Here is a 55,895-nt window from a genome sequence, read left to right as displayed (position 1 = left end):
CTCGGGTGTGGCGTGGCTCCTGCTCACGCTCGTGGGGCAGGTCGTGGGCATGGTGCTGCTCGTGGGCCTCGCGGTCGCGGGCATCGTGGTGTGCGGCTTCTCCATCTCCAACCTGGCGCTCAAGATCAAGCGATCGATGGGCGTTGCCGCCGAGCGCATCCAGGAGGCGCGCGAGCGCGGGGCGACCCGCCGAGGGGACGAGCCCACTGACTACCTTGGCGACGAGCCGTGGGACGACGAGGAGGGAGACGACGCCGCCGAGCCCATGGAGGAGCCTCGCACGCGCCAGGTGATCGAGCCCAAGACGAGCTTCATCGGCAACCGCAAGACGAGCGTGCTGCGCCGCGGCCCCAGACAGGTGCATGAGGTCGACCACAAGACGGCGACGCTGCCGCTCGACCGCGCGTCGGGCGACGCCGGCGCCGCGGTGCCGCGCGAGCCTGCGACGGCGCTCCTCAGGAGGAGGCGCCACCCCGAGCTCGACATCAAGGACGCCCGCCCGGCCCAGGAGCTCGCGCCCGAGGCCGCGCCTGTCGCCGCGGACGTGGCTGCCATCCTCGCCGAAGACGCGCCCGAGGCGGCCTCGCCCGTGCGTGCCGGCCGTGCCGCGGCAGCGACTCCCGTATCCAATGCGCCCTCCACCTCGGGCGACACCGCCGCCATCCCCGACTTCCTGCTCGCGGCCGCGGGGTCGCGCGGCCAGGCAGGGGAGGACACGGCTGGCCAGCCCGAGGAGGCACCCGCGGACTCGGGGGACACCGCAGCTGCCGCCGCCCGCCCCGCGCCCAATGGCTCGCGCTCCAAGGCCCAGGCAGCCCCCGCCACGACGAGGCGCCCCGGCGAGGGCTCGGACGACTTCGTCCTGCCGCCGCTCTCCCTGCTCAAGAGCAACCCCAACTCCGCGAGCTCGGCCTCGTCTGACTCCGAGCTCGAGCGCACGGCCCGGCGCCTGCAGTCCACGCTCGAGGAGTTCGGCCTCACGAGCCGCGTCTCCGGCTGGACGGCCGGCCCGCTCGTCACCACCTTCAAGATCGAGATGGGCGAGGGCGAGCGCGTCAGCAAGATCACCAACCTGCAGGACGACATCCAGCTCTCGCTCGCCTCGGAGTCGGTGCGCATCTTCGCGCCCATCCCGGGCACCTCGCTCGTGGGCATCGAGATTCCCAACAAGACGAGGCAGAACGTGTGCCTGGGCGACGTCCTGCCCTTCGCGCAGGGAGGCCCGCTCGAGTTCGCCATCGGCCGAGACTCCGAGGGCGCGCCCGTCGTGGCCGACCTCGCGCGCATGCCGCACATGCTCGTTGCCGGCACCACCGGCTCGGGCAAGTCGGTGCTCATCAACGCCATCATCATGTCGCTCATCATGCGCACCACCCCCGAGCAGGTCCGACTCATCCTCGTGGACCCCAAGCGCGTGGAGTTCTCCTGCTACGCGGGCTTGCCGCACCTCTACGTGCCGGTGGTCACCGAGCCTCGCCAGGCGGCGAGCGCACTTCAGTGGGCGGTCACCGAGATGGACCGCAGGCTCAAGGTCTTCGAGCGGGCGGGCGCGCGCGACGTGAAGGTCTACAACCGCATGGTCGAGGACGGCAAGTTCGACGACCAGGAGAACCCGCCCAAGCCCATGCCCTACCTCGTCATCGTCATCGACGAGCTCAGCGACCTCATGATGGTGGCCGGCAAGGACGTTGAGGCCTCCATCGTGCGCATCGCCCAGCTCGCGCGTGCGGCCGGCATCCACCTCGTGCTCGCCACGCAGCGCCCCTCGGCCGACGTCGTGACGGGCCTCATCAAGTCCAACGTCGACACGCGCGTGGCCCTTAAGGTCTCGAGCTCCATCGACAGCCGCGTCATCCTCGACCAGACCGGGGCCGAGCGCCTCATGGGCAGGGGGGACATGCTGTTCAGGAAGGCCGGCGGGGTGCTTCGCCGCGTGCTGGGCGCCTATGCCAGCGACGCGGAGATCGAGAGCGTGGTAGGCTTCATCCGCGACCAGCGCGAGCCCGAGTACCACGCCGAGATCCTCTCGGCCGTCGTGCCCGGTCAGCCCGGCGCGGGGGCGGGCGCTGACCCCGCGGAGGAGGACGACCCGCTCGTCTGGGAGGCGGCCCAGGTGGTCGTGGACTCTCAGTTGGGTTCCACCTCCGGCCTCCAGCGCCGGCTCAAGGTGGGGTACGCTAGGGCAGGTCGAATCATGGACATGCTCGAGCAAAAGGGTGTGGTGGGTCCCCCCGACGGCTCCAAGCCGCGAGAGGTCCTGCTCGACACCGACGGTCTCGAGGAGCTCCGCCAGGCGGAGGAAGCCTACAGGGAGGTGTAGCCAGGGATGCCACGAACGAGATTCGCAGAGATTCTGTCGAGCCGCCGCAAGCAGCTCCGGCTCTCCATCCCGCAGGCCGCAAAGGTCCTGCGCATGCGCGAGAGCGTGCTCGAGGCCTTCGAGGAGGGCGACTTCGAGCACCTGCCGCCCCTGGGCTATGCCCAGGGCATGGTGGCAAGCTATGCCCGCTACCTTGGCCTCGACTCGCGCGAGCTCACCGAGCTCTACGAGCGCGAGCACGCCGACTACGTGAGCGGCGTGACGGGCCACGAGCCGAGGGGCCTCGCGCGCCTCGACGACGAGCCCGGCCACAGGGGACCGGTGTCTGCGGCGAGCCTCGCCCGCGCGAGCGGGCCCACGCCGTCTCCCCTGTCCGGCCGCTACGGCGGCTCGACGGGCTCGTCGGACTACCGCATCGGCCCCTACGAGACGGGTGCCTCGCGCATCGCCAACCCTGACTACGCCGGGCGTCCCACTGGCGCCGCGGCCGACGGCGAGGCGCGCGGGGGCAGGGAGCGCCGCTACACCACGCGCGTGCCCGTATCCGAGAACGAGCGCGGGCGTCGCCAGCAGGTAGATCGCGTGCGTCGCGCGAGGAGCGCGGAGGACGCCTACGGCGCCCCGTCCCGCTCGACGTATCGCTCGGGCGCCGGCGGCTCTGCCCGCGACCGCGACGACATCACGACGCGCCGCGTGGGAACCGGGCAGTACCGCGACGACATGCGCTACGACGACGTCGCGAGGCCCTACCGCCCCTCGTCGACGCGCGCCGGCCGCGAGGCCACGCGCCAGATCGCGGCCCCCGAGCGCCCGCGCGTCCGGCGCCGCCAGCAGCCACCCGCGGGCCGCGACCCGCGCTCGCGCAACCGCCGTCCCGAGCCCAGGCGCGGCGCCGCCGGCATCCTCGACGCGCTGCTCTCCGACTCCGGGCGCCTTATGCTCGTCATCGGCCTCGTGCTCGCGGTCGTGCTCGTCTTCGTGATCGTGTTCTCGGTGCGCTCGTGCGCTTCGAGCAAGTCCGAGCCCGCCGTCACCAACGTGGTCACGGCCGTGACCACCTCGGCCACCACGTCCGCCACCACGGCAAGCGAGACTGTGCAGGCAGTGCTCTCCGAGGCTGCCGCGCGCCAGGCCGCTGCCTCTGCCCAGGCCGCGGCACAGGAGACCAAGGTCACCGTGAGCGTGGCCGACGGCGCCTCCACCTGGGTCGAGATCGTCAAAGACGGCCAGTCGCAGATCGCCTCCACGGTGACGGGCGCCTGGTCGCAGGACTACACGGTCACGAAGTCCATCTCGATTCGCGTCGGCGACCCGAGCGTCGTCACGGTTGACAAGAACGGCGAGCGCCAGCGGCTCTCCGGCAAGACCGGCGGCGTGGCGAGCATCACCATCCAGGGCACCGACCCCACGGCGGCCACCACCGCCTCGACCACGGAGGCCGCGACCACCACGACCAAGAGCTCCTCCGGCCAGTAGCTGGGGGCGGAAGGGACACACATGGCTAAGGACTCGAGCTTCGACGTCGTCTCCACAGTCGACATGCAGGAGGTCGACAACGCCTTCCAGCAGACCGCCCGCGAGCTCACGCAGCGCTACGACCTCAAGTCGTCCAGGGCCACGATCGAGCTCTCCAAGGCTGACGCCACCATCAGCGTGGTGGCCCCCGCCGACTTCGTGGCCAGGCAGGTCATCGACGTGCTGAACGGCCGGCTCGTGAAGCGCGGCGTCGACCTCAAGAGCCTCTCCTGGGACGCCCCCCAGGCCGCGAGCGGCGGGTCCGTCCGCGTGGTGGGGCACGTGGTCCAGGGCATCGACAAGGAGTGCGCCAAGCGCATCTCCAAGGACATCCGCGACCTCAAGCTCAAGGTCAAGGCCACCATCGACGACGACAAGCTGCGTGTGACGAGCGCCTCCAAGGACGCCCTCCAGGAGGTCATCTCACACCTGCGCGCGGCCGACTACGGCATCCCGCTCCAGTTCACCAACTACCGCTAGGCCCCGCACGCGCGGACGGACGGCCCCGCCGGTCCCTCGGGCCAGCGGGGCCGTTCTGGCGCCGGCACGTCCCGTCCCGTCCGCGCGCCTGTCCGCCTCCCTGGCGGACCTGGCAACCACCCAAGACTCGCAAAGGAGCCGCTCCACCCATGACCCACGCATCTGAGGCAGAAGCCCCCCAAGTCCTGTTCGTCACGCTTGGCTGCGCCAAGAACGAGGTCGACACCGACCGCATGCGCAGCCTCCTTTTGCGCGCCGGCTACGGCGAGGCCGACGACACGGACGAGGCCGACGCCGTCATCGTGAACACGTGCTCGTTTCTCGCGAGTGCCACGTCCGAGAGCGTCGAGCGCACGCTCGAGCTGGCCGAGGCCGCCCGCGAGGGCGTGCGCGAGCTGCCCATCGTGATGTGTGGCTGCGTGCCGTCGCGCTACGGGGCTGACCTCCCCTCCGCGCTCCCCGAGGTCGCGAGCTTCGTGCGCACCGACGAGGAGGACGGCATCGTCTCGGTCATGGACGGCGTGCTCGGCCGCGAGTCCGTCTTGCCCTCGGCCTCCGGCGCTGCGGCGGGACCGCTCGCAAGCCCCCTTCGCACTGTCCAGGGGGCGAGCGCCTACGTCAAGATCTCCGACGGGTGCGACCGCTTCTGCAGCTTCTGCGCCATCCCCTACATCCGTGGCCGCTACGCTTCGCGCCCCTACCGCGAGATCGAGCGCGAGGTCTCGGCGCTTGCCAGGGAGGGCGTGCGCGAGTTCGTCCTCATCGGCCAGGACACGGGCATCTGGGGAGAGGACCTGGGGGAGGGTGACACCCTCGCGAGCCTCCTCGCGCGCCTGGGCGAGGTGGTGCGCCCCTACGGCGCGTGGCTGCGCGTGCTCTACCTGCAGCCCGAGGGCATGACCGACGAGCTCGTCGCCGCGATCCGCGACGTTCCCGAGGTGCTTCCCTACATCGACATCCCCATCCAGCACTGCGACGCGCGCGTGCTCAGGAGCATGAACCGCACGGGCTCCGCCGAGGAGTTCTCGGCGCTGTTCTCGCGCCTGCGCCGCGAGATCCCGGGCATGGTGCTCAGGACCACGGGCCTCGTGGGCTTCCCGGGCGAGACCGACGAAGAGTTCGAGGAGCTCCTCGCCTTCGTCGACCGCGAGGAGTTCGACTACACGAGCGTCTTCACCTACTCACGCGAGGAGGGCACGGCCGGCGCACGCATGAGCGACCAGGTTCCCGAGGACGTCAAGCTCGAGCGCACGCAGCGGCTCCACGACGTGGCCGAGGAGCTGGGCTTCTCCGCCACGGCCAGCCACGTGGGCGAGGTCGTGGACGTGATCGTCGACGGGCTCGACACCGACGGCGAGGCACCCGAGCTCATCGGGCACGCGTGGTTCCAGGCGCCCGACTGCGACGGAGCCGTGCACATCCCGGAGGGGGAGGCCGCCGTGGGCGAGGTCGTGCGCGTGCGGCTCACGGAGGCGTTCTGCTACGAGCTCGAGGGCGAGATCGTCCGTGGTGACGAGGAGGGGGAGGTGGCCTAGATGGCCGCTGGCAAGAGGGGTCATGGCATCTGGACGCCGGCGAACGTGGTGACCTGCGTACGCGTGGTGCTCGTTCCCGTGTGGGTGGCCCTCGCACTCTGGGTGGGCCCAGTCGTGGTCACGGGCGGCTCCGTCGAGGCCGGCGTTGGCGTGGCGGTGCTCTTCGCGCTGCTCTCTGCCACCGACAAGCTCGACGGCTACCTCGCGCGAAGCCGCGGCGAGGTCACGACCTTCGGCAAGTTCCTCGACCCCATCGCCGACAAGCTGCTCGTGGTGGCGGCGCTGCTCGTGCTGCTTGCCTGGGACCTCGTGAGCCCGGTGGTGCCCATCGTCGTGATCGCGCGCGAGTTCCTCGTGAGCGGCCTGCGCATGGTCGTGGCCACGAGCGGCACCGTGGTGGCGGCGAGCAGCCTCGGCAAGTGGAAGACGGCCACGACGATGGTCTCGATCGTGGCGCTGCTGCTCTCCGTGGCGCTGCCGTTCGGTTCTGCTGCCGTGGCCATCCAGCTCGCGGGCCATGCGCTGCTCGCGGTGGCCGTGGTGCTCACGGTCTGGAGCGGTTTCGACTACTTCTGGAAGTCCCGCGAGGTGCTCTTTGCCGACGAGGACTATGAGGGTTCGCCCGAACACGGCACCACCGCGATGTTCGGCAGCATCGCGGGCGCGGTCGAGACGCTGCCCGGCGTGGCGTCCGAGGGTGCCCTCGCGGCCGCGCCCACGTGGGACGATTGCGTGAGGGTCGCCGCGCGCGTGCTCGAGGGCGCTCGCGAGCGCGGGCTCACCGTGGGCGCGGCCGAGTCATGCACGGGCGGGCTCGTCGAGGGCGCGCTCACGGCGGTGCCTGGCTCGTCCGACGTGGTGATGGGTGCGGTGGGCAGCTACGCGGTCTCCGTGAAGCACCACGTGCTCGGGGTCTCCGAGGACGTGCTCGGCTCGGTGGGGCCCGTCTCGCCCGAGTGCGCGGCTCAGATGGCCGAGGGTGCCCGCCCGGCGCTCGGCTGCGACGTGTCGGTGAGCGTCACCGGCATCGCCGGCCCTGGCGGCGCCGAGCCGGACAAGCCCGTGGGCCTCGTCTGGTTTGGCGTCTCCGACGGCGTCAAGACGCACACGGAGAGCGAGGTCTTCCCGGGCGGCCGCGCCGAGGTACGCCTGCGTGCCGTGGTGCACGCGCTCGAGCTGCTCGAGCGCACGTGCTCGGGGCATGCGCTTCACGAGTAGTTTCGCTTGACGGCGCCGGGGCAGGGGAGCCTCGGCGCCGTTTCTGGTTGTGGTGGGGCGCTGGAGTCTTGGAGTCTCAAGCCTGTTGCAATGTGGCCTCGTGCGAGTGCGTGGTCCGCCGTGGCTCTTGGTCTTCAGCAGTAACCCCGCGGCAGGTGGTCGTGCTGGGTCGCCGTGTTATGCAGAACAACCAGGTGCCGTTTTATGTGCTCTTTCTGGACTTTGGAGTCGGTCTTGGCCCGAATGCGCCGTCTGCGGACGAATCCCAGCCGCCTATGGAAAACCTCGTCAGCCTCCAGGCTTCCGTTACGACGTCTGCCTCGTGTGTCGGGAGCCTGTCAGGTCCTGTCGGGTCCCTGTCGGGAATCTACGGCGCTCGCGCCGATATTCTTGTCCTGTCCGATTGACTGCGAACGAACGTTCGCGTACGATGTCTCAAGACGACGGAAGGAAGGTCATGGCAAAGTCCAGCGGAAACGCGCGCGAGGTCCACGCTCCCACCACGGGCGAGGAGCGCGAGAAGATGATCGAGCTCACCACCAAGGAGATCGAGAAGAAGTTCGGCACCGGCTCGATCATGAAGTACGGCGAGGAGGGCCCGGACCTGCACGTCGAGGCCATCCCCACCGGCTCGGTCGTGCTTGACGAGGCCCTCGGCATCGGCGGTGTGCCGCGCGGCCGCATCGTCGAGATCTACGGCCCCGAGTCCTCGGGCAAGACCACGCTCTCGCTCGAGATTCTCGCCGAGGCGCAGGCCATGGGCGGCGTCGTCGCCTTCATCGACGCCGAGCACGCGCTCGACCCGGGCTATGCCGCCCGTATCGGCGTCGACATCGACGAGGTGCTCATCTCACAGCCCGACACCGGCGAGCAGGCCCTCGAGATCTGCGACATGCTTGTGCGCTCCGGTGCCATCGACGTCGTGGTCATCGACTCGGTGGCCGCGCTCGTCCCGCGCGCCGAGATCGAGGGAGAGATCGGCGACACCACGGTGGGCCTGCAGGCCCGCCTCATGAGCCAGGCGCTGCGCAAGCTCGCGGGCTCGCTCTCCAAGTCGAATACCACGTGCATCTTCATCAACCAGCTGCGCGAGAAGATCGGCGTCATGTTCGGCAACCCCGAGACCACGCCGGGCGGTCGCGCACTCAAGTTCTTCGCCTCCGTTCGCATGGACATTCGACGTATCGACTCCATCAAGCAGAACGGCGAGGTCATCGGCAACCGCGTGCGCGTCAAGGTCGTCAAGAACAAGGTGGCCCCTCCCTTCAAGACGGCCGAGTTCGACATCATGTACGGGACGGGCATCTCCAAGGAGGGCTCCATCCTTGACCTCGGCGTCAACGAGGGCGTCATCGACAAGGCAGGCGCCTGGTACACCTACGAGGGCGAGCGCCTGGGTCAGGGCCGCGAGGCCGCCAAGGAGTTCCTGCGCTCCACGCCTGACCTCCGTGACGAGATCGAGCAGAAGGTACGTGCGGTAGTGGGGCTCCCCTCGGCGCTCGACGACGAGGACGCCGACACCGACGACGACCTGACCGACGACGCCACGACCCCGGCGGACGATGCCGAGTAGCACGCGACCTCGCGGGCGTAGGGTCGCCCGCGAGCCATGGTGCCACGAGGCGACCACCGGCTTCTCCTACGAGATCGCGCTGCCCGCGCGTGCGGCGGCGGCCATCGGGGCTCGAAAGCCCCTTGCCAAGGTCACGCCGGAGGGTTCGGAGCCGGTCTGCGTTCCGGTCGCCGTTGCCCGTGCCCTGCATGGCTCGGACGTTCCCGAGCCCGAGAGCCGTGCGGAGCTGCTCTATCGCATCCGCGAGACGGCGGACGCCTGCGCCTGGGCCCGGGTGGTCGACATGGTCTCCCGTCGCGAGTACTCCTCGACGGAGGCCATCGAGCGGCTCCGGCGTGACGGCTACTCCGCCGAGTGCGCCGCCCGCGTGGTCGAGCGGGCCCAGCGGCTCCGCGTCATCAGCGATGCCCGCTTTGCCGAGTCCTTTGTCCGTGCCAAGGTCTCCGCTGGCTGGGGTCCCGTCCGCATCGAGCGCGAGCTCTCTCGCAAGGGAGTCGAGCCCGCGGACGTTCCCGGCTGGCCGGAGGAGTTCGTGGGTGCGGGGGACGACGTCTCCGCCCGTGCGCGCGAGGCGCTCGAGCGCAAGCGCGTGCCCGAGAAGAACGCCTATCCCAAGCTCGTGCGCTTCCTCGTCTCGCGGGGCTACTCGCTCTCGGTCGCGAAGGACGCCGTCTCTGCACGCCTTGCCGAGGAGTCCGAGAGCGAGGCGGGTGGCTGGTAGGCGCCGCCCGCGGCGAATGTGGTGCCGCTTGCGTAGCTGTTTTGCCCCGTTGCCTCGTGCGCGTTGACTGTCGGTATGTCTATCCGTAAGATAGAACAACCATTTGGGTATCTCTCGTCCGCTGTGCCCGCACGGCAGACGTCCTTTTTTGTCCGTTGCATCTGCGTTTCGCAATCTGCATAGACGCCGGGAGCCACTCGGATGGTGGGCTCCGTCCTTATGGGGCGGTTTCCTGAACCAGCCAGAAAACGAGTGATCCTAGGAGTCGGAATGGTAATCGGCATCATCGCCGCGTTGGTGGGCCTCCTCATGGGCGCCGCCATCGCCTACTACGTCAGCAACAACAAGAACTCGGCACGGGTGCAGGAGGCCGACCGCCAGGTCAGCGAGGCCCGCAACGCCGCCGAGCAGCTCAAGACCGATGCCCAGCGCCAGGCCGAGACCGCCAAGAAGGAGGCGGTCCTTGCCGCAAAGGAGGAGATCCTCAAGCTCCGCCAGGCTTCCGAGGCCGACGAGAAGCAGCGCAAGAGCGAGCTCCACTCGCTCGAGAGACGCATCATGCAGCGCGAGGAGTCGCTCGACCGCAGGAACGACGCGCTCGACCGCCGCGAGCACCAGCTCTCCAGCCAGGCCGGCCAGCTCGACCGTCGCGCGAACGACCTCGAGGGCCTCTGCAAGCAGCAGACGAGCGAGCTCGAGCGCATCGCCGCCCTTTCCACCGAGGACGCCCACAAGGAGCTCCTCGACCGCGTGCGCAAGGACACCGTGCGCGAGGAGGCCCAGATTCTCCGCGAGAGCGAGCAGCGCACCCGAGCCCAGGCCGACAAGACCGCCCGCGAGATCGTGACCACGGCCATCCAGCGCTGTGCCGCAGACCAGGCCGGCGAGGTCACCGTCACCAGCGTGCACATCCCCTCCGACGACCTCAAGGGCCGCATCATCGGCCGCGAGGGTCGAAACATCCGCACCTTCGAGCAGATCTCGGGCGTCTCGCTCGTCATCGATGACACTCCCGAGACCGTCCTGCTCTCGAGCTTCGAGCCCGTTCGTCGTGAGACCGCTCGCGTGGCCCTCGAGAACCTCATCGCCGACGGCCGCATCCACCCGGCGCGCATCGAGGAGATGTACAAGAAGGCCGAGACGCTCGTGAGGCAGCGCGTCCAGGAGGCCGGCGAGCAAGCCGCCTTCGACACCGGCATCCACGACCTGCACCCCGAGATCATCAAGACCCTCGGAGCTCTTCGCTATCGCACCTCCTTCGGCCAGAACGTGCTCCAGCACTCGCGCCAGGTGGCCGAGCTCTGCGGCATCATGGCCTCCGAGCTCGGACTCGACCCGGCGCCCGCCAAGCGCGCCGGCCTGCTCCACGACATCGGCAAGGCCATCGACCACGAGGTCGAGGGCCCGCACGCCGTCATCGGCGCCGACCTTGCCCGTCGCTACGGCGAGCGCCCCGAGATCGTGCACGCCATCGAGGCGCACCACGCCGACATCGAGCCCAACACCATCCTCGACCAGCTCGTCATGGCCGCGGACGCCATCTCGGCGGCTCGCCCGGGCGCGCGACGCGAGAGCGCGGAGACCTACATCAAGCGCCTCCAGAAGCTCGAGGAGATCTCCAACGCGCACGAGGGCGTCGAGCGCACCTATGCCATGCAGGCCGGCCGCGAGCTGCACGTCATGGTGCAGCCCGAGAAGATCTCGGACGCCGAGGCCACGGTGCTCGCCCACGACATCGCCAAGCAGATCGAGGACGAGATGGAGTACCCCGGCCAGGTGCGCGTCGTGGTCATCCGCGAGTCCCGTGCCGTCGACGTGGCCAAGTAGCCCATGGCGGGGGAGACTCCCACGAGGGGCCAGGGAGACCCCGGCATCTCGCTCGTCGACTTCGTGGCCAAGGTCTCCGGCGAGACCGCCGTCAGGGTCGAGGAGACGCTCGGCGATGGCTTCGTCCGCCTGCGCGTGGGCGAGGCCGAGCGCCGTCAGGCCAAGCATGACATCCGCTGCATCGAGGACGTCGTGATCGAGATGCTCCGCAACTCGCGTGATGCCGGGGCGCATCGCATCCTCGTGGCCACGAGCCGCGAGGGCGACGCCCGCACCCTCGTCATGCTCGACGACGGCTGCGGCGTCCCCGACTCGATGCGTGAGCGCATCTTCGACGCGCGCGTCACCTCCAAGCTCGACACGGTTCACATGGACCGCTGGGGCGTCCACGGCCGCGGCATGGCCCTCTTCTCCATCAAGGAGAACACGCGCTCCGCCCGCGTGCTCGCCTCCGGCCCGGATCTCGGCTCCTCCATCCGTATTGACGCCGACGCCTCGCGCCTCCAGGAACGCAAGGACCAGAGCACCTGGCCCACCATCGGCAGGGGCGACGACGGAGAGCATCAGCTGAGGGGTCCGCACAACATCATCCGCACCTGCTGCGAGTTCGCCCTCGAGGAGCGCTCGGGCTGCGAGGTCTTCCTCGGGTCGGCCGCCGAGGTCCTGGCCACGGCGCGCGCCCTTGCCCAGGCGGAGCCGACCTCGTCGAGGCTCCTGTTCGTCGACAGTCTCGACGAGGTCCCCGTCATCCTGAGGCCCGCGGTTGCCGGCGACGCCCACGAGCTCGCCCATATCGCGTCCTCGCTCGGCCTCGACATCTCCGAGCGGACGGCCCACCGCATCCTCGCCTCGCAGATAAAGCCCCTACGCCCGGTTGCCGCGCGCCTCACGCACCACGCGGGCGCGCCCGGCAGACGTGAGGTCGACCTCATGCGCGACTGCCGCGGTCTCAAGCTCGCGGAGGATGACACCGAGGAGTTCTCGCGCATCATGGAGCGAGCCTTCGACTTCATCGCCGAGCGCTACTATGTGAGCCTCTCCGCGGAGCCTCGGGTGAGCGTCTCGCACGATCGGGTCACCGTCACCTTCGACCTCGAGAAGGGGGATTGACCCACCATCTCGGGGCCGGGCCTCGCTCTTCCCGGGGTACTGGCTGGACAACGCACGACCAAGCGCTACCATCACACAGAACACGCAGTTGATTCATGGCATTTCACACGAGGAGAGCATTACCCATGGACTACCTGAAGGTCTCGAGCAAGTCTTCGCCCGCATCGGTGGCAGGCGCCATCGCGGGCATGGTCAAGGACGGCGTGCCCGTGAACATCCAGGCCGTCGGCGCCGGGGCCGTCAACCAGGCCATCAAGGCCGTGGCCATCGCCCGAGGCTTCCTCATCCCCGCGGGCATCGACATCTCGTGTGCGCCCACCTTCTCCGACATCGACATCGACGGTCAGAGCCGCACGGCCATCCGCATCTCCGTCTACGTGCACCGTCTCACGCCCTCCGACGCCACGAGCCTCGAGCAGTCGGCCGGGAAGGTGGTCGCATAGTGCGCACGCCCGCATCGCTCTCCGGACTTACGTACCACGTCAAGACCTTCGGCTGCCAGATGAACCTCCACGACTCCGAGCGCGTCTCGGGGCTCCTGGGGTTGTGCGGCTGCATCGAGGTCGCCTCCCCCGACGAGGCCGACATCGTCGTCTTCATGACCTGCTGCGTGCGCGAGAAGGCTGACACGCACCTCTATGGCCAGGTCTCGGCCATGGTGAGCGCCCCCGAGCCCCCAAGCGGCAGGCGCATCGTGTGCGTGGGCGGCTGCATCGCCCAGCGTGACGGCGCGCGCATCCGCGAGCACATGAGGAACGTCGACGTCGTGTTCGGCACGCGCGCGCTCGCGAGCCTGCCCGAGCTTATCGCCGACGCGCTCGAGGGTGGCTCGAAGGAGGTCGTGGCCGACGTCTCCGAGGACGATCCCGGCTTCTCGACCGACCTGCCGAGCCGTCGCGAGGACGCCTGGCACGCCTGGGTGCCCATCATGACGGGCTGCAACAACTTCTGCAGCTACTGCATCGTGCCCTACGTGCGCGGGCGCGAGCGCAGCCGTCGCCTCGAGGACGTCGTGGCCGAGGTCGACCGCCTGCGCGCCGACGGCGTGCGCGAGGTGTGCCTGCTCGGCCAGAATGTCAACTCCTACGGGCGCAACGTCTACGGGCACCCGCGCTTCGCCGAGCTCCTGCGCGCGGTGGGGGAGACGGGCATCGAGCGCATCCGATTCACGAGCTCGCATCCCAAGGACCTCTCCGACGAGACCATCGCGGCGATGGCCGAGACCGAGGCCGTCATGCCGCAGCTGCACCTGGCCGTGCAGAGCGGCTCCACGCGCGTGCTCAAGGCCATGAACCGCCGCTACACCCGCGAGGACTTCCTCTCGCTTGCGAGCCGCATCAAGCACGCCATGCCCGGCATCGCACTCTCGACCGACATCATCGTGGGCTTTCCCGGCGAGACCGAGGAGGACTTCGAGGACACGCTGTCGCTCGTGCGCGAGGTGGGCTTCTCGTCGGCGTTCACGTTCATCTACTCCAAGCGCTCCGGAACGCCGGCCGCGAAGGTCGACGACCCGACTCCGCGCGAGGTGATCCAGGAGCGCTTCGACCGGCTCGCCGAGCTTGTGGCCACACTTGCCCACGACGCCAACCAGGAGGAGCTCGGTCGCACGGTCGAGGTCCTCGTCGAGGGTCCGTCAAAGAGGGACGACGACATCCTCGTCGGGCACAGCCGCAAGAACAAGACGGTGCACTTTCCGCTTCCGGAGGGCGCCTCTGCCGAGGGTCTCGTTGGCAAGCTCGTGGACGTCCGCGTTGACGAGGCCAGGACCTGGTACCTCAGGGGCCCTTTGGTCGGCGACGCGCGATGAGCGACCCCTCGCTTCCAGGCCCAGTCGTCTGCATCGTGGGGCCCACGGCCTCGGGCAAGAGTTCGCTTTCCGAGCAAGTCGCCCTGAGGCTGGGGACGGACGTCATATCCGTCGACGCGATGCAGGTCTACCGGGGCATGGACATCGGCACGGCCAAGACGCCAGTCTCCGAGCGGCGCGTGCCGCTCCAGATGGTCGACGTGGCCGATGTGGGCGAGGACTTCTCGGTGGCGAGGTTCCAGGAGATGGCCCGCGAGCTCGTCGATGGGCGCGTGGGACGCGGGCTCGTGCCGGTGCTCTGCGGGGGCACGGGCCTCTATCTCGACTCGGTTATCGACGAGATGGACTTTCCCTCGGGCGTGACGCATGGGGGAGCGCGCGACGCCTACGAGCGCATGGCTTCCGAGCAGGGGGCCATGGCCCTCTGGGAGCTCCTCCGCAACCGCGATGCCCGTAGCGCCGCGGAGATTCACCCCAACAACGTGCGTCGTGTCGTGCGGGCGCTCGAGATGCTTGACGAGGGCGTCTCCTATGCCGAGAAGCACGAGGGCCTGCGCAGGCGTGTTCCCCACTATGACGCACGCATCTGGGGTCTCACGATGGATCGCGAGCGACTCTACGCCCGCATCGATGCGCGTGTCGACCAGATGATGGTCGCGGGGCTCGTCGACGAGGTGTGGCACCTTGTGGACGGGGGGCTGAGCACCTCGCTCACGGCTGGCCAGGCCATCGGATACAAGGAGGTCATCGACCTTCTCGAGGGAAGGGTCGACAAGGACGAGGCCGTCGAGCTCATCAAGCGGCGTACGAGGCGCTATGCGAAGCGTCAGCTCTCGTGGCTTCGAAGGGACGGCCGCACCCGTTGGGTGGATCTTGACCGCATGAGCCCGGAGGAGGCTGTCGACCTCATCGTGGAGGACGCTCAAGGCCAGGCAGTGTCTTTCCAGTCGAATCTTCACGCCACAATTCCGTATCCCAAGAGGAAAGAGTAGGTCTTGGGTCGCTTCAAGCACATCTCAACCGCGCCCGTCCCCGAGCGCGCACTCATCGTCGGCGTCGACACCGGCAAGGGCGACTGGCTGCTCAAGGACTCTCTCGACGAGCTCGCGCGCCTCGTCAACACGGCCGACGCCGTCGTGGTCGCCCGCGAGACTCAGCGCCTCGATGCGCCCGTTCCTAAGACCTTCGTGGGCTCGGGCAAGGTCGAGGAGCTCGTGGGCATCGTCAGGCGCATGGACATCGACATAGTCGTGTTCGACGACGAGCTTACGCCCTCCCAGCAGGCCAACCTCGAGAAGGCCTTTGGCGACCCGGTCAAGGTCATCGACCGCACGGCACTCATCCTCGACATCTTCGGCCGTCACGCCACCACGCGCGAGGGGCGTCTTCAGGTTCAGCTCGCCCAGCTTCAGTACCTTCTTCCTCGCCTTCGCGGCATGTGGAGTCACCTCATGGGCGAGCAGACGAGGGGCGGCATCGGCAGCCGATTCGGCCAGGGCGAGAGCCAGCTCGAGGTGGACCGCCGCATCGTGAGGGACCGCATCTCCCAGCTCAAGCACGAGCTTGAGCGACTCGAGACGAGGCGTATCACCCAGAGCAAGGCCCGCTGGGACTCAGGCGTGTGGCGCGTTGCCCTTGCCGGCTACACCAACGCCGGTAAGTCGACGCTGCTCAACGCCCTCACCAACTCCGGCGTGTACGCCAAGGACGAGCTCTTCGCCACGCTTGACCCCACCACCCGCTCCATCGACCTCGCCGAGGGCCGAAAGATCACCCTGACGGACACGGTCGGGTTCATCCAGAAGCTCCCCACGAACCTCGTCGAGAGCTTCAAGTCGACACTCGCCGAGGTGCGCGCGGCCGACCTTGTCCTCGAGGTCGTTGATGCCGGTGACGAGAACTGGCGCAAGAAGGCCGAGGCTGTCGAGGGAATCCTCTCCCAGATCGGCGCCTCGGGCATCAGACGCGTCCTCGTCTTCAACAAGTGCGACCTCCTGGCTCCGGACGAGCTCTCCGAGCTGCGCGGGAGCGAGCCTCGGGCCGTCTTCGTCTCAGCTGCGACGGGCTCTGGTCTGGCCGGGCTCCTCCATCGTATCGCGAACGAGGCAAGTGTCGGCGACGTGACCCTTACGGCTCGCATTCCCTACGAGAAGGGCATGCTTGTGAAGATGGTCCACGAGCGTTGCCAGGTCATCCGAGAACAGTACGAAGACGGTGGCCTTCTCGTCACCTGCAAGGCATCCGAGCGCATGGCGGCCACGTTGGCTCCCTACGTTACCGAGTCCTGACGCAATCACCGCCGCTGCCCTCTGGTAGTCCTCACGAGGCTTTTAACCTAACGTAGGCCCCCTTCCATCACGCAGACAGCCGGTCCTCGTCAAGTCAAAACCAGCTCTCACTCCATCGCTTCTCTTAGCTGGGTTTGCCGAGACCCCAAACCTTGCTTCTACTTCAACACGGCTCTCAGCCAGTTCTTGCCAAGCTCTTACCTAGCCCGTCACTGGCATCGTTATGGCCAGCAACACCGGCTGGTGTAGGACGTAGACGGGAAGGGCGTGCCTGCCCACCCATTCCAGAGGCCTGCAACTCAGGCGCTCGAGCCACATGGGCTCGCCTCTGAGTGCCACGAGCCGGCCGATGCATACCCCCGCAAGGTAGAGCAGCGTGTAGGGGAGTGGTGGATAATAGTCTCCCGAGGCAAACGTGGGACCCGGGAAACCCAACCAGCTCAACAGGCCGCTTCTGTAGGGGCCGAGGGGAACGGCAACCGATGGTCCCCCAAATTGTCCTAGGCCAAAGCGGCCCTGGGGCACCTCCAGACAGAGGAGGAAGGCTACGACGAGGGTCACAGTGCAGACCGTAATTGTTCGTGCGCCCCTTTGGGAAGCACCGACCTTATCAAGCAATGCCCCTAAGAGCCATGCCACGAGGGTGCTCACGCCCATGCAGTAGATGATGCCGTAGCTGATGGGCGTGTCGACGGCAGCCACGAGGGTGACAACATAGATGGCGGCGGCAACGCCCAGGTAGCGTGCCGCCCTCCTCAGGTTGCTTCTGGAGTGGCTGCACATCATGCCAGCGACCAGCAGAAACGTCCAGGAGATGGAGGCTCGCCAGACATCTTGGTACGGTGGCCTGAACCATGGCAGGGACACATCCTCGATGAAGGCAAGGTCGTAGCAGAGATGAAAGCCCACCATGGAGACCACCGAGAAGCCCCGGATGACGTCATAGCCGTGGATGCGTCGCCTCCCGGCCGGCCGGGCCGATTCGGAGCCCCTCGGCCGGCCGGTTGCGTCCGTGCCACCAGCTTCCATCACATCGTCCTAAAGAGGCCCGTCACGCACCCGAGGATGGTCGGGTTGTCTGCGTATATGGGCTCCATGGTGTCGTTCTCCGGCTGGAGCCGCACGCGGCCCCGCTCGCGGTAGAAGGTCTTCACCGTGGCCGAGTCGTCGATGAGGGCCACGACGATCTGGCCGTTGTGGGCGTCGCTCTGCTCCTTTACGACGATGTAGTCGCCGTCAAGGATGCCGGCGTTGATCATCGACTCTCCACGGACGCGCAGCACGAAGGAGCTCGAGTCCCCCACGATGTCGGTGGGGAGGGTGAGGTTCTCCTCGACGTTCTGCTCGGCGAGGATGGGGATGCCGGCAGCAACGCGTCCGACAAGCGGGAGCGTGACCGTGTTCGCGCTGACGTCCTGCTCCACGCGGGCGAGGCTGACGCTCTGCTGGAGCTTCTCGCTGCCCGGCCCGCAGATCTCGATGGTCCTCGGCTTGTTGGGATCCCTGCGGATATAGCCGGCGTCCTCAAGCTTGTGAAGGTGGGAGTGCACGGTGGACGGCGAGGAGAGGCCGATTGCCCCGCCAATCTCACGTACCGACGGCGGGTACCCGTGAGCCGCCGTGAAGCTGCAGATGAAGTCATAGGCCTGCTGCTGGCGCTTGGAAATCTTGGTCCTGGTCATGGCTCCTCCTTCTACGTTGAGGACATCATACACGCGTTCGTAGGAGAGTTCAAACATTTGTTCTTATTTTTGCTTGACACGAACATGTGTGCGTGGATACTTGATATCAGAAAGGGAACAGACGTTCCAGTCCGGTTTTTTGTCCGCTTAGGCCCGTATACCTAGAGACAACAAAAGGACGAGCGAAGGGGTGTCACATGAATGTCAACACTCGATATGGCGAAACGATCTATACGTATGAGGGTTCCGCTGCGCTCAAGCCCAGGGAGTCGCACCGCCTTCGTCTCGTCGAGGGTGGCCGCTCGAGGGCCCACGGTTGGGCGATTCCCTCCGGAACCAACCGCAGGGTTGCGCACAGGTCTGTCGACACCGTCTCTGTGCCCGTTCCGAAGACACGTGCCGGGTATGCCCCCAACGTCACTCCCTATGTGAGCGAGAGCCAGACGCTCGCCGTCTACGCCGCCGGCATCATCATCTGCGCCATGGTCTTTGGCGCCTGGCTCATCCAGCGCCTGCTGGGCTAGGTGCCGCCTGGAGCCAAAGGCAACCGTCACATGCGGTACCGGCCCTGCAAGCCCACAACATCGTGTGGTATCTTCCAAGTGTCATTATCATCTGGGAGGTACCATGCGCTGTCCAAAGTGCGGCTGCGAGGAGTCCAAGGTAGTCGACTCCCGGCCTGCCGAAAGCAATGACTCCATCAGGCGGCGTCGCGAGTGCGTCGCGTGCGGCTTTAGGTTCACGACGTACGAGCGACGCGAGGAGCTGCCCCTCGTCGTGCTCAAGCACGATGGCTCCAAGGAGCCCTTCGATCGCGAGAAGCTCATGAGGGGCCTTGTGCGGGCGACGGTCAAGCGTGACGTTCCCATCTCAACGCTCGACGCCCTCATCGGCAGCATCGAGTCTGAGCTGAGGGACCATGGCAAGACCGAGGTCTCCTCAAGCACGCTTGGTGAGATGGTCTTGCATCGCCTACTCGACATCGACAAGGTAGCCTACGTCCGCTTTGCGTCCGTCTACCGAGACTTCAAGGACATCGAGGAATTCTCCGAGGAGCTAAGGAGGCTCTCCAGTGAGTGAGGATGCCATCACCCTGCCCATCAAGCGGCTTGATCCCACGGTCGAGCTACCAAGCTACGCGTATGCCGGTGACGCCGGCCTCGACCTCAGGGCCAGCGAGAGCGTCGTGCTCAAGCCCCTCGAGCGCAGGCTTGTCTCGACGGGGCTGGCGATTGCCATTCCCGAGGGCTATGCGGGCTTTGTCCAGCCTCGAAGCGGGCTTGCGCTTCGCAAGGGGCTCTCCATGGCCAATACTCCGGGGCTCATCGATGCCCACTACCGTGGCGAACTCAAGGTCTGTGCCGTCAACCTCGATTCCCAGAACGACATCGTCATCGAGCGCGGCGAGCGCATCGCACAGCTCGTTATCCAGAAGGTCCCGGTCGTCACGCTGACCGAGGTCGACGAGCTTGACGAGACCGACCGTGGTACGGGCGGATTTGGGTCGAGTGGTACAGACTAGCAGTCCCTGGTTCCCAAGGGCGCTCACTAACGCAAAACCATCTCAACAGATTGAGAGGTATTCATGACAGACCCAACGACACATGACCTCATCATCCTTGGAGGGGGCGCGGCTGGCCTTACGGCTGCAATCTACGCCACGAGGGCCGGCATCGATGCGCTCACGATCGAGCAGGGAGCCTTTGGCGGCCAGATCACGACCACCGACGAGGTAGACAACTATCCAGGCATCGAGGGCGTCAGCGGGGCGGAGCTCGGAACCAAGTTCCAAGACCATGCCGAGAACCTCGGCGCCAAGTTCGCCTTTGACGCCATCAGCTCCATCTCGTTTGATGAGAAGGAGTCTCGTTTCTCCCTTGTGGGCGACGAGGGCTCCTATCAGTCCAAGACGCTCGTCTATGCCGCCGGCGCCACGCCGAGGAAGGCCGGATTCGAGGGCGAGGACCTGTTCCGCGGCAGGGGAGTCTCGTATTGCGCCACCTGTGACGGCATGTTCTACACCGGTAAGCACGTCTTCATCATCGGTGGCGGTAACTCCGCTTGCGAGGAGGCCGTCTTCCTCTCGAGGTTTGCCTCTGACGTCACGATGATCGTTCGCAAGGACCATCTGCGCGCCATGAGCAGCGGCATCAGGCAGGTCGAGCAGAACGAGAAGATTTCGGTTAGGTACCTAACTAGTATCACAAAGCTCGAGGGGGAGACCCTTCCCACGAGCATAACGTTCAGGGACAACGTCTCTGGCGAGGAGCATGTCGAGACGTTCGACCCGGGCTCGTTCGGCATCTTCGTCTCGGTCGGCCACGTTCCCCAGTCTGGACTCGTGAGGGAGCTCGTCGAGCTCTCGCCGGATGGCTCCATCGTAACGGACGACTCAATGGCCACCAAGACGCTAGGTCTCTTCTGCGCAGGCGACGTTCGCACCAAGCCCCTGCGTCAGGTCATCACCGCGGCGGCAGACGGCGCCATCGCGGCGACGAGCGCAGCCCTGTTCCTTGGGGAGCTTGTCATCTAGCAATGTGCGTTCGGATTAAAGGTGACGGCTCCTAAGCGGAAACTCACCTGAGTCTAAGCTCAAAAGCGGCGCGCCCAATAACGAGGCCTTCAACTAGCGTCATGTGCCCGGCCGGTCAAAGACCCATATCCAGAGCCTTTGGCCGGCCTTGCCATATACATTCGCTGAAACTTGACAATCGAATCGTTCCACTTGGTACAGAATGCCCTCTCGGGAGTACACGACTCCCCTTCTTAGGTTCTAGCTAGATAATCGATAATATATCTTATGTAAAGTAGAGAAGAGTAAAAGAACGGAGAGCCCCCAACCTCATTGCAGCTGGACATCCTTCGATACCTCAAGCCATTCTACTCTTGGCGTGGAGCAAAGCTGCCGTGGAGAAGCCTTCTGACGCGCAACTCAGAGTCATCCCCGCGCTGTTCCTCGAGGAGCACGAGGAGACGGTCGCCCTCCATGAGCCGCGTGGAACCTCTGGGCATAATCTGCTTGCCACAGCGCGTCACGGTGACGATGAGCGCCTGCTTGGGCCAGTCCAGCTCCGATATGAGCCTTCCTGCGGCGTCACAGCCGCTCTCCACCACATAGGAGTGAAGCTGACGTCCCTGGGAGCCCCAGCGGTCGTGAGCCTCGTCCGCGCTCAGGCCCAGGAGCTTGGCAAGCAAATGCTCGTAATACGGGTCCACATGTAAGACGTTCGCCGTTACGTAGGCAACAACGCTCACCACCGAGAGCGACAGGAGCGCGTCAAGGCTCCCCGTCAACTCGAAGGCAAGGACCACCGCCGTGACGGGCGCCCTGATGGCAGAGGCGAACATGCCCGCGATGCCAAGCACCATGAAGTTGGTCACAAGTGCCGGGTCAAGGCCAAAGAGGGACGCCCCCGCCTCACCGAGAAGCGCACCCGCAAGCGCCCCCATGACCACGAGCGGAAAGAGCGTGCCACCTGGGACGCCGGCCCCAAAGCAGACGCCCGTGAAGAGGAACTTGCCGATGAGGAGGGCCGCGAGCAGGGCAACCGTTATGCCGGTGGGCTGCTCGAGAAGCTTGAGAATGGCATCGCCGCCGTCCATGAGGATGGGGGCAGACAGCGCGACGCCACCCGCTATGACAAACGGGACGAGGAAGCGACCGAACGGAGACTTCCAGCGAATCCTCGAGAGGATGTCCTGGATGGCGAACATCCCCGCGTTGTGTGCGACGCCAACGAGGCCCATCGCCAGGCCAAAGACGACGAGAACCCAATAGCTCTCGTGCGGCAGAAACCCGGAGAGGCCAAAGGCGATGACCGGCTTGAGACCAAGGATCTGCGAGGCAACGTAGTCCGATACGACGGCCGCGCACATGACCGAGATGATGAGGGCCGCGTTAAAGGTCTTATGAATCTCCTCGAGGGCAAACATGACGCCCGTCAACGGGGCGTGGAAGGCGGCCGCCATGCCGGCACCGGCCCCGCAGGTGACAAGCAGGCGCTCCTCTCCCCTTCCACGACGAAGAAGCTTGGAGACGGCCTTGCCCGCCATGCCTCCCAGCTGCACGGACGGGCCCTCGCGTCCCAGGGAGAGGCCGCCCAGGGCCGCGAGGGTTCCCTCGGCGAACTTTGCCACGACCACCCTGTGCCATGGCATGTCCATGGACCCCATGACCTCGGCGTCGACCTGGGGAATGCCCGAACCCGACGTCGCAGGCTCCCAGCGAACGAGCGCCGCAACAGCGACGGCCGCCAAGACCAGTCCCAAGAAGAGCATGGCGATGCGCTCGGGATGCTCGCCAAAGGTGGACACGAAGGCGCGAATGGTGCCCTCCGCCCAGGTGAGCGAGAGACGATAGAGCGTGACGAGGAGGCCTCCGGCTAGGCCTACGAGGCAGCCCTCCCAGACGAGGCTCACCTGGAACCTACCGGAAAGCCTCCTCACCACGGGATCGGTGTGCACTGACAAGGCCTTGACGTCCTAGTGAACCTTGATGAGCGAGTAGATTTCCTGCGGGAACTCCTTGGAGATGACCTCGCGCGGGTGCAGGTAGTCAAGCTCGAGGATGAAGGAGAAGCCCATGATCTTGGCGCCGGACTGCTCGACGAGCTTGGCCGTCGCCAGGGCCGTGCCGCCCGTGGCCACGAGGTCGTCGACGACGAGCACGCGGTCGGTCGGCTTCAGGGCGTCCTTGTGGATCTGGAGCTCGTCCGTACCGTACTCGAGGGCATAGCGCTGCGAGTAGACCTCACGAGGGAGCTTGCCCGGCTTGCGGGCGGGAACGAACCCGGCACCAAGACGATAGGCAACGGGAGCGCCGATGAGAAAGCCCCTCGCCTCGGAGCCGACGACCTTGTTGATGCCCATGCCGAGAAAGTGGTCGACCATCGTGTCAACGCAGGCGGACAAGCCATGCTCGTTGGAGATGAGCGGCGTGATGTCCTTGAAGATGACGCCCGGCTCGGGATAGTCGGGAATGTCGATGACGAGGTGCTCGTAGGCAAACGGCCTATCCTGCGTGTCTGACATGGCTAGCTCCTTGATTTTGGGTTCTTGACCTGCCCAAGCGGCACGGGCGCTCGCCCATGCCTTAAGACACAACTGGTTATACCCCTTAGCGCGCCCGATTACCTCGCACGTCTCTCAGCCCTCTCGTCGCCGTCGTCCAGAGAGCGACGGATGAGCGCGGAGCGAACCGAGTTCGTGAGCGCAAGCATGCGGTCGAGCGCGAGGTTGCGGCGGTGCCTGCGGTCCTTCTCGCTCTCGCCCTGGTGTCGCGAGATGGAGACAAGCGCCTGCTCGAACATGGGTGACTCTCGATTGGAAGCCGTGACGTACTGGCGCAAGTTCTTGGGCTCGATGCCAAAGCGGCCCAGTTCGGCGCAGGCGCGAATGAGCGGAATGTCATGACCGTCGACGAGGTCGCGCCCGGCGGGAGACCGTCGCAGGCGGATGATGCCGCAATCGGAGAGACGCCGCACGAGCGCGATGGGGATGCCAAGCACCTCCGGCACGCGCTCGATGGGATAGAGCTGGTCTGCCATTGCCGCGTCGACAGCGCTCATGGGGTCGGGCAGAGGCTCGAAGGGATCGGATGCACTCCCCTGCTCAGCCTCGTGCTCCTCGGAGACCTTCTTGCCGTCAAGCTCCTCCTTTATGACGGAGAGCGGCAGGAACTTGCTCTTCTGGAGATAGAGGATGGTCTCGAGTCGCTGGATGTCGCGTGAGGAGTAGAGGCGATACCCACCCGGCGTACGCGACGGGTTGAGCAGCCCCTCGTCCTCAAGGTAGCGGACCTTGGAGACCGACAGGTCAGGATACTGCCGCTGCAGCCTCCGCACGACCTTTCCGATGGTGAGGTAGCCTGCATCGGCCATGGGTGGACCCGCTACTCTCCGGTTGCGATCTTCGTCGTGGTGCGCGTGGTGTGGAACACCATGCGGAACGTGCCGATCTGGATGGTCGAGCCGTCCTGCAGCGTGGCGTTATTGACGATGGCGCCATCGACCCACGTGCCATTGAGAGAGCCGAGGTCCTCGATCGTGGCGGAGAGGCCGGAGACGCGCAGCACCGCATGGTGGCGCGAGACGGTCATGTCGTTGAGGAAGACGGCGCTGCCGGGGTCACGGCCAATCGTGACCTCAGGAGAGTCGAGCACGAAGGTAGAGCCGGTCTGCGGGCCCTTGAGAATGGTGAGCGTGGGATACTCGGGGCGGGAGACGCCCATGAGGTCAGGAACGGTCGCGTCGGACGTGGGCATGCAGAAGATGGCCGTTGCGTCGCTGTTGGTGTTTGGATTCTGGTTCTGCATGACTTCCCCCTGTGCATCGAAGTGTGAATGACATTGTACCCCTAGCGGCAGGCTATGGCCTCCACCATGACTCGCGCGCCGTGAGGCAGGGCGCGCACCTCGACGCACGAGCGGGCGGGAGCGGGCTGAGAAAAGCGCTCCGCATAGACCTCGTCTGCCTGCTCGAGCTCGGCAAGCGAGGTGAGGTAGATGGTCGTCTTGGTGACGTCGGCGAGACCGAGCTCGAGCTCCCTGAGGACCGCCTCGACGTTCCTGATGCAGCGGGCCGTCTGCTGCCCGATGCCGCCAGGCACGAGCTCGCCGGAGGTGGGCTCGATGGGAAGCTGTCCGGAGACGAACACGAACCTCGCGGCACTCGTGCCCTGGGAATAGGTTCCCTCGGGCTTGGGGGCATCCTTTGTCGTGATGGCGTACATGTGACTCCCCTCCTAGGCAGCGGCGTTCGCGAGGCCCGCGTTGGCCGGCAGCTGGTCGAGCCTTCCGAAAAGCCCGATGCCCACCGGCGTACGCACGAGCTTCGGACGAGTCGAGTATGACACCGTAGCCACGACCCTGCCGTCCTGCGTCCACTGGCACACTCCCACGCCCTCGTTGGGAACGCTCAGGACGCCCGAGGTCCTCAGGGTGCGCTCGTATGTGGTGGCGCCGCCATCGGGCCAGACGAGCCCTTTCGTGGAGGTGTCGGCGGAGACCACGGCCGAGAGGCCAAAGTGATAGGCATACGGCTGGACCGCGACGATCTGTCCCGCCCGCGAGAGCTGGTAGCGCTGGTAGCGCGTGAAGGCCCAGTCCATGAGCGCCCTCGTGTCCGAGAAGCGCCCCTGTGCCGTCTTGCAGCCGAGGACGCAGGTGTAGAGGGTGGTGCCTCCGCGACGGGCGGCACCAAGGAAGCTCGTGACCGTGTCGCCCGTACCGGTCTTGATGCCAAGGGCGCCCTGGTAGCTCGTGAGGAAGGTGTCCACGGTGGGGAACGTGATGCTCGCGGAGCCGATGGGAACCGTCACGCTCGTCCTTCTCACCGTGTCCGAGATGAACGGGTAGCGCGTCATGGCATAGCGAGCCAGCGTCACGAGGTCGGATACGCTCGAGTGGTGGCCCTCGGCATCGAGGCCGTGGGGGTTCACGAAGTGCGTGTGGGTCATGCCCAGCTCTGCCGCCTTGTCGTTCATCTTGTCAACGAACGCCTGCTCGGAGCCCGCACAGGCAACGGCAACCTCGTACGCCGCGTCGTTTGCCGAGCGAACGAGCATAACGCGCATGAGGTCCTCGAGCGACGAGGTCTGTCCCGGCTGGTAGCCGGCGACCATGGCGTTCTCGGGCAGGTCCGTTGCTGCCTGGATGGTCACCTGCGTGCCGAGGGAAACGCCGCTCTCGAGCGCGACGACGGCCGTCATCACCTTCGTGACCGAGGCCATGTTGATTTCCTCGTCAGGGTTCTTCTCGAAGAGCACGTTGCCGGACGAGTCCACGACGATGGCAGCCTCCGCCTCGGAGAGCGTGGGCTCTGCAGTGTCCGCGCGCGCGACACGGGGGGACCAGGCGAGCGCAAGGACGAGAAGAAGCGACACGGAGACCAGCGCCCGAAGTCTGGCGGACGACGGGCAAGGGAGCCCCACGAAGCCCCGCGACCGCCGGAACCCCGGTCTGGCAGCTTGGCTAGATGCGACCTGGAAGCAAGGGCTCTCGGTCAGACTCACTTATGCCTCCTCGCCAGGGCCTTGGCAGCCTTGACGATGGCCATGCCCTCGCTCGTGTAGACGATTGCGGTTATCACCGAGAAGACGCAACCGGCATAGACAAAGAGGAGGCCGACGGGGCCTCCCTGGGCATTGAGGCCCGGAAGCCAGGAGAGCGTCGTGACCCCAAGCCCCTCGATGACGGGAACGCCAAGCAGAAGGTCGCAGAAGCCAAACATGAGCAGGGCCGTCGTGATCTTGCCTACGTAGACCACGTCGACGGGGCGCTCGCGATAGTGCCGGACGATGAGGCCACCGCAGGCAAGGTACACGTCGCGACCGATGAGGAGGAAGGCCACCCAAGCGGGAAGCTCCGAGGTGACGACGAGGCCGAGGACGCCCGTGAACAGCAGGGCGCGGTCACAGATGGGGTCCAAGATCTTGCCGAACCAGCTCACGGTCTGCGTACGGCGCGCAATCTGGCCGTCCATCCAGTCCGTGCTTGCGGCGAGCGCGTAGATGAAGATGGAGAGCGGGCGGTTGATGTGCTGCACGAACATGCAGAGGAAGACGACGGTGAGCGCCATACGCGCAACGGTGATGGCGTTTGCGACCGTGAGGACCTTGTAGGAGGGATTCTCGGAGCTACCGACCGGCGCATCCACGTTGGGCTCGATGCCCTGACGTACCTTTTCCTCGAGCCATGGGTTCACGGTTAATCTACACTCCCTGAAATTGAGATGGCAGACTGCGCCTACGCACAGTCCTTGGGATGATACCCCAAGCCATGGCCGAGCCACCGTCCATACACGAAGGTGACAGTGATGTGAGATTCGACCTCCTGAGGGAGGTACTGGGCGAGCATCCCGAGCTATTCTGGGTCAACAGAGGCTGTTCCTACATCTATGACGATTCGGACCCGCTTACGCTGAGCCCCACGCACCTCTACGCCGCCAGCGAGATACCCTCGATGAGGGGTGCCCATGAGGAGCGGGCCGCACAGTCACTCGCGTGGACCCCGAGACCCTCCGCTCCATATCCGAGCTCCCCAAGGGGGCCCAGAGGAAGCTATTCGTCGACTACCAGAGGGAGTCGATGAGCCCCACGCGGCTCAGGGACCGGGTCCGGGGGTCGCAGCCCCTCACGTACAAGGATGGGATCAAGGCGCTCGAGCAGGCCGTCGCGTCGGTCAGGAGGGCGGCTGACGTCGCCGAGGCGGGGCTTCCGATCTCGCGCGGCCTCGTCGCCGACCTCAGGCAGGAGACCGCGCGTCTCGAGAGGGCCATAGGGAGGGGTTGACCCGCCCGAGGGGTCAGAATAACAGTTAACAGAGATGTAACAATATTCATCAGCTTTTCATGGGAAAACGGCCTGCTTTTATATTTATATGCTCTATGCGATATGAAATCCAAGGCCTCGGAAGCCATTTGAGTACATGGATTTTTAACGCTCCGAAAAAATGGTACAAATTCAAAAAAAGCTAGGGGCAACAAAGCCCCTAGCTGCATGTTTGGTCGGGTGGACTGGATTCGAACCAGCGACCCCTTGACCCCCAGTCAAGTGCGCTACCAAACTGCGCCACCACCCGTTATGTTGCCGCTCTCACTCGCAGCAGAAGAGAAGATACCATCAGCCCCCAGCCAGTGCAAGGACTTTTTTGGGCAATTGTCATCTCGCGCTTGCAACGAGGGGTCACGATGTGCGAAGCAGCTCGTTTCTCTCGTCGAGGACAAGGAGGAGGGCGAAAACCGCAAGCGTGATGGGGGTCATGAAGATGCCGATGAAGATGAGGAGGGCCTTGGGACAGTCCGAGCCGTGGTCCTTGCAATAGTCCGCGAGCAGCCTCACGACGATGAAGTACGAGCTGAGGGGAAGCAGGACGATTATCCCCACGACCAGAAGCTCGGGAACACCCATGCCAACCAGCATCACAACCAACCCCTTTCGTGTCAACGACAAGGCAAAGGCGGGACGAGATGGGGCGAGAGGTGAAAAGACGGGAGTCCCCTTTGCCCCCATGATCTCAGGGGCATTTTCCCAACGCTGAATCTGACGGGCATCACCGATTCGGCCAGCGGCCCGAATCATGATGCGGGCGGAGACGGGCCGCCCTGCGCGGGCGCACGGCTCCCCTGTCGGCCGAAGGCGGGCACCGTTCGCTGCACGCCAACCGCGCGTTATCATCGAACGGACGAACATCACGATTCTTGGCGGTGCCATGCTCAAGCTCATAAGATATCTTTCCGGTTATGGCAGGGAGTGCGTCCTCGCTCCCCTCTTCAAGCTTCTCGAGGCCGCCTTCCAGCTCCTCGTGCCCTTCGTGATGGCAAGCGTCGTCGACGACGGCATCGCCCGTGGCGACCGCGCGCACATCATGACCTGTGCCGTCATTCTCGTGGTCATGGGCGTGGTCGGCTGGGTCTGCGCCGCCACGGCCCAGTACTTCAGCGCCAAGCTCGGCGCCGGCTTTGGCACGGCCCTTCGTGACGACCTCTTCCGCCACGTCATGGCGCTCTCTCGAGCCGACGTCGACGAGCTGGGCACCTCGACCCTCGTGACGAGGCTCACCAACGACTCCAACCAGATCCAGGACGGCGTGAACCTGTTCTTCCGGCTCGTGCTGCGTTGCCCCATCGCCGTCTTTGGCGCCCTTGCCGCGGCCGTCTACGTCGACGGATATGAGGGGGCGGTCTTCGCGATCGTCGTAGCGCTCGTAATCCTGCTCGTCTGGCTCGTCATGCGCGCCGCGGTCATGCGCTACCGCCAGGTCCAGCACCGCCTCGACGGCATCCTGCTTCGTGTCTCCGAGCAGCTCGAGGGCGTGCGCGTCCTTCGCGCCTTTGGCCGGGAGCAGGCAGAGTCCCGGGAGTTCGATGCCGCCGCGGAGGAGCTCCGGGGCGAGCAGGTGGGCGTGGGCGACGTCTCGGCCCTCATGAACCCGCTTACCTACGTGGCCGTCAACCTCGGGCTCGTCGCCGTGCTTGCCGTGGGTGGTGTGCACGTGGACGCGGGCGGGCTCACGCAGGGCCATGTGGTGGCCCTCGTGAACTATATGTCGCAGATGCTCGTCGAGCTGCTCAAGCTCGCGAACCTCGTCGTCGTGCTCTCCAAGGCGGAGGCCTGCGCCCGCCGCGTCAACGAGGTCTTTGCCCGACACCCGGCCATGCAGGATGGAACTGCCGTGGACGCGGACGCCCCGGCCTCGCTCGAGTTCCGCGACGTGAGCCTCACCTATCCGGGCGCCTCGGCTCCCGCGCTCTCGCACGTGAGCTTTCTCGCCAGGCCCGGCGAAGTCGTGGGCATCATCGGCGGCACGGGGTCGGGCAAGTCGACCCTGGCGGCGCTCGCCATGCGCTTCTATGACGCGACGGAGGGCGAGGTGCTCGTGGGCGGCAGGGACGTGCGCGACTGGCGCCTCTCCAGCCTGCACGAGCTCGAGGGCATCGTCGACCAGCGTCCGCGCCTCTTTGCGGGCACAATCGCCTCCAACCTGCGATGGGGTGCCGAGGGTGCCAATGAAGGCCAGCTCGAACGTGCCGTCGCCACGGCCCAGGCAACCGACGTGGTGGAGGCCAAGGGAGGGTTCGACGGCGAGGTGGAGCAGCTGGGAAGGAACCTCTCCGGAGGCCAGCGCCAGCGCCTCTCCATAGCCCGCACGCTCGTGAGGCACCCGCGCATTCTCATCCTTGACGACGCATCGAGCGCCCTCGACCTTGCGACCGACGCGCGCCTGCGCCACGCCCTCCGCGAGGACCTGGCCGGCGCCACGCAGGTCGTCATCTCGCAGCGCGTCTCGGCCATCAGGCACGCGGACCTCATCCTCGTGCTCGACGGCGGCCGGCTCGTGGGCAAGGGCACGCACGAGCAGCTCCTCGCCTCCTGTGAGGTCTACCGCGAGATCTGCGACTCGCAGCTCGACCGCGGGGAGGTGGCCGCATGAGCGCAGCCAAGGCAAAGCCCACAACGGCCGGCACCAAACGAGCCTCGAGCATGGGCACCCTTCGGCGGGCGCTCGGCTTCCTCTCCTCCCATGCGGCGACCCTCGTGGCATCCGGGCTGCTCGCGGCGGTCGTCACGGTGACGACCCTGCTCGTGCCCGTGCTTTCGGGACGTGCCGTCGACTGTCTCGTGGGGCCGGGCGAGGTCGACGGGGCGAGGCTCCTCGACGCGCTTCGCCTCCTGGCCCTGTCCATTGCCGGGACCGCCGTCTCGCAATGGCTGCTCACGGCGCTCACCAACCGCGTGGCCTACGACGTCGTGCGCGACATGCGCGTCGCGGCCTTCTCTAAGCTGCAGCGCCTGCCCATCTCATACCTCGACTCGCACCGCCACGGCGACGTCGTGAACCGCATCGTCACCGACGTCGACCAGTTCTCCAACGGCCTCGTCATGACCTTCCAGCAGTTCTTCACGGGCGTGCTCACCATCGTGCTCACGCTCGCGTTCATGTTCTCGTTGAACCCGCTCGTGACGCTCGTCGTGGCGGCCGTGACGCCGCTCTCGATCGTGGCTGCCAAGGCCATCGCGGGCAGGGGCTACACCTACTTCCATGACCTGAGCGCGAGGAGGGGCGAGCTCACGGCCCTCGTCGAGGAGTACGTGGGCGGCAAGGGCGTGGTGGAGGCCTTCGACGCCCAAGAGCTTGTCCAGGGCCGCTTCGAGCAGGTCGACGATCGCCTCGCAAAGGCGAGCTTTCGCGCCGTCTTCTACTCGTCGCTCATCAACCCCACGACGCGCTTCGTGAACGCGCTCGTCTATGCAGGCGTGGGCATCTTCGGTGCGCTCGCGGCCATCGATGGGGCGCTTACCGTCGGCGGCCTCACGGCATTTCTCAGCTATGCCAACCAGTACACGAAGCCCTTCAACGACATCTCCGAGGTGGTCACGGAGCTCCAAAACTCCCTTGCCTGCGCGGCGCGCCTCTTCGAGCTGCTCGACGAGCGTGAGGAGGAGCCGGACGCGTCCGACGCCCTCGAGCTTGCGCACGTACGCGGCCAGGTTGACATCTCGCACGTCGACTTCTCCTACGTGCCGGGCCACCCGCTCATCCGCGACTTCGAGCTGCACGTGCGGCCGGGCGAGCGCGTGGCCATCGTGGGTCCCACGGGCTGCGGCAAGACCACGCTCATCAACCTGCTCATGCGCTTCTACGACGTGGACGCGGGCTCCATCTCCGTGGACGGCCGCGACGTGCGCTCCGTGACGAGGCGGAGCCTTCGCGCGGCCTGGGGCATGGTGCTGCAGGAGACGTGGGTCAAGAGCGCGAGCGTGAGGGATAACATCGCGCTGGGCAGGCCCGACGCCTCCGACGAGGAGGTTCGCGCCGCCGCGCGCGCGGCCTTTGCCGACGAGTTCATCGAACGGATGCCACACGGCTACGACACGGTGCTCGGCGGAGAGGAGGCGGCCGTCTCAGCCGGCCAGCGTCAGCTCCTCTGCATCGCGCGCGCCATGCTCGCGGACGCTCCCATGCTCATCCTCGACGAGGCCACGAGCAACATCGACACGCGCACCGAGGTCAAGGTGCAGGCGGCGTTCTCGCGCCTCATGGAGGGCCGCACGAGCTTCGTGGTGGCACACCGCCTCTCCACCGTTCGCGACGCCGACCTCATCGTGGCCATGCGCGACGGCCGCATCGTGGAGACCGGCACCCACGACGAGCTGCTCGCCAGGGGTGGCTTCTACGCGGGCCTCTACCGGAGTCAGTTCGAGCGGTAAAGCCCCTCACCGACGATGGCGCCGATGCCGAGCTTGAGGGTGCGGGCCATGTCGGGCACGGCCATCGTGGGGGTTCCCTCGGGCTTGCGGCGAGTACACGGTGGTCTCCCCGGAACGGCGGGCGGGACGCGGCGGGTGTCGGGATGGCCCCGCGCCCGGCCGCTACCTCGCGACCCGGACGCCCTTCACCTTGCCGAGCTGCTTCTCGCCCCTGCGGTCGGCACCCCAGAAGCACACCGAGACCATCCCGGGGCCCACGTGCGAGCCGATGGTGGGGCCGATCGCGGAGCGGAGAACCTCGAGCTCGGGGTCGAAGGAGCGCAGCGTGCCTGCCAGCTCGTAGCCGTCCTCGAGCGCGTCGGCGTCTCCCACGGCGGCCACGCGGCCATGAGGCTCGAGCTCGCGGTTCCTCTCGAAGTGGTCGCACATCTTGCGCATGCCCTTGCGCCGGCCGCGCGCAACGCCGCGGATGCCGAGAGAGCCGTCGAGGTTGAAGTGCAGGAGCGCCTTCACGTCGAGCGCGTCGCCGATGACGGCCACGCCCTTGGGTAGGCGGCCGCCGCGGTGCAGCGCGTCGAGGTTGTCCACCATGAAGATCGTGCGCACGTGGTAGCGCGCATCCTCCACCCAGCGCACGAGGTCCTCGGCGTTCATGCCCTCGTCGCGCCTCTTGCACGCGCCCTCGAGCAAAAGGTTGAGCGCCGTGGAGGCCACGAGCGAGTCGACGGCGTAGATGCGCACCTCCTCGTCAGGGTGGGCCTCCTTGAGTCGCTCGAGAGAGGCCATGGCCCCCTGGTAGCCACCCGAGATGCCACTCGAGATGCAGAGCATGACCGTAGGCACGCCCGTGTCGTATGCGGCCTGGAAGGCCTCGTCGTACTCGAGCTGGGAGGGCTGCGAGGTCATGGGGCAGGCGCCGCGGCGGATGGCGTCGTAGAATTCGTGGGCGCTCCTCGTCTGGAAGAGGTCGTCGTCCCCGGAGAGGCCGCCGTCGGGCTTTCCGGCCTCCACGTAGTGGAAGGGAATGACGCGCACGCCAAGCTCGCGGGCGCGCTCGGCCGAGAGGTCGCACGTGGAGTCGCACATGATCTGGCAGATGACGGGCATGGTTCCTCCTTGCTCGCGGGCGGCCCTGCCGCCAGCGCTGTCGTTTCACAAAGGGTAGCGGATGCGGGCGAGGCCAGTGGCACGCGCCTCAGCCCTCGAGGCGCTCCCCGACCTCGAGCCACTCGCCCTCGAGGCCGTCGAGGGCCGCCTTGGCCTCGTCCACCTTGGCCTGCGCCGCCTCGAGTGCCTCGTAGTCGGTGGGGTCGACCTCCCCCATCGCGCGCTCGAGCTCCTCCACGCGCCCGCGTTGGGTGTCGCACTTGCGCTCGAGGCTCGCGAGCTGCTTCTTCAGACGCCACTCCTCGGCACTCGAGAGGCCGCCCTCCCCCGCCGGGGCCTGGGCCGGTGCCTCCCGGGCCTTCGCCTGCGAGACGGGGGCCTTCGGCGCTGGGCCGTTGCCGGAGACGTCGCCCGAGCCATGCCGCTCGCCAATGAGTCGCAGATACTCGTCCACGCCGCCGGGCACGTGGCGCAGACTGCCGCCGATGAGGGCGAACTGGTCATCGGTCACGCGCTCCATGAGGTAGCGGTCGTGCGTCACGAGCAGGAGCGTGCCGGGCCAGTCGTCGAGCAGGTCCTCCATCACGGCGAGCATGTCGGTGTCGAGGTCGTTGCCGGGCTCGTCGAGGATGAGCACGTTGGGCTCGTCGAGCAGCACGCACATGAGCGCGAGTCGCCTCGACTGGCCGCCGGAGAGGTCGCGGATGGGCGTGTCGAGCTCGCGCTTGTCGAAGCCCAGACTCTCGAGGAGCTTCTCTGGCGTGTACTCCTTGTCGCCGATGACATAGCTCCTCTTATAGCGGCCCAAGAGCTCGCGCACGCGCCAGTCGAGCTTGTCGGCGAGCAGGTCGATGTGCTGCGACAGGATGCCGAGCTTGACCGACTTGCCGATCTTGACGTGCCCGCTCGTGGGGGCCTGCTTGCCGTCGAGCAGGCGCAGGAACGTCGTCTTGCCGGCGCCGTTCTCGCCGAGGATGCCAAAGCGGTCGCCCGGACCCACGAGCCAGTCGACGTGGTCGATGACGGTGCGGCCCCCGAAGGCAACCGTGGCCTGCTTGAGCTCGAAGACCTGCTTGCCGAGGCGGCTCACGGCAAGGCGCTTGAGCTCGAGCGGGTTTCTGAGGGGCGGCACGTCGGCAATCATGGCCCGCGCCGCGTCGATGCGGAACTTCGGCTTGCTCGAGCGCGCCTGGGCCCCGCGCGAGAGCCAGGCGAGCTCCTTTCTCAGCATGTTCTGGCGGCGGTCCTCCATGACGGCGGCCTGGCGGTCGCGCTCGACGCGCTGCTGGATGTAGGCCGAGTAGCCCCCCTCGAACGGGTCAATCGTGCCGTCGTGGACCTCCCACATGCTCTCGCACACCTCGTCGAGGAACCACCGGTCGTGCGTGATGCAGAGGAGCGCCCCCTCGCCCGAGGCCCAGCGGTGGCGCAGGTGGCTCGCGAGCCAGGTGATGGCTCCCATGTCGAGGTGGTTGGTGGGCTCGTCGAGCAGGAGCACGTCCCACGAGCCGATGAGCAGGCGCGTGAGGTCGACGCGGCGGCGCTGGCCGCCCGAGAGCGTGCCCACCTTGGCGTCCCAGTCCACGTCGCCGATGAGCTCGGCGATGATGCGGCGCGTCTCGGGGTTGGAGGCCCACTCGTACTCGGGCACGTCGCCCACGACCTCGTGCGCCACGGTCTCGTCGTCGTCGAGCTGGTCGGACTGGCCGAGCATGCCCACGGTGATGCCGCCGCGCCAGGTGACGGTGCCGTCGTCGGGCTCGAGCCTGTGGTCGATGAGCTGCAACAGCGTCGACTTGCCATCGCCGTTATTGCCCACGATGCCGATGCGGTCGCCCTCGTTCACGCCGATTGTGACGTCGGCGAGCACGCGCTTGCCCGGCCACTCCTGGGAGAGGTGCTCGCAGCCGATTAGGATTCCCATCTCACTCCTCCTGCGCGCCGTCACGCTCGCGGCGCAGCTCTCTCATCGTCTCGTCGACGTCCGCACCGTCCGCGAGGGACCTGAGCGCACGGATCTCGGCGGCATATCCGGGCAGCTCGTTGGGCGTCTCGAGGATCATCGGCAGGTGCCGGGTGCGCTCGTCTCGCACGATGGCGGCAAAGCAGGCAAGCCCCAGGTGCCCGAGGCCCAGGCGCTCGTGGCGGTCCTTGTGCGCGCCCACCGGGTTCTTGGAGTCGTTGAGGTGAAGTGCCCGGAGCCGCCCGAGCCCAAGCACCCGGTCGAACTCGTCGAGCACCGCGTCGAGGCTTGCCGCCACGTCGTAGCCCGCGTCGCTCACGTGGCAGGTGTCGAGGCAGACGCCCATGAGCTCGTCGTGGTTGACGCGCTCAAGGATGGTCGCGAGCTCCTCGAAGGTGCGGCCCACCTCTGAGCCCTTGCCGGCCATCGTCTCGAGCAGGACACAGGTGGCCTGACCGGGCACGAGCGTGGCGTTGAGCCCCTCGGCAACCTCCCCGATGCCCGCCTCGGCGCCCTGGCCCGTGTGGCTGCCCGGGTGGAAGTTGTAGTAGGTGCCCGGCAGGAGCTCGAGCGTCTCGAGGTCGGCCGCCATGGCACGCCGCGCGAAGTCCCTCACCTCGGGCTTTGCCGAGCACAGGTTCATCGTGTAGGGCGCATGCGCCACGAGCGGACCAAAGGCGTGCGCGGCCATGAGCTCGCGCAGGGCGGCGGCGTCCGCGGGGTCTGCCGCCTTGGCGTTGCCGCCGCGCGGGTTTCTCGTGAAGTAGGCGAAGGTCGTGGCGCCAATCGAGAGCGCCCGCTCGCCCATGGCGAGAAACCCGCCCGAGCTCGAGAGGTGGCAGCCGGCCGACAGCGCGGTGTCCGCTCTCGGGGCTGCCGAGGCGGGCGCGGCGGTTTCGGGCTCGCTCACTCCTTGCCCACCTTAGGCATGAGGGTGGTCTCGTCGAGGACGTCGTCGCCCGTGAGGCCCGGCATGAGGACGGTCTCGCCGAGCGCCGCGGCCCCTCCGGGGGCGGCCGCGGGCTCGCTAACGCCCAGCATCGTGGCGAGCTTCCTGACGATGACCTCGGCAACCTCGCTCTTGGGCATGGTATCAAGCTGCTCCACGCCGTGCGGCGAGACGAGCGCGCAGGTGTCGGTGTCCGAGCCGAAGGACGAGTCGGCGCGCGAGACGTCGTTGGCCACAATGAGGTCGCAGCCCTTCTTGGCGAGCTTCTCGCGGGCACGCTGGATGACGTTGCCGGTCTCGGCAGCAAAGCCGATAACGATGCGCTCGCCGCGGTTCTTGGAGAGCGTGGCGAGGATGTCGTCGTTCTCCACGAGCTTGACCTCGCCGAGCGGCTCGGTGGCCTTCTTGAGCTTGTGATTGGCCTCGGTGGCCGGGCGGTAGTCGGAGACGGCCGCGGCCAGGATGGCGGCGTCGGCCAGCTCGAAGGCGTCCTTGGTGGCGCTCAGCATCTCGGCGGCCGTGGTGACGCGCATGATGCCCACGCCCGTGGGAACCGGCAGTGACACGGGCCCCGAGACGAGCGTCACGTGAGCGCCGTGGGCAGCGGCGGCCTCGGCGATCGCGTAGCCCATCTTGCCCGAGGAGGCATTGGAGAGGTAGCGCACCGGGTCGATGGCCTCGTGCGTGGGGCCGGCCGTGACCACGACGTGCTTGCCCGTGAGGTCGCCGGCGGCCCGGAGGCGAAACATCGCCGCGGCCACGATCTGCTCCACCTCGGCGAGCTTGCCCGTGCCCACCTCGCCGCAGGCAAGGCGGCCCACCACGGGACCGGCAAAGAGCACGCCCTGCTGGCGCAGCGTCTCCACGTTGGCCTGCGTGGCGAGGTTCTCCCACATGTGCACGTTCATGGCGGGCGCCACGAGCTTGGGCGCGGGGCACGCGAGCAGCGTGGTGCTCACCACGTCGTCGGCGAGGCCGTTGGCCATCTTGGCCATGACGTTGGCCGTGGCCGGGCACACGAGGGCGAGGTCGGCCCACTCGGCGAGCTCGATGTGCGGGATGGGCGAGGTCTCGTCCTCGAAGAGGTCGAGCGTGACGCGGTGGCCCGAGAGGGCTTCGAAGGTGCGCGGGCCCACGAGCCTGGTGGCGGACTCGCTCATGCAGACGCGCACGTCCACACCCTGCTTCTGAAGGCCACGCAGGACCTCGCAGGCCTTGTAGGCGGCGATGCCGCCGGTGACGAAGAGGGCCACGTGCTTGGCGCGGGTGGCGGCTTGGGTGAGCGGCATGGGAACCTAGGCCTCCCGGGAGACGACGAGGATGCGGCGGCAGTAGGGACAGGTGGTGATGTCGGAGTCGCTTCTTCGGATGTCGGAGAAGGAGCTGGGCTGCAGGGCCACGCGGCAGGCGGAGGGGCGGTTGCCCTCGAGCGACTCGACGGCAAGGCCGCCAAAGCGCTTGCGGGCCTCGTCATAGCGCCCCATGAACTCGGGCGATATGGTGGCGACGACGCGCTCGCGCTCGGAGGTGAGCTCCTTGACCTGGCTCGTGATGTCGGCCGCGGCCTCGCGCCAGGCGTCGGTCTGCGCCTTCTCCTCGGCAGCGAGACGCTCGGCGAGGCTCCGGGCGTTGCGCTCGGCACGCTCGACGGTCTCGAGCTTCTCAAGCAGGCGCTCGGTGTCGAAGTCGACCTTCTCGAGCTTCTTGGCAAGCGAGGAGAGCGACAGCTCGAGGTCCTGGGCGGCACGGTGGTCGGCCCCGGCCGACACGTCTGCCTGCACCTCGCTCACCTTGTCCGTGAGCATGGCCTTACGCTCGTCGAGGTCGGCAAGGTCAATCTCGACGTCCTTGCGCTGGCCCACGATCTTGGTGAGCTCGGAGGCGACCTTCTTCGACGCGGCGCGGGCGGCGGCAACCTTGGCCCTCTGGGGGAGCTGGTCTGCCGCCTTCCTGAGCCTCATGAGGGAGAGGTCGATCTCCTGGAGCCTAAGCAGCGAGGTTGCCTCTGACACGTGAATCACTCCCCAATGCCCCACGCGTGCCAGCGAAGGGGCTCGTCCAAGACCTGTATGCGCATGTCAGGCGCCGCGTCGCGGAGGGTCCGCGCAAGCAGCCCCGCATAGGGGCGCTCCGAGGCGTCGTGTCCTAAGAGTATAGCGTCCACGCCCGCGCAGGCGAGCTCGGAGAGGCGATGGTATCCGGCCTCCCCTGTGATGACGAGGCCGACGCCCCGCCGTATGGCGTCCGCCCCGAAGCCGCCGAGCGAGCCCGAGCAGAACGCGACCGTGCCCGGCGCGTGGCCGCCCGCGCCCCACACGGTGGGCACACAGCGAAACGCGGAGGCCGCACGCGCCGCGAGCTCGTCAAGCGCGAGCGCGCCGGAATCGAGCAAAGCCCCGTAGCCGTCCGGCTCCTGGAGCCTGCCCATTCGCGGAAGACCCAGCAGGTCGGCCGCGAGGTCGAGGGCCGCGTCGGAGCGGTCGAGGTTGGTGTGCATGGCCACGAGCGATACGCCGAGCCTCGCCGCCACAAACGCCGTGGCTCCCCCCACCGAGGACGTGCGGACCTCGGGCGTCATGGGAAACGGCGCGTCGAGAAACGCCGGGTGGTGCGTCACGAGAACGTTGCACCCCAGCTCATGGGCCTGTTCCACCGTGGACGGCATCGCATCGAGTGCGCACGCGACGCCGCTGACCTCCGCCAGGGGGTCTCCCACCGAAAGCCCAGGCCTGTCCCAGCCCTCAGCCCTCTCCAGCGGGAACGCATCGGCGAGCATCCCCACGACCTCATCGACCCTCATACAACCTCCTACCAAGAAGAGAGATAAGAAGCTCATAGCTCCGAGCAGACAGGCCCGGGGGCGCGCCCGGACGCCTTGGCTCGCGACTCAGACAGTCCTCGGCGCACAGAGCGCGCCTGCGGAACTCGTCTCGAGCCAAGGCGTCCGGGCGCGTGGGGACCGATGCGTCGGCTCGGCGCGAGTTCCGCAGCCGAGCAAAGCGAGGCGAGGACTGTCTGAGCGCAGAGTCGACGCATCGGTCCCCTTCCCGCAGCGCCCTACCCCTCGGCGACGATGTCGAGCAGCGCGTCGCAGAAGGCGTCGAGGTCTGCGGCGGTGACGCGCTCGTCAAAGCTGACGCGCAGCGCCCCCAGGGCCTCGTCTCGGGCTATCCCCATTGCGGTGAGGACGTGGCTGGCGTCGAGCGAGCCAGAGGAGCAGGCAGAGCCCGCCGAGACCTCGAAACCGCGCTCGTCGAGCTGGAGCACGAGCGACTCTGAGTCCATGGAGGGCACCATCACGCTCACCATGCCCGGCAGGCGCGTGTCGTCCACATGGGCCACGGTCGTGGGCTCGATGCCGGTACCGGGTGCGCAGAGGCGCTCGTAGACGTGGTTGGCGAGGGTGGCCACCCGTGGCCTCACCTCGGCCATGTCGTCGGTGACGAGGCGAGCGGCACAGGCGAAGGCCACGGCGCCCGCGACGTCCTGCGTGCCGGGACGGTGACCACCCTCCTGGCCGCCGCCCAGGCTCTGAGCCTCGAAGGGGCAGCGCATGCGGATCGCGAGCGCGCCCACGCCGATAGGGCCGCCGATCTTGTGGGCCGCTACGGAGACGGCTTCGGCGCCGGGCGCGTCGAGCGGGATGCGCCCGAAGGCCTGCACGGCGTCCACGTGAGCGAGCGCGCCGGCCGCGTGAGCGGCCGCGACGATCTGGGCCGTGGGCTGCACGACGCCCGTCTCGTTGTTGGCGGCCATGACGCTCACGAGGGCGCACGAGTCGCCCATCGCGCGACGCACCTCCTCGGCCGAGACCACGCCGTCGCGCCCGGGCCGGGCAAGCTCCACCTCGAAGCCCCGGCCGCGAAGCAGGCTCGCCACGTCCAACACCGAGTCGTGCTCGATGGCGGAGAGTACGACCCGGTTCCTCCTGTTCCGGCTCCTCCTGCGCGCGCCCTCGGCCATGCCGAGCACGGCGAGGTTGTTCGACTCGGTGCCGCCCGAGGTCATGACGACCTCGCCCGGGCGGAAACCGCAGCCGATGGCACGGGCGAGGTCGCGCCTGGCCCCGTCAAGCACGCGGGCGGCCTCGCGCCCGCGTGTGTGGAGCGAGTTGGGGTTGGCCATGCCGAAGGGCTCGTCGTGATAGGCGAGCCAGGCGTCACGCGCCTCGGGGCGAAGCGGGGCGGATGCGGCGTAGTCGAGGTAGACGTAGCGATCGACACCCATCCTGGCTATGCCCTCCTCGTGAGGCCCTGGCGGCCGGCGTCGCGGATCTGGGAGATGGCCGCGGCTCGGTCCTCGGAACCGTAGACGGCGCTGCCGGCCACGAGCACGCTGGCGCCGGCCTCGACTATCTGGGCGGCGTTGGCCGCGCCCACGCCGCCGTCGACCTCCACGAGCGGCGAGACGCCCCGCTCTGCCGCGAGGGCGCGGACCTGGCGAAGCTTGCGCAGCGTGTTGGGGATGAACTTCTGGCCGCCGAAGCCGGGGTTCACCGACATGACGAGCACGAGGTCGAGGTCGGAGATGATGTCCTCGAGCACGCTCGCCGGCGTGGCGGGGTTGAGCGAGATGCCCGCCTTGGCGCCCGCCTCGTGGATGCCCATGACAACGCGGTGCGCGTGCGTGGCGGCCTCCCAGTGGAAGGTCACGATGTCGGCGCCGGCGCGGGCGTACTCCTCTGCCGTCTCGTCGGGGTTGGTGATCATGAGGTGCACGTCGGCCGGCAGGTCGGAGTTGGCCTTCGCCGCCTTGACCACGTTGGGGCCGAACGTGAGGTTGGGCACGAAGTGGCCGTCCATGACGTCGACGTGCACGAAGTCGGCGCTCGAGATGGCGTCGAGGTCGCGCGCGAGGTTGGCGATGTCGGCGGAGAGGATGGACGGGGCGATCTTGACGTCTTCGATCATGGGTTACTCCCCTTCTGTCGTGGTCGTGCCCATACCGTAGAACTCCCTCGTGGGGGTGCGCCCGATGAGCATGGCGGTGGCGGTCTCGACGGACATGCCGCCGTAGATGACGTTCCAGACGGCGTCTGAGATGGGGACCTCGACGCCCTTCTTCTGTGCGAGCTCGCGCACGGAGACGACGGCTCGGGCGCCCTCGACGACCATGTGGGTGCTGGCCTCGAACTCGTCGAGCGTGCGACCGGCCACGAAGGCCTCGCCGAAGCGGCGGTTGCGCGAGTGCTCGGAGGTGCAGGTGGCCACGAGGTCTCCCATGCCGGCAAGCCCCATACAGGTCATGGGCTCGCCGCCGAGGGCCGCAACCATGCGGCCAATCTCTGCGATACCGCGGGTCATGATGAGGGCGAGGGTGTTGTCGCCCAGGCCCAGGCCGGCGCAGATGCCGCAGGCGATGGCCATGACGTTCTTGACCGCGCCGCAGGTCTCGACCCCGCGCACGTCGCGCGAGACGTAGACGCGAAACGCGGGCGTGGAGACGAGCGAGCGCAGGCGCTCGGCGAGTTCGAGGTCCTCGGCGGCGAGCACGGAGGCCGCGAGGGCGCCCGTGCAGACCTCCTCGGCGTGGTTGGGGCCCGAGAGCGCCGCGATGCGCTCGGGACGCCCCAGCTCGGAGGCGGCGACCTCGCTCATGAGCAGGCCCGAGTCCGGCTCGATGCCCTTCGTGAGCACGAGGGCGGGCACCTCGGGCACGAGGCTGGGCGCGAGGCTCGAACAGACGTCGCGCAGGTGGTTGGAGGGCAGCGCAAGCACGCAGGCGTCCGCGCCCTCGAGGGCCTCGCCCAGAGACGCCGTGGCCCGCACGTTGGGCGCGAGCGGGTAGTCGGGCAGGTAGCGCGCATTGTGGCGCGTCTCGTTGATGGCGTTTGCCGTGGCCTCGGAGTGGCACCAGAGGCTCACCTCGTCGGCGTTCGCGGCAACGAGGCCCGAGAAGGCCGTGCCCCACGAGCCAGCGCCGATGACGGCGACGCGGCTCATCGCCCGGCCTCGCCGGAGCCGGGCTCGGAGGGGCCGCCCTTGGCATCGACGGCCGCGCCGTCGCTGCCGACGACGGGATCGGTCCCGGTGCCGGCCTTGTGGAAGGCGAAGGCACCCTCCTTGCCCTCGGCGAGCTTCCTCATGTTGGACCGGTGCGCCCACACGACGGTCCAGCCGGCCACGGCAAGCGTCACCACGAGCGGCCAGTTCCAGCCGTAGACCAGGCCCGCCACGACGGGCAGCGCCGCCGCCACGGTGATCGAACCGATGGAGACGCGCTTGGTGGCGGCCACGAGCACGATGAACACGGAGAGCTCGATGAGGGCCACGGGCAGAAGGAAGCCGAGAAGCGACCCCACGCCCACGGCGATGCCCTTGCCGCCACGGAAGTGCAGGAAAGGCGAGAAGATGTGGCCCCACACGGCGGCCACCATGACGAGGCCCACGAGCCAGGCGCCCGCGCCCGTCGGGGCCACCGAGATGCCCGTCGCGTTCGTGAGCACGAAGTCCGGCTGCTGGAAGAGCCAGCTCGCGAGGCCCGTGGCAAGCGCGCCCTTACCCGCGTCGAGCAGCAGCGTGAGCGCCGCGGCGCCCTTGCCGATCTCGCGCGCCACGTTGGTTGTCCCGATGTTCCCCGAGCCCACCTTCTGTATGTCGACGCCCTTGGCACGGGCGATGAACTTGCCGAAGGGGATGCCGCAGACGAAGAACGTGGCCAGGAGATAGGCCACGAGCGGCCCCCAGTTGATGGAGTTGTCGAAGAGCATGGTTGGCATCGCTGCCGGGTTCATGTGCGCCTCCGCGTGTCTCGTGAAGGGCCCCGGGGCTTGCCCGGGGCCCAGCCCTACGCCGTCTGCTGCTTCTTGCGGAACCTCAGCCGCACGGGCGTGCCCTCGAGGTCGAAGACTTCGCGCAGGCGGTTCTCGAGGAAGCGCCTGAAGTTGTCGTCGACGAGCTCGGGATAGTTGCAGAAGAACGTGACGGCTGGCGGGCGGTTGCCCGTCTGGTTCGCGTATTGGATGCGCAGGCGCTTGGGGCCGTCCACCTTGGTGTGGCCGCTCTCGCGAAGCCGGGCGAGCAGGTCGTTGAGCTGGCCCGTGGGGATCTTGCCGTTGTGCGCGGCGCCCGCGCGGTCGACGACGCCCCACACCTTGTCGAGCGCGCGGCCCGTGAGGGCGCTCGTGCGCAGGACCGGCGCCCACGGGGCGAAGGCGAGGCGGCGTGCCACGGACTGCATGACGTCCTCGCGCGCCTCCTCGGTGGTGACGAGGTCCCACTTGTTGAGCAGCACCACAAGGCCGCAGCCGCGCTCGATGGCGAGGCCAGCCACCTTCTGGTCCTGCTCGGTCACGCCCTCGGAGGCGTCCACCACGAGCACGCAGACGTCGGCCTCGTCGATGGCGCGAAGGCCGCGCACCATGCTGTAGTACTCGACGTCCTCGTGCACGAGGTTGCGCTTGCGCATGCCGGCCGTGTCGACGAGGCGGTAGCGGCGCCCGTCGTGCTCGACCACGACGTCGAGGGCGTCGCGCGTGGTGCCGGCCACGTCGGAGACGATGGAGCGCCTGCGTCCGGCGAAGCGGTTGGTGATGGAGCTCTTGCCCACGTTGGGCCTGCCGATGATGGCGACGCGCAGGGCGTCTGCCGGGTAGGCGCCCTCGGGGGCCTCCTTGGGAAGGGCCGCGACGACCTCGTCGAGGAGGTCGCCCGTGCCGTGGCCGTGCGTGGCCGAGATGGGGCGCGGCTCGCCGAGGCCGAGGGAGTAGAACTCCCAGATGGTCTTCTCGTCGTCGGGGTTGTCGAGCTTGTTGGCCACGAGGAAGATCGGCTTCTTGGTGCGGCGCAGGATGCGCGCGACCGTCTCGTCCTCCTCGGTGATGCCGATGCTCGCGTCCACCACGAAGATGATGGCGTCGGCCTCCGCGCAGGCGGCCTCGGCCTGCTCGCGGATGCTGCCGGCGAAGGCGTCGTCGGACTTGCCGGTCTCGATGCCGCCGGTGTCGACCAGCGTGAAGTCGCGGCCGTTCCAGTCGGCGTCGTGGTAGCTGCGGTCGCGCGTGACGCCGCGGCTCTCGTGGACGATGGCCTCCCGGGACTGGGCTATGCGGTTCACCAGTGTGGACTTGCCGACGTTGGGGCGACCGACGACGGCGACGATGGGCTTGGGCATGCATACTCCTTGCTCGTGTGTTCCAAGCCAGATAGTTTACCATGCATCCCCACCGCGCCCCCAACCACCACAGAGGCCACGAATGCGCAAGGTGGCTAGGGTGCCCATGCGAGAAGGACTTACGTCAGGTCACGGCACCCAGACCCAAAAGGCGGAGCCGCGCACCTAAGCCGAGAGCTCCCGGATGCGCGAGACGACCTCGTCGATCTGCGCGGTGGGCGTGCTGGCGCCCGCGGTGACGCCCACGTCGCGTGCGCCCGCGAACCAAGCGGCCTCGAGCTCGGCGGGCACCTCGATGTGGTGCGTGCGCGGGCAGGCGGCCGAGCAGATCTCGGCAAGGCGCGTCGTGTTGGCGGAGTTGCGCCCGCCGATGACGACCATGACGTCGGAGCGCCCCGCGAGCTCGCGCGCGGCCTGCTGGCGCTCGCTCGTGGCCTCGCAGATGGTGTTCACGACGCAGACCTCGGGCACGCGGGCCATGAGCTCGCTCACCACGGCGTCGAGGGTGGCCTTGGCCTGGGTGGTCTGCACGACCACGCCCACGCGCTTCGAGAGGGTCACGCCGTCGAGCGCGGCCACGTTGGCCACGGCCACGGCACCCGGCGCATGGCCGAGGATGGCCTCGACCTCGGGATGGCCCGCCTCGCCCACGACGAGCACCTGGTAGTCGTCTCGCTGGAGGCGCTCGGCGGCGTGGTGGACGCGCTTCACGTAGGGGCAGGTGGCGTCGACCACGGCAAGGCCCCGCTCGTGGACGACCTCCTCCACCTCGGGGACCACGCCGTGGGTGCGCAGCACGAGCGTGGATCCCGCCTGGTCGGGCACGTCCTCTACCACGGTGACGCCGGCCCGCTCGAGGCCGGCCACGACCTGCGGGTTGTGGATGAGCGGGCCCAGCGTGTGGACGGGCCCCGTGGCCTCGGCGGCCACCTTGTGGACGAGGTCGAGGGCGCGCTGGACGCCGTAGCAGGCGCCCGCGTGCCCGGCGACGGTGATGGTTGGCATGTGGATGAGACTCCTTCGTGGCTACCAGAGGTCGGGATGGCGTGCGCGCAGGTCGTCGCGCAGGGCGTACACCCGGCTCATGGCCGTCTGCTCCATGGCGCTCGTCTGGGCCTTCCTGCCCTTGGCGTCGAGCGAGGCAAACGAGATGGGCGAGCCGTGCGCGATCACGGGCGTGCGCCTCCTCGTGCGGCGCGTGTGGTAGGGGTCGGCGGCGCCCACGACGGCCGTGGGGATGACGTCGGTCTTGGCCATCTGGGCAATCATGGCAAAGCCGCCGTGCACCTTGATCTTCTGGTCGTCGTTCTTGATGCGCGTGCCCTCGGGGTAGACGAGGACGCACTCGCCGCGCTGGAGGGCGTCCTTGGCGGCGCGAATGGCGCCGAGGTCGGCCGAGCCGCGGTCGACGGGGATGCCGCCCATGCGCCGGAAGAACCAGCGCAGGATGGCGACCTTCTCGAAGTCGAGCTTGTAGATGGGACGCACGAAGACGCCCCTGCGCCACATGCGCGTGATGAAGACGACGGGCTCCACCATCGAGGTGTGGTTCATGACGATCATGCGCCCGTGGCCGCGCGTCTCGGCGAGGAGCGCCCCCTCGTTCTCGATGGTGGTGGGCCACAGGATACGCCCCACCACGTAGACGACGAAGTAGCAGAAGGCAAGGAGCGCGCGCGTGGGCGCCGGGTAGTCGGCAATGCCGCTCCTCACGTAGTCGAAGCCCTTGACCTTCTCGGAGCGCGCCCTCGAGCCCTTGGCCTCGCCTGCCATCAGCGGGCCTCCCGCATGAGGGCCGCGATGCGGTCGCACACCTCGTCGACCGTGAGGTCGGTAGAGTCGATGTGGACGGCGTCGGCGGCAGGCTTGAGCGGCGAGGCCTCGCGCGTGGAGTCGGCCTTGTCGCGGGCCACGAGCTCGGCCTCGATGGCGGCCGTCTCGGCGGCGTCGGCCTGGGCGCTGGCGTCCTTGGCAGTGTCACCGCCCTGGCGCTGTACGGCGCGGCGGCGGGCGCGGGCAGAGGGGTCGGCGAAGAGGTAGACCTTCACCTCGGCTGCGGGAAAGACCACGGTGCCGATGTCTCGGCCCTCGGCCACGACGTCGCCGGCCTCGGCGGCCTTGCGCTGGAGGGCGACCATCGACTCGCGGACCGCGGGCACGGCGGCCACGGCGCTCACGTTGGCGTCGACCTCGGGGGTGCGGATCTGGGCCGTGCGGTCCTCGTCGTCGATGGTGAGGCGCTCGCCGCCCGCGCCGGCCGTGAGCGAGATGTCGAGCCCGCGGGCGAGCGCGGCCACGGCGTCCGCGTCGGAGACGTCGACGCCGCGCTCGAGCGCGGCGCAGGTCACGGCGCGATACATCGCCCCGGTGTCGAGGTAGGTGAGGTGCTCGCGCGCGGCCAGGGCTCGCGCGACGGTGGACTTGCCGGAGCCGGCCGGCCCGTCGATGGCGACGATCATGTCAGTTCCTTCCCGTGACGTTGACGGAGTCTCCCGGCACGAAGCCGCGCTCGGCGCGGGCGCGCAGCTCCTCGGGCGTGAGGCCCGCGCTCTGCAGCTGCACGCGCGTGCCGTCGCTCACGAAGACCTGCGAGGAGACGTTGGGGACGATGTGGTTCCAGAACGCATCGAGCGGCTCGCAATAGATCGCGCCGTAGATGGCGCGCGTGAGCCCGCCGTGGGTGACGCAGGCGGTCTTTCCGTGCTGCGTCTTGGCCCACGAGATGAACGAGCCCGCTCGGGCGACGAGGTCCTCGAGCGACTCGCCGCCCTCCATGGGCACGGAGCGGCCCTCCGCGTCGAGCGGCCAGGGAAACGCGACGCCGCGCTCGTGCGCCTCCACGAGCGAGACGCCCTCGAGTGCGCCGAACTCGACCTCGACGAGGCGGTCGTCGACCGTGGCGGGGATGCCGAGACGGGCGGCCACGCCCTCGGCAATGCAGCGGCAGCGCGAGAGCGGCGAGGTGAGGATGCGGTCGGGCGCCCAGGCGACGAGGGCCTCGATGGCGCGGTCGCGCTGGCGCTCCCCCTCGGGGCTGAGCGCCACGTCGCGCCTGCCGGAGTAGAAGTGTTCCACATTGCCCACGGTCTCCGGGTGACGCATGAACAGGATCCTGCCAAGCTCCGTCATCAGGCCCCTCTCCCCTCTCTCGCCGCGTGCAGCGAGGCCGAGCCGCCTCGGCGTCCGCGCGAGCCCACGTGCGCGTCGCTCCCCCTGTCGGCCTTCCGCGCGGCCGGGCGCCGCGGGCCATCCGCGCCCACGGACGCGAGCAGCCGGGAGACCTCGTCTTCCCCTAGCCTACGCCATGAGCCGGACTCGAGCGAGCCGAGGGCGAGCGGGCCGAACGTGTCGCGGTGAAGCGCCACCACCTCGTGGCCCACGGCCGCGAGCATGCGCTTGACCTGGTGCTTCCTGCCCTCGTGGATGGTGAGCGCCCATACGCTCCGTCCCCTGGGCGCCCCCTCGGGCGCAACCGCGCGATAGGCGGGCGAGCCCGGCGAGACGCACTCCACGCGCGCGGGCGCGCACGGGCCGTCGTCGAGTGTGATGCCGGCCTCGAGCCGGGCACGCTCGGACTGGGTGAGCGTGCCCTCCACGAGCGCCACGTAGTGCTTGTCCTTCTCGAAGGAGGGGTGGAGCAGGCGCTGGGCAGCCTCGCCGTCGGTGGTGAAGAGCAGAAGCCCGGTCGTGTCGCGGTCGAGCCGGCCCACCGGGAAGAGCCCGGGGTAGTTGGCCGTGGGGACGAGCGAGGCCACGCAGGGCCGCCCTCCCGGGTCGCGCATGGTGGTGACGTAGCCCGCGGGCTTGTTGAGCACGAGGTAGACGGCACCGTCAGAAAGCTGCACCTCGCGCCCGTCCACGCACACCACGTCCACGGCCGGGTCGACCTTGCTTCCGAGCTCGCACGTGACCTCGCCGTTCACACGGACGCGCCCGGCCGTCATGAGGTTCTCGGACCCGCGGCGGCTCGCCACGCCCGCACGCGCGAGGAACTTCTGCAGCCGCATGGGCACGACGCGCTCACTCCTCATTCGACAGCTCCCCGTGTTCCGAGGGTCCGCCGGCGCCGGGTGCGTCCCTGGCCGGGGTCTCCTCGCCCGCGCCGTCGACGTCGGGCCCAAGCCGGTAGTCACCGGCACGCTCGTCGACGTCAGTGCCGGCGTCGAGTAGGTCATCGTCGCCCTCCTCGAGGGTGCTCTCGATGCTCCGGCCGCTCAGGCGCTCGCGGATGAAGCGGCGCGACCCATCGTCGGGGGCGAACTGCTCGAGGTCGGGCAGCTCGCGCAGGCTCTTGAGGCCAAAGCGCTCGAGGAAGGCCTGGGTGGTGGCATAGCGGATGGCCTGTGGACGGTCTGGGTCGCGCCCGGCCTCACGCACGAGCCCCTTGTCCACGAGCGAGGCCACTACGCCGTCTGAGTTGACGCCGCGGATGGCCTTCACGCCCTCGCGCGTGACCGGCTGGTGGTAGGCGATGACGGCGAGCGCCTCGAGCGCCGCCTGGGAGAGCCGTCGCGTGTCCCAGCTCATGACGAGGGCCTCCACCTCGTCGTGGTAGGCGGGGTGCGTGTAGAGCCGCCAGCCGCCGGCCACCTCGCGCAGCTGAAAGCCACGATTGGCGTCGGCGTACTCGGCCGCGAGCTCCGCGAGGGCGCCCGCGGCCTCTCCCGGGGCCACGCCCAGCACGCGGGCCAGGTCCGTGGCGGCCACGGGGTCGCTCGACGAGAGCAGCATAGCCTCGAGCGCCCCCTTGAGGTCTCCGGGCGAAAGCGTCTCCAGGTCCTCCATCAGTACTCCCCCTCAAGCTCCGCGAGGGCGGCGGCGTCGGGCTCGTAGTCCGGCGCACCCTCCACGCGATCGATGTCTATCTCGCCAAAGTTCTCGAGCTGCGTGACCTCGATGCTCCCCAGCTTGTAGAGCTGGAGCATCGCCAGGAAGGTGACCACCACCTGCTCGGGCGTGGCGTCGCCGTCGAGCAGCTCGGAGAAGGTGACGTGCGACCGCGAGCGCGTGACGCGGTCGACCGACGCAACCGTGAGCGCCACGGGCAGGCGCTTGGGCGCGATGTGTTCGGCCTCGAGCAAGAAGCCCTCGCGGCGGCTGTCGAGGTCGGCGCAGATGACGGCGAGGCCGCGCAGCGTGATGCCCTCGAGGTAGTCGGGCATGGTGTGGAGGAACTCCGGGTCGGGGCCGGCTGTGCGAGGGTGCATGCGCGCCTCGGCCTCCATGCGGCTGCCAAGCGCCGCGGCGGCGTTCCTGAACTGCTTGTAGGCGATGAGGCGGGCCACGAGCACCTCGCGCGCCTCGTCGGCCGTGAGCCCGTCGAGGTCGTCGTCCTGTCCGCGTCGTCGTCATGGCGGGTGGGCTTAAAGTCCTGCGGCACGAGCGAGGCGGCCTTGATGTCGAGCAGGGTCGCCGCCACGAGCACGAAGTCGCTCGCGACGTCGAGGTCGAGCTCGCCCATGCGCTCCACCTCGGCGAGGTACTGGTCGGCCACCTCCGAGATGGAGATGGAGCCGATGTCCACGCGTTGGCGGCTCACGAGCTGGAGCAGGAGGTCGAAGGGGCCCGAGTAGGCCTGCGTCTGGACGCGGTAGCTCATCTAGGCGCCAATCAGGAGCTGGTAGAGGTTGCCGGCCGTGACGTCGAGGTAGGCCCCCAACGGGTCGAGGCCGATGCGGGGCAGCAGGTAGAGCACGATGATGAGGATGGGCATGGCATAGCGCTGCACCTCGTAGTAGCGCTCGAGCGCCTCGCCCTCGAGGAAGTGGCAGATGACCTTGGAGCCGTCGAGCGGTGGCAGCGGGATGAGGTTGAAGAAGCAGAGCATGAGGTTCACCCATATGTAGGTGGCCGCCGCGGTGAGCACAAGCTCCATGGGCGTGTAGCCGATGAGTGGCAGCTGGGCCTGGAGGTAGAGGGCGGGGTTGGCGTCGAGCGCAGCGTAGGCCAGGCGGAAGACGGCGGCGCCCGCGAGGGCCTGCACGACGTTGGAGGCGGGGCCGGCGAGCGCTACGAGCGGCTCGTCGCGCTTCCTGTCCTTGAGCCTGTAGGAGTTGTAGGGCACGGGCTTGGCGTAGGCGAAAACCGCCCCCACCGTGAGGTACATGACGAGCGGCAAGACGATGGAGCCCACCGGGTCGACGTGCTTGGCCGGGTTGAGCGTGAGGCGCCCGGCGCGCTTGGCGGTGTCGTCGCCGCAGAGGAGCGCCACCCAGCCGTGCGCCACCTCGTGGATGACGGCAGCCATGAGCAGAAGCCCTATCGTGAGGACGAGCTGGACGATGTCGATGTTCGAGCGCATGGGGCACCTCCCCGGTCTCGTTCGTTGCGGGCCTTATCGTGGGGCTCCCGCGGTCGGCCACGGCGGCGCGGTGGGGCACGGGCGCGCCGCCGCCCTCGCTAGCGAAGCCGCTCGGAAAGCGCGGACAGTCCCCAGTCTAGGAGAACGAGCACGAGCGCGCAGAGCAAAAAGTCGCCACGAAGGGAGCCCCCGCCCGGAATCGACACGACGAGCAGGCCCCGCACCGGCCCGGGCACCGCTGCCTGGACTGCCATGCCAAGCTCGAGCTGGAACTCGCGCAGGCCACCGGCCGGGAGCGCGAGCACCACGACGCAGACCACGAGCAGTCCCGCAGCCACGGCAAGGGCCGCCACGAGGGCGCCCAGGGCCATGCGACCGGCCGAGGACGCGCCGCTAGGCATCCGGGCCCTCCTCGAGCTTGGCGGAGAGGTCAAGCCACTCCTCCTCGAGTGCGGGGATCTTCTTCTTGAGTGCGTTGTACTCGGCCATCGCCTCGTCGAACCTCTTGGCGTCGGCGTAGAGCTCCTCGGAGGCCATGAGCTGCATGAGCTCGTCGTAGCGCTTGTGGGCGGGCTCAAGCGCGGCCTCGACCTCCTTGAGGCGCTTCTTGGTGGAGCGAAGCGCGGCGTTGCGCTGCTTTCGGGCCTCGGCCTCGGCGCGGCGCTGCTCCTTGGTCTTCACGTTGCGGCCGGCGGGCGTGGCGTCCGCCTCGGACTTTGCCTGGGAGGCTGCCTTTGGCGTAGCGGCGGGGACGGACTTGGCGGCACCGGACGGGGCGCCCTCGGCCTCGGCGGCCGCGCGCCGGGCAAGCTCGTCGCGCTTCCAGAGGTAGTAGTCGTAGTCGCCGTCGTAGACCGTGACGCGGCCGTCGCGGATGTCGACCACGCGGGTAGCCACGGCACGCACGAGGTGCTCGTCGTGGGAGATGAGCACGATGGTGCCCGGGAACTCCTTGAGCGCGTCCTCGAGCATGTCGACCGAGTCGATGTCGAGGTGGTTGGTGGGCTCGTCGAGGCAGAGCAGCGCCTCGGGCGCCACGAGCATCTTGGCCAGCGCAAGGCGTGCACGCTCGCCGCCGGAGAGCACGCGCACGTGCTTGTCGACGTCGTCGCCGTTGAAGAGGAAGGCACCCAGGAGGCGGCGCTGCTCGGGCACGGTCCACTGCGGGGCCACCGAGTCGACCTCCTGCAGCACCGTGTTGGACTCGCGCATGCCCTCCAGCTGGTGCTGGGCGTAGTAGGCCACGCCCACGTGCAGGCCCAGCTCTATGGCGCCCGTCGTGGGCCTCTCCTTGCCGAGCAGGATCTTGAGCAGCGTGGACTTGCCCGCGCCGTTGGGGCCCACGAGCGCCACGCGGTCGCCGCGATAGAGCGTGAGGTTCACGCCCGTGTAGACGGTCTTGTCCTCGAAGGACTTGGAGACGTCGGCGAGCTTTGCCACCATGTCTCCCGAGCGCGGCGGCTCGGGAAAGGTGAAGTGCACGTGCCTGTGGCCCTCGGGCAGGATGACGAGCTCACTCTTGATCTGCTCGATCCTTCGCATGCGCTCCTGGGCCTGCGCGGCCTTCGTGGGCTTGTAGCGAAACTTGTCGACAAAGACCTGCATGTGGGCGATCTCGCGCTCCTGGGCGGCACGCTTGGCCCGCATCTGCTCCAGGTTGTCCTCGCGCTGCTTGAGGTAGCTCGAGTAATTGCCCGTGTAGGTGGTAATGCGGCGGTTCTCGACGGCGGCCACGTGGCTCACGCACTTGTCCATGAAGGCTCGGTCGTGGGAGACGAGCAGCACGGCGCCCGAGTAGCCGGAGATGAACTGCTCGAGCCACTGGACGCTCTCAAGGTCAAGGTGGTTGGTGGGCTCGTCGAGAAGCAGAAGGTCAGGGTGCTTGAGCAGGAGCTTGGAGAGGGCGATGCGCATCTGCCAGCCGCCGGAGAACTCCTCGGCAGGCTTGTCGAGGTCGGCCACGGGAAAGCCGAGGCCGCAGAGGATGGCGCGCGCCCGGCTCTCGAGCTCGTAGCCGCCCAGGTGCTCGAAGCGGTCCTGCGCGCGGGCGTACTCGTCGAGCAGGGCGTCGAGCTCCGCTCCCTCGGGCGTGTCGGCGATCTTGGCCTCGAGCTCGTGGGTCTTGTCGCCCAGGCGCTGGATCTCGGTGGCGGAGGCCATGACCTCCTCGAGCGCCGTGTCGTGGCCGGCGAGCTTGGTCTCCTGCTCGAGGTAGCCCACGGTGGCGTCCTTGGCGAAGCTCACCGTGCCGGAGTCGGCCGTCTCCTGCCCCATGATGATCTTGAGTAAGGTGGTCTTGCCGGCACCGTTGGGACCCACGAGCGCCCAGCGCTCGCCGGCGTTGACCTGCAGGGACGCCTGCTCGTAGAGGGTGCGGGCGCCAAAGGACTTGGTTATCTTGTCGGCGAGCAGAATCACGCGTGCGCTCCTTGGCAGCTTGGGTTGTATGCGGCGGGTGTGGCGTGTCGGACGGGGCGGGCACGGGCCGCCCCCCCCGCCCGTCACGCGCGGGCGCCGCTAGTCCTGGCAGAGGTGGATGGCAAAGCCGGCAACCTCGCGCTTGAAGTAGACGAGCTTGGTGGAGCCGTCAGGGTTGAGGGCGCGCGAGTCTTCGTTGATCTCGAAGCCGCGCCCGGCAAACCAGCGCTCGGCGGCCGGCAGGTCGTTCACGCCAAAGCCGATGTGGCCGTTGGTGCCGCGGCCGCAGCCGCTCATGACCTCGACGAGGGAGTCGGCAAACCAGGAGACGGGCGTCTCGTGGGGCTCCAGGCCCATGAGGGCCTGGAAGAGCTCGGCCACCTCGCGCGCATCCTCGGGGCTTGCGGCGTTGATACCGACATGGGCGACGTGCAGGCCAAAGGCCTCGACCGGGTTGGTGATGGCGTCTGCCATGATGCGCTCCCTACCTCGCGGTATGAAAAAGGGCGACGGAGTAATCCGCCGCCCTGCCTTAGATGGTGGAGATAAGGGGGTTCGAACCCCTGACCTCATGACTGCCAGTCATGCGCTCTCCCAACTGAGCTATATCCCCGAAGTGGTGGGCGATGCTGGATTCGAACCAGCGACCCCATCCGTGTGAAGGATGTGCTCTACCCCTGAGCCAATCGCCCACTTCTCGACTGCCGTCGTACGCAGCGAGGTAGATAATAGCATGACGGCTTCGCGGATGTCTAGGACTTTTTTTCGACAACCTTGCGAAGCCGCCCGGCGTAAAAGAGACCCGCAGCGTAGAGTAGAAGGTCGACCGCCGCCGAGAACACGAGCAGGCCGTCAGGGGTGAGCCCCAGCACCGCCCACACCACGAAGAGCACGAGCGTCGAGGCGCTCACGGCGATGCCTGCCGCAGAGCCCCACACGAGCGCGCGCAGCGACGACCCTCCCACGAGCGCCCGCTTGCCGAGCCTGCCCACGAAGACGAGGTACGCGCCGGCGGCCACGATGAGCGCCCCCAGCACGAGGATCGAGATGGCGGCCGGCGCGCGCGAGGCATGCGGTGCGGAGAAGAGCGCCGAGAGGCCCATGAGGATGCGGAGCGCCCCCCACGCGAGCATGATCGACGCATAGCCGCTCACGAGCCTGAAGGTAGGGCGCGAGGCCTCGTCGACGTCCGCCTCGTGCGCGGGCACGTCGTCGGCCGCGTCCACCATGAAGGTGCGCGACGGCGTCCTCTGGCACTCCCCCTGCTCGCCGCAGAGGTCCTCGAAGCGGCGAAGGGCAAGCGAGAGCGTTCCCACGAGCACGAGCGATATCGCGGTCGAGAGCAGCGAGGTCGCGTTGGACGTGGCAAAGGCCACCAGGAGGTAGGCCAGGCAGAAGGCAAACATCACGCGCCCGAGCAGGATGGCGCGGCCAAGCAGCGCGTGGCGCGTGCGCGCAAGCAGCGAGCAGACGCCAAAGGCGACGCCGAAGAGCGCGTCGAGCGCGGCGACCACCCATACGCAGGCGATGACGACCAGCGCCGAGACGCTCGCGCCCGCGATGTCGACGGAACCCGGAAGGGGCGTCGCCACCTCGATGACGCCAGCATAGGCCACCGTGGTGAAGGCCAGGAGCGCCACCCCGACCGCCGTGGAGAAAAGGTGCCAGACGAGGCAGGAGATGGCGAGCACCCCGAGGCCCCGCTCTCGCCCGTCGATTTCCTGTGTGTCCATGGCCTGCCTCCCCTGCCGCGGGTGTCCCGCGAGCGCAGCCGCGGCGGGGCCGTCCGCCCCCGTAATCCCAGTCATTCTACCCACTAGTCTTGAGTAGGGCGTCGACGAGGGCGTTGTCGTCGGGGTCGGGCGAGCCGAGCGGCAGGCCGCACGCCTCGAAGAAGTGGCTGCCCGCGAACTGCCGCGCGCGGAACGAGTCATGCTCGCCGTCGTCGAGGTAGCGCACCGTGCTCCTGCAGTCGGTGGTGCCGCAGAACAGGATGCCACGCCGGCGGACGTAGTCGAGGTAGGTGGCGTCGTCGCTCCAGAGCATCGCGCCCGCCATGCCCTCGAGCTCGTAGGCCACGGCAAAGTCCTGCCACGAGCTCGCGCGCAGGCGCACGTAGCGGTCGAGGACCGACGCCATCCGCGTCACGCGGGCGAGCGTCTCGGGCGCGCTCATGAGCGTGACGTCGTCCGAGCCCGGAAGCTCGCGGCCGCCCGCGATGCGCTCGAGGCAGCCCAGGGCGCGCTCGCGCTCCTCGTCCTCGAGAAGCACCGCCGGCACAGTGAGCTTCATCGACTCGTCGCTAAAGAGCTCGATGGCCGAGTGAGGGTCGGCCGAGCCGAGCGGCACCGACGTGCGGAAGATGAGCGAGTCGTGCGCGTGCTGGGTGTGGCACTCCATCGACTGGCGGGCAAAGGCGGCGCGCATCGCGGCGGCGTGGGAGTTCGCCACGGCCCGGCCGGCCTTGTCGGGCGAGGAGTTGCCCATGCGGAAAAGGTAAAGGTCGAAAAGGGCGAGGCCCTCGGGGTAGTACATCGTGCGGCGGCAGAACTCGGAGACCTCTGCGCGACGCCTCGTCGCCTTACCGTAGAGCTCAACCAGGGCAGAGCCCACCGCCGGCCCCGACGTGGAACCCTCGCGTACCTCCACGACGCCGTCGGCCACATAGGGCGGGAAGTCCCCCTCCTCGACCTTCACCACGAGCACGCCTTCGTCTGTGGTGCCGGGCTTGATGACGAAGCGCATGTCGAGCCTGGGCATGGGCGTCACGTGGCGGCGGCAGAGCTCGCCGATGGCCTGCGAGAAGTCGAAGGTGTCGCGCTTGATGGGGCAGATAGAGCGGTCCGCGTCGGCGATGCCGATGATGAGCCATCCACCGGAGGAGTTTGAGAATGACGCGATGATCTTGGGGACCTTGCGGCGCACGGTGATGCCAAACGTCTGCTTGAACTCGAGCGCGTAGCCCTCATCGAGGTCGGCGAGCTGAGAGAGGTCGTCCCAGGTCACGTCAACGAGGTCCTTGGGCGAGCCGTGCTCGTCTCGAAAGGGACTGAATGCCATGCGTCGGGCTCCCTTCGCTGTGCCCGGGCCGGCTCTCCGGAGAATGCCCGCCCGAGGCTCTCACTATGGTAGTACTCGTTGAGAGGCGCGGGACGCGTGTCGCCTGAGATTGGAAGCCTGAGGGGCTTGTGGGCGTCATTTGCGAACGCGGAGAAAAACTACTTGACGAAGCCCTGACGTTCCCGTATATTCTCCTTCG

53 protein-coding genes, 3 tRNA genes and 1 pseudogene (1 of these 57 cut by a window edge) are annotated in these 55,895 nt (G+C 67.9%); 20 read left to right on the top strand and 37 right to left on the bottom strand.

All coding sequences use genetic code 11. From position 1 onward, the window contains the following. From EFAMC1_RS05760 to hflX, 13 genes are all read left to right on the top strand, one after another. A protein-coding gene (locus EFAMC1_RS05760) for an FtsK/SpoIIIE family DNA translocase (RefSeq protein ID WP_154053359.1) crosses the window boundary here: on the top strand, window positions 1-2,320 show its 3' portion. It extends 410 nt beyond the left edge of the window; the window shows 2,320 of its 2,730 coding nt (coding positions 411-2,730); its start codon lies beyond the left edge, outside the window; the stop codon is at window positions 2,318-2,320. Between the two features lie 6 nt (window positions 2,321-2,326). Continuing rightward, window positions 2,327-3,796 (top strand): helix-turn-helix domain-containing protein, encoded by a 1,470-nt coding sequence (locus EFAMC1_RS05755; RefSeq protein ID WP_154053358.1) that lies wholly within the window; start codon window positions 2,327-2,329, stop codon window positions 3,794-3,796. Window positions 3,797-3,817: 21 nt separating this feature from the next. Next, window positions 3,818-4,315: a YajQ family cyclic di-GMP-binding protein gene (locus EFAMC1_RS05750; RefSeq protein WP_154053357.1), complete on the top strand. Its 498-nt coding sequence runs from the start codon at window positions 3,818-3,820 to the stop codon at window positions 4,313-4,315. Window positions 4,316-4,464: 149 nt separating this feature from the next. Next, window positions 4,465-5,850 (top strand): 30S ribosomal protein S12 methylthiotransferase RimO, encoded by a 1,386-nt coding sequence (gene rimO / locus EFAMC1_RS05745; RefSeq protein ID WP_154053356.1) that lies wholly within the window; start codon window positions 4,465-4,467, stop codon window positions 5,848-5,850. Further along, entirely contained in the window at window positions 5,851-7,068 is a 1,218-nt protein-coding gene (pgsA, locus tag EFAMC1_RS11375; protein WP_154053355.1) for a CDP-diacylglycerol--glycerol-3-phosphate 3-phosphatidyltransferase, read from the top strand. A gap of 457 nt (window positions 7,069-7,525) precedes the next feature. Continuing rightward, on the top strand, window positions 7,526-8,641 hold the full coding sequence (gene recA / locus EFAMC1_RS05730; protein WP_154053354.1) for a recombinase RecA: 1,116 nt from the start codon (window positions 7,526-7,528) through the stop codon (window positions 8,639-8,641). Next, window positions 8,631-9,362 (top strand): regulatory protein RecX, encoded by a 732-nt coding sequence (locus tag EFAMC1_RS05725; RefSeq protein ID WP_154053353.1) that lies wholly within the window; start codon window positions 8,631-8,633, stop codon window positions 9,360-9,362. Before recA ends, EFAMC1_RS05725 begins: the two co-directional genes overlap by 11 nt. Window positions 9,363-9,632: 270 nt before the next feature. Next, window positions 9,633-11,189, top strand: a complete 1,557-nt coding sequence (gene rny, locus EFAMC1_RS05720; protein WP_154053352.1) for a ribonuclease Y — start codon at window positions 9,633-9,635, stop codon at window positions 11,187-11,189. A gap of 3 nt (window positions 11,190-11,192) precedes the next feature. Beyond that, on the top strand, window positions 11,193-12,299 hold the full coding sequence (locus EFAMC1_RS05715; RefSeq protein ID WP_154053351.1) for an ATP-binding protein: 1,107 nt from the start codon (window positions 11,193-11,195) through the stop codon (window positions 12,297-12,299). A gap of 125 nt (window positions 12,300-12,424) precedes the next feature. Then, window positions 12,425-12,742, top strand: coding sequence for a stage V sporulation protein S (locus tag EFAMC1_RS05710; protein ID WP_154053350.1), 318 nt, complete (start codon window positions 12,425-12,427; stop codon window positions 12,740-12,742). 59 nt (window positions 12,743-12,801) lie between these two features. After that, complete coding sequence (miaB, locus tag EFAMC1_RS05705; protein ID WP_410054784.1) at window positions 12,802-14,109, top strand: tRNA (N6-isopentenyl adenosine(37)-C2)-methylthiotransferase MiaB; 1,308 nt, start codon at window positions 12,802-12,804, stop codon at window positions 14,107-14,109. Further along, complete coding sequence (gene miaA / locus EFAMC1_RS05700) at window positions 14,106-15,101, top strand: tRNA (adenosine(37)-N6)-dimethylallyltransferase MiaA (protein WP_154053348.1); 996 nt, start codon at window positions 14,106-14,108, stop codon at window positions 15,099-15,101. The genes miaB and miaA overlap by 4 nt, the downstream gene beginning before the upstream one ends. A gap of 3 nt (window positions 15,102-15,104) precedes the next feature. Then, window positions 15,105-16,397, top strand: coding sequence for a GTPase HflX (gene hflX / locus EFAMC1_RS05695; RefSeq protein ID WP_154053347.1), 1,293 nt, complete (start codon window positions 15,105-15,107; stop codon window positions 16,395-16,397). A gap of 201 nt (window positions 16,398-16,598) precedes the next feature. Here hflX and EFAMC1_RS05690 read toward each other — a convergent pair whose 3' ends face one another. Next, window positions 16,599-17,426, bottom strand: a complete 828-nt coding sequence (locus EFAMC1_RS05690) for a heparan-alpha-glucosaminide N-acetyltransferase (protein WP_154053346.1) — start codon at window positions 17,424-17,426, stop codon at window positions 16,599-16,601. Further along, complete coding sequence (gene lexA, locus EFAMC1_RS05685) at window positions 17,426-18,079, bottom strand: transcriptional repressor LexA (RefSeq protein WP_154053345.1); 654 nt, start codon at window positions 18,077-18,079, stop codon at window positions 17,426-17,428. Before lexA ends, EFAMC1_RS05690 begins: the two co-directional genes overlap by 1 nt. 197 nt (window positions 18,080-18,276) lie before the next feature. On the opposite strand from lexA, the gene EFAMC1_RS05680 reads away from it, so the two are divergent. The 4 genes from EFAMC1_RS05680 to EFAMC1_RS05665 all read left to right on the top strand — a co-directional run bounded on the left by EFAMC1_RS05680 (window position 18,277) and on the right by EFAMC1_RS05665 (window position 20,612). Further along, on the top strand, window positions 18,277-18,603 hold the full coding sequence (locus tag EFAMC1_RS05680) for a hypothetical protein (protein ID WP_154053344.1): 327 nt from the start codon (window positions 18,277-18,279) through the stop codon (window positions 18,601-18,603). 103 nt (window positions 18,604-18,706) lie between these two features. After that, window positions 18,707-19,159 (top strand): transcriptional regulator NrdR, encoded by a 453-nt coding sequence (nrdR, locus tag EFAMC1_RS05675; RefSeq protein ID WP_154053343.1) that lies wholly within the window; start codon window positions 18,707-18,709, stop codon window positions 19,157-19,159. Continuing rightward, complete coding sequence (gene dut / locus EFAMC1_RS05670; protein ID WP_154053342.1) at window positions 19,152-19,601, top strand: dUTP diphosphatase; 450 nt, start codon at window positions 19,152-19,154, stop codon at window positions 19,599-19,601. Before nrdR ends, dut begins: the two co-directional genes overlap by 8 nt. A gap of 63 nt (window positions 19,602-19,664) precedes the next feature. Further along, window positions 19,665-20,612, top strand: a complete 948-nt coding sequence (locus EFAMC1_RS05665; RefSeq protein ID WP_154053341.1) for an NAD(P)/FAD-dependent oxidoreductase — start codon at window positions 19,665-19,667, stop codon at window positions 20,610-20,612. A gap of 347 nt (window positions 20,613-20,959) precedes the next feature. Here the strand turns inward: EFAMC1_RS05665 and EFAMC1_RS05660 are convergent, their stop codons facing one another. From EFAMC1_RS05660 to EFAMC1_RS05630, 7 genes are all read right to left on the bottom strand, one after another. Beyond that, window positions 20,960-22,543 (bottom strand): ClC family H(+)/Cl(-) exchange transporter, encoded by a 1,584-nt coding sequence (locus tag EFAMC1_RS05660; protein ID WP_261981793.1) that lies wholly within the window; start codon window positions 22,541-22,543, stop codon window positions 20,960-20,962. Window positions 22,544-22,561: 18 nt separating this feature from the next. Continuing rightward, window positions 22,562-23,110, bottom strand: a complete 549-nt coding sequence (locus EFAMC1_RS05655) for an adenine phosphoribosyltransferase (protein WP_154053339.1) — start codon at window positions 23,108-23,110, stop codon at window positions 22,562-22,564. Between the two features lie 98 nt (window positions 23,111-23,208). After that, complete coding sequence (locus EFAMC1_RS05650) at window positions 23,209-23,958, bottom strand: MerR family transcriptional regulator (RefSeq protein ID WP_154053338.1); 750 nt, start codon at window positions 23,956-23,958, stop codon at window positions 23,209-23,211. 11 nt (window positions 23,959-23,969) lie between these two features. Next, entirely contained in the window at window positions 23,970-24,392 is a 423-nt protein-coding gene (locus tag EFAMC1_RS05645; protein WP_154053337.1) for an FHA domain-containing protein, read from the bottom strand. A gap of 41 nt (window positions 24,393-24,433) precedes the next feature. Further along, window positions 24,434-24,808 (bottom strand): Rid family detoxifying hydrolase, encoded by a 375-nt coding sequence (locus EFAMC1_RS05640; protein ID WP_154053336.1) that lies wholly within the window; start codon window positions 24,806-24,808, stop codon window positions 24,434-24,436. 12 nt (window positions 24,809-24,820) lie between these two features. Further along, window positions 24,821-25,960 (bottom strand): D-alanyl-D-alanine carboxypeptidase family protein, encoded by a 1,140-nt coding sequence (locus EFAMC1_RS05635; protein WP_187324577.1) that lies wholly within the window; start codon window positions 25,958-25,960, stop codon window positions 24,821-24,823. A 125-nt stretch (window positions 25,961-26,085) separates the two neighbouring features. Then, window positions 26,086-26,781: a CDP-alcohol phosphatidyltransferase family protein gene (locus EFAMC1_RS05630; protein ID WP_261981792.1), complete on the bottom strand. Its 696-nt coding sequence runs from the start codon at window positions 26,779-26,781 to the stop codon at window positions 26,086-26,088. A 298-nt stretch (window positions 26,782-27,079) separates the two neighbouring features. On the opposite strand from EFAMC1_RS05630, the gene EFAMC1_RS05625 reads away from it, so the two are divergent. Continuing rightward, window positions 27,080-27,367 carry a hypothetical protein gene (locus tag EFAMC1_RS05625; RefSeq protein WP_154053334.1) on the top strand — a complete coding sequence of 96 codons (288 nt, stop codon included), beginning with the start codon at window positions 27,080-27,082 and terminating at the stop codon, window positions 27,365-27,367. Window positions 27,368-27,579: 212 nt separating this feature from the next. Here EFAMC1_RS05625 and EFAMC1_RS05620 read toward each other — a convergent pair. Together EFAMC1_RS05620 and EFAMC1_RS05615 are read right to left on the bottom strand one after the other, a co-directional pair. Beyond that, window positions 27,580-27,656 (bottom strand) — tRNA-Pro (locus tag EFAMC1_RS05620). A 104-nt stretch (window positions 27,657-27,760) separates the two neighbouring features. Beyond that, entirely contained in the window at window positions 27,761-28,000 is a 240-nt protein-coding gene (locus EFAMC1_RS05615) for a hypothetical protein (RefSeq protein WP_154053333.1), read from the bottom strand. A gap of 286 nt (window positions 28,001-28,286) precedes the next feature. Here EFAMC1_RS05615 and EFAMC1_RS05610 point away from each other — a divergent pair, with 286 nt between their 5' ends. Next, on the top strand, window positions 28,287-30,008 hold the full coding sequence (locus EFAMC1_RS05610; RefSeq protein WP_154053332.1) for an ABC transporter ATP-binding protein: 1,722 nt from the start codon (window positions 28,287-28,289) through the stop codon (window positions 30,006-30,008). Further along, window positions 30,005-31,786: an ABC transporter ATP-binding protein gene (locus EFAMC1_RS05605; RefSeq protein WP_154053331.1), complete on the top strand. Its 1,782-nt coding sequence runs from the start codon at window positions 30,005-30,007 to the stop codon at window positions 31,784-31,786. Before EFAMC1_RS05610 ends, EFAMC1_RS05605 begins: the two co-directional genes overlap by 4 nt. A gap of 162 nt (window positions 31,787-31,948) precedes the next feature. On the opposite strand, the gene EFAMC1_RS05600 is transcribed toward EFAMC1_RS05605, so the two are convergent. The 26 genes and pseudogenes from EFAMC1_RS05600 to EFAMC1_RS05475 all read right to left on the bottom strand — a co-directional run bounded on the left by EFAMC1_RS05600 (window position 31,949) and on the right by EFAMC1_RS05475 (window position 55,696). Then, a complete protein-coding gene (locus EFAMC1_RS05600; RefSeq protein WP_154053330.1) occupies window positions 31,949-32,893 on the bottom strand; it encodes a DegV family protein in 945 nt (314 codons plus the stop codon). 88 nt (window positions 32,894-32,981) lie between these two features. Next, entirely contained in the window at window positions 32,982-34,817 is a 1,836-nt protein-coding gene (locus EFAMC1_RS05595) for an ABC-F family ATP-binding cassette domain-containing protein (protein ID WP_154053329.1), read from the bottom strand. A 1-nt stretch (window position 34,818) separates the two neighbouring features. Next, a complete protein-coding gene (locus tag EFAMC1_RS05590; RefSeq protein WP_261981791.1) occupies window positions 34,819-35,766 on the bottom strand; it encodes a deoxyribonuclease IV in 948 nt (315 codons plus the stop codon). After that, complete coding sequence (gene coaBC / locus EFAMC1_RS05585) at window positions 35,763-37,094, bottom strand: bifunctional phosphopantothenoylcysteine decarboxylase/phosphopantothenate--cysteine ligase CoaBC (RefSeq protein ID WP_154053328.1); 1,332 nt, start codon at window positions 37,092-37,094, stop codon at window positions 35,763-35,765. Before coaBC ends, EFAMC1_RS05590 begins: the two co-directional genes overlap by 4 nt. A gap of 6 nt (window positions 37,095-37,100) precedes the next feature. After that, window positions 37,101-37,817 (bottom strand): zinc ribbon domain-containing protein, encoded by a 717-nt coding sequence (locus tag EFAMC1_RS05580; RefSeq protein WP_154053327.1) that lies wholly within the window; start codon window positions 37,815-37,817, stop codon window positions 37,101-37,103. A 5-nt stretch (window positions 37,818-37,822) separates the two neighbouring features. Next, entirely contained in the window at window positions 37,823-38,605 is a 783-nt protein-coding gene (locus EFAMC1_RS05575; protein WP_187324576.1) for a Nif3-like dinuclear metal center hexameric protein, read from the bottom strand. 257 nt (window positions 38,606-38,862) lie between these two features. After that, complete coding sequence (locus EFAMC1_RS05570; RefSeq protein ID WP_154053325.1) at window positions 38,863-40,032, bottom strand: cysteine desulfurase family protein; 1,170 nt, start codon at window positions 40,030-40,032, stop codon at window positions 38,863-38,865. A gap of 5 nt (window positions 40,033-40,037) precedes the next feature. Beyond that, the gene (rpe, locus tag EFAMC1_RS05565) at window positions 40,038-40,715 is read right to left on the bottom strand and encodes a ribulose-phosphate 3-epimerase (RefSeq protein WP_154053324.1); all 678 of its coding nucleotides are present in this window, start codon (window positions 40,713-40,715) and stop codon (window positions 40,038-40,040) included. A 3-nt stretch (window positions 40,716-40,718) separates the two neighbouring features. Then, entirely contained in the window at window positions 40,719-41,747 is a 1,029-nt protein-coding gene (locus EFAMC1_RS05560) for an NAD(P)H-dependent glycerol-3-phosphate dehydrogenase (RefSeq protein WP_154053323.1), read from the bottom strand. Continuing rightward, entirely contained in the window at window positions 41,744-42,538 is a 795-nt protein-coding gene (locus tag EFAMC1_RS05555; protein WP_261981790.1) for a glycerol-3-phosphate acyltransferase, read from the bottom strand. Before EFAMC1_RS05555 ends, EFAMC1_RS05560 begins: the two co-directional genes overlap by 4 nt. A gap of 53 nt (window positions 42,539-42,591) precedes the next feature. Continuing rightward, the gene (gene der, locus EFAMC1_RS05550) at window positions 42,592-43,917 is read right to left on the bottom strand and encodes a ribosome biogenesis GTPase Der (RefSeq protein ID WP_154053322.1); all 1,326 of its coding nucleotides are present in this window, start codon (window positions 43,915-43,917) and stop codon (window positions 42,592-42,594) included. A gap of 165 nt (window positions 43,918-44,082) precedes the next feature. After that, on the bottom strand, window positions 44,083-44,922 hold the full coding sequence (ispH, locus tag EFAMC1_RS05545; RefSeq protein WP_154053321.1) for a 4-hydroxy-3-methylbut-2-enyl diphosphate reductase: 840 nt from the start codon (window positions 44,920-44,922) through the stop codon (window positions 44,083-44,085). 21 nt (window positions 44,923-44,943) lie between these two features. Next, window positions 44,944-45,690: a lysophospholipid acyltransferase family protein gene (locus EFAMC1_RS05540; protein WP_154053320.1), complete on the bottom strand. Its 747-nt coding sequence runs from the start codon at window positions 45,688-45,690 to the stop codon at window positions 44,944-44,946. Further along, window positions 45,690-46,376: a (d)CMP kinase gene (gene cmk, locus EFAMC1_RS05535; RefSeq protein ID WP_154053319.1), complete on the bottom strand. Its 687-nt coding sequence runs from the start codon at window positions 46,374-46,376 to the stop codon at window positions 45,690-45,692. The genes EFAMC1_RS05540 and cmk overlap by 1 nt, the downstream gene beginning before the upstream one ends. 1 nt (window position 46,377) lies before the next feature. Continuing rightward, the gene (locus EFAMC1_RS05530; protein ID WP_154053318.1) at window positions 46,378-47,046 is read right to left on the bottom strand and encodes a histidine phosphatase family protein; all 669 of its coding nucleotides are present in this window, start codon (window positions 47,044-47,046) and stop codon (window positions 46,378-46,380) included. After that, window positions 47,046-47,948 (bottom strand): pseudouridine synthase, encoded by a 903-nt coding sequence (locus EFAMC1_RS05525; protein ID WP_154053317.1) that lies wholly within the window; start codon window positions 47,946-47,948, stop codon window positions 47,046-47,048. Before EFAMC1_RS05525 ends, EFAMC1_RS05530 begins: the two co-directional genes overlap by 1 nt. Further along, entirely contained in the window at window positions 47,938-48,702 is a 765-nt protein-coding gene (scpB, locus tag EFAMC1_RS05520; RefSeq protein WP_154053316.1) for an SMC-Scp complex subunit ScpB, read from the bottom strand. Before scpB ends, EFAMC1_RS05525 begins: the two co-directional genes overlap by 11 nt. Continuing rightward, window positions 48,702-49,516, bottom strand: a pseudogene (locus EFAMC1_RS05515) (segregation and condensation protein A). The gene scpB and the pseudogene EFAMC1_RS05515 overlap by 1 nt, the downstream one beginning before the upstream one ends. Beyond that, complete coding sequence (locus tag EFAMC1_RS05510; RefSeq protein ID WP_154053315.1) at window positions 49,517-50,218, bottom strand: site-2 protease family protein; 702 nt, start codon at window positions 50,216-50,218, stop codon at window positions 49,517-49,519. A 98-nt stretch (window positions 50,219-50,316) separates the two neighbouring features. Beyond that, window positions 50,317-50,619: a hypothetical protein gene (locus EFAMC1_RS05505; protein WP_154053314.1), complete on the bottom strand. Its 303-nt coding sequence runs from the start codon at window positions 50,617-50,619 to the stop codon at window positions 50,317-50,319. Further along, the gene (locus EFAMC1_RS05500) at window positions 50,612-52,636 is read right to left on the bottom strand and encodes an ABC-F family ATP-binding cassette domain-containing protein (protein WP_154053313.1); all 2,025 of its coding nucleotides are present in this window, start codon (window positions 52,634-52,636) and stop codon (window positions 50,612-50,614) included. Before EFAMC1_RS05500 ends, EFAMC1_RS05505 begins: the two co-directional genes overlap by 8 nt. 99 nt (window positions 52,637-52,735) lie before the next feature. Continuing rightward, window positions 52,736-53,110, bottom strand: a complete 375-nt coding sequence (locus tag EFAMC1_RS05495; protein WP_154053312.1) for a VOC family protein — start codon at window positions 53,108-53,110, stop codon at window positions 52,736-52,738. A gap of 63 nt (window positions 53,111-53,173) precedes the next feature. Beyond that, window positions 53,174-53,249, bottom strand: a tRNA-Ala gene (locus tag EFAMC1_RS05490). Window positions 53,250-53,253: 4 nt separating this feature from the next. After that, window positions 53,254-53,328: transfer RNA gene (locus EFAMC1_RS05485), tRNA-Val, on the bottom strand. A 60-nt stretch (window positions 53,329-53,388) separates the two neighbouring features. Further along, the gene (locus EFAMC1_RS05480) at window positions 53,389-54,369 is read right to left on the bottom strand and encodes a hypothetical protein (protein ID WP_154053311.1); all 981 of its coding nucleotides are present in this window, start codon (window positions 54,367-54,369) and stop codon (window positions 53,389-53,391) included. 76 nt (window positions 54,370-54,445) lie between these two features. Continuing rightward, entirely contained in the window at window positions 54,446-55,696 is a 1,251-nt protein-coding gene (locus EFAMC1_RS05475) for an ATP-binding protein (protein ID WP_154053310.1), read from the bottom strand. Window positions 55,697-55,895 lie beyond the last annotated feature (199 nt).

Origin of the sequence: Olsenella uli (assembly GCF_901212675.1) — a bacterium.
Taxonomy (GTDB): Bacteria; Actinomycetota; Coriobacteriia; order Coriobacteriales; family Atopobiaceae; genus Parolsenella; species Parolsenella uli_B.
Note: the sequence above shows the minus strand (reverse complement) of the source record. Positions and strands in the feature narration are given on the sequence as shown.

Excerpts from the sequence above, each read along its gene's own strand:
- EFAMC1_RS05755 (WP_154053358.1), top strand. The coding sequence starts at position 2,327 with ATGCCACGAACGAGATTCGCAGAGATTCTGTCGAGCCGCCGCAAGCAG.
- EFAMC1_RS05750 (WP_154053357.1), top strand. The coding sequence starts at position 3,818 with ATGGCTAAGGACTCGAGCTTCGACGTCGTCTCCACAGTCGACATGCAG.
- rimO (WP_154053356.1), top strand. The coding sequence starts at position 4,465 with ATGACCCACGCATCTGAGGCAGAAGCCCCCCAAGTCCTGTTCGTCACG.
- pgsA (WP_154053355.1), top strand. The coding sequence starts at position 5,851 with ATGGCCGCTGGCAAGAGGGGTCATGGCATCTGGACGCCGGCGAACGTG.
- recA (WP_154053354.1), top strand. The coding sequence starts at position 7,526 with ATGGCAAAGTCCAGCGGAAACGCGCGCGAGGTCCACGCTCCCACCACG.
- EFAMC1_RS05725 (WP_154053353.1), top strand. The coding sequence starts at position 8,631 with ATGCCGAGTAGCACGCGACCTCGCGGGCGTAGGGTCGCCCGCGAGCCA.
- rny (WP_154053352.1), top strand. The coding sequence starts at position 9,633 with ATGGTAATCGGCATCATCGCCGCGTTGGTGGGCCTCCTCATGGGCGCC.
- EFAMC1_RS05715 (WP_154053351.1), top strand. The coding sequence starts at position 11,193 with ATGGCGGGGGAGACTCCCACGAGGGGCCAGGGAGACCCCGGCATCTCG.
- EFAMC1_RS05710 (WP_154053350.1), top strand. The coding sequence starts at position 12,425 with ATGGACTACCTGAAGGTCTCGAGCAAGTCTTCGCCCGCATCGGTGGCA.
- miaB (WP_410054784.1), top strand. The coding sequence starts at position 12,802 with ATGAACCTCCACGACTCCGAGCGCGTCTCGGGGCTCCTGGGGTTGTGC.
- miaA (WP_154053348.1), top strand. The coding sequence starts at position 14,106 with ATGAGCGACCCCTCGCTTCCAGGCCCAGTCGTCTGCATCGTGGGGCCC.
- EFAMC1_RS05690 (WP_154053346.1), bottom strand. The coding sequence starts at position 17,426 with ATGGAAGCTGGTGGCACGGACGCAACCGGCCGGCCGAGGGGCTCCGAA.
- lexA (WP_154053345.1), bottom strand. The coding sequence starts at position 18,079 with ATGACCAGGACCAAGATTTCCAAGCGCCAGCAGCAGGCCTATGACTTC.
- EFAMC1_RS05680 (WP_154053344.1), top strand. The coding sequence starts at position 18,277 with ATGAATGTCAACACTCGATATGGCGAAACGATCTATACGTATGAGGGT.
- nrdR (WP_154053343.1), top strand. The coding sequence starts at position 18,707 with ATGCGCTGTCCAAAGTGCGGCTGCGAGGAGTCCAAGGTAGTCGACTCC.
- EFAMC1_RS05665 (WP_154053341.1), top strand. The coding sequence starts at position 19,665 with ATGACAGACCCAACGACACATGACCTCATCATCCTTGGAGGGGGCGCG.
- EFAMC1_RS05655 (WP_154053339.1), bottom strand. The coding sequence starts at position 23,110 with ATGTCAGACACGCAGGATAGGCCGTTTGCCTACGAGCACCTCGTCATC.
- EFAMC1_RS05650 (WP_154053338.1), bottom strand. The coding sequence starts at position 23,958 with ATGGCCGATGCAGGCTACCTCACCATCGGAAAGGTCGTGCGGAGGCTG.
- EFAMC1_RS05645 (WP_154053337.1), bottom strand. The coding sequence starts at position 24,392 with ATGCAGAACCAGAATCCAAACACCAACAGCGACGCAACGGCCATCTTC.
- EFAMC1_RS05640 (WP_154053336.1), bottom strand. The coding sequence starts at position 24,808 with ATGTACGCCATCACGACAAAGGATGCCCCCAAGCCCGAGGGAACCTAT.
- EFAMC1_RS05610 (WP_154053332.1), top strand. The coding sequence starts at position 28,287 with ATGCTCAAGCTCATAAGATATCTTTCCGGTTATGGCAGGGAGTGCGTC.
- EFAMC1_RS05605 (WP_154053331.1), top strand. The coding sequence starts at position 30,005 with ATGAGCGCAGCCAAGGCAAAGCCCACAACGGCCGGCACCAAACGAGCC.
- EFAMC1_RS05600 (WP_154053330.1), bottom strand. The coding sequence starts at position 32,893 with ATGCCCGTCATCTGCCAGATCATGTGCGACTCCACGTGCGACCTCTCG.
- EFAMC1_RS05595 (WP_154053329.1), bottom strand. The coding sequence starts at position 34,817 with ATGGGAATCCTAATCGGCTGCGAGCACCTCTCCCAGGAGTGGCCGGGC.
- coaBC (WP_154053328.1), bottom strand. The coding sequence starts at position 37,094 with ATGCCGCTCACCCAAGCCGCCACCCGCGCCAAGCACGTGGCCCTCTTC.
- EFAMC1_RS05575 (WP_187324576.1), bottom strand. The coding sequence starts at position 38,605 with ATGAGGGTCGATGAGGTCGTGGGGATGCTCGCCGATGCGTTCCCGCTG.
- EFAMC1_RS05570 (WP_154053325.1), bottom strand. The coding sequence starts at position 40,032 with ATGGGTGTCGATCGCTACGTCTACCTCGACTACGCCGCATCCGCCCCG.
- rpe (WP_154053324.1), bottom strand. The coding sequence starts at position 40,715 with ATGATCGAAGACGTCAAGATCGCCCCGTCCATCCTCTCCGCCGACATC.
- EFAMC1_RS05560 (WP_154053323.1), bottom strand. The coding sequence starts at position 41,747 with ATGAGCCGCGTCGCCGTCATCGGCGCTGGCTCGTGGGGCACGGCCTTC.
- EFAMC1_RS05555 (WP_261981790.1), bottom strand. The coding sequence starts at position 42,538 with ATGAACCCGGCAGCGATGCCAACCATGCTCTTCGACAACTCCATCAAC.
- der (WP_154053322.1), bottom strand. The coding sequence starts at position 43,917 with ATGCCCAAGCCCATCGTCGCCGTCGTCGGTCGCCCCAACGTCGGCAAG.
- ispH (WP_154053321.1), bottom strand. The coding sequence starts at position 44,922 with ATGCCAACCATCACCGTCGCCGGGCACGCGGGCGCCTGCTACGGCGTC.
- EFAMC1_RS05540 (WP_154053320.1), bottom strand. The coding sequence starts at position 45,690 with ATGGCAGGCGAGGCCAAGGGCTCGAGGGCGCGCTCCGAGAAGGTCAAG.
- cmk (WP_154053319.1), bottom strand. The coding sequence starts at position 46,376 with ATGATCGTCGCCATCGACGGGCCGGCCGGCTCCGGCAAGTCCACCGTC.
- EFAMC1_RS05530 (WP_154053318.1), bottom strand. The coding sequence starts at position 47,046 with ATGACGGAGCTTGGCAGGATCCTGTTCATGCGTCACCCGGAGACCGTG.
- EFAMC1_RS05525 (WP_154053317.1), bottom strand. The coding sequence starts at position 47,948 with ATGAGGAGTGAGCGCGTCGTGCCCATGCGGCTGCAGAAGTTCCTCGCG.
- scpB (WP_154053316.1), bottom strand. The coding sequence starts at position 48,702 with ATGGAGGACCTGGAGACGCTTTCGCCCGGAGACCTCAAGGGGGCGCTC.
- EFAMC1_RS05510 (WP_154053315.1), bottom strand. The coding sequence starts at position 50,218 with ATGCGCTCGAACATCGACATCGTCCAGCTCGTCCTCACGATAGGGCTT.
- EFAMC1_RS05505 (WP_154053314.1), bottom strand. The coding sequence starts at position 50,619 with ATGCCTAGCGGCGCGTCCTCGGCCGGTCGCATGGCCCTGGGCGCCCTC.
- EFAMC1_RS05495 (WP_154053312.1), bottom strand. The coding sequence starts at position 53,110 with ATGGCAGACGCCATCACCAACCCGGTCGAGGCCTTTGGCCTGCACGTC.
- EFAMC1_RS05480 (WP_154053311.1), bottom strand. The coding sequence starts at position 54,369 with ATGGACACACAGGAAATCGACGGGCGAGAGCGGGGCCTCGGGGTGCTC.
- EFAMC1_RS05475 (WP_154053310.1), bottom strand. The coding sequence starts at position 55,696 with ATGGCATTCAGTCCCTTTCGAGACGAGCACGGCTCGCCCAAGGACCTC.